This window comes from Rhizobium sp. L43, assembly GCF_002531725.1.
Classification (GTDB): domain Bacteria; phylum Pseudomonadota; class Alphaproteobacteria; order Rhizobiales; family Rhizobiaceae; genus Rhizobium.
Genome location: NZ_NWSQ01000019.1, coordinates 57,672 through 115,342, shown reverse-complemented (window position 1 = coordinate 115,342; position 57,671 = coordinate 57,672). Strand labels below are relative to the sequence as shown.

The following is a 57,671-nucleotide window of genomic DNA, read 5'->3' as shown; positions in this document are numbered from 1 at the left end:
ACCAGTTCATCGCAGCACGCGGTCCCGATCATTTCGATCTCGGCCTCGACCTGCTGAAGGCGCTGACACCGCATTTCACCGCCGAATATGGGATCCGCCCCTTCATCCACCGCGACCAGCAACGCGCGCTTGCCGTCATTTCCGGCTGGGTCGATGATCCCGACCAGCATGTGCGCCGGCTGGCAAGCGAGGGAACCCGGCCGCGCCTTCCCTGGGCGATACGCCTGCCGCAGCTCGTCAAGGATCCCGCGCCGATCCTGCCCATCCTGACGGCGCTGATCGACGATCCGGAAGAGTATGTGCGCCGTTCCGTCGCCAACAGCCTGAACGACATCGCCAAGGATCATCCGGATCTGGTCGCAGCCTTCATCGCCGGTCACATCGAGGGGGCCCCCCGCGAACGCCGCTGGCTGCTGAAACACGCCTCGCGCACGCTTTTGAAGAACGGCCATGCGCAGGCGCTCGCCAATTTCGGCTTCGGCGCGGCTGCTTCGCTCGCATGCGAATTGCGGCTCGCAAACAGCGAAGTGCTTTTCGGAGAAGGGCTGGATTTCGAAATCCGGGTGACGAATGCCGGCAAAGCCCCGCAATCGCTGATGATCGACTACGCCATCCACCATGTGAAGAGCGACGGCTCACTCTCGCCCAAGGTCTTCAAGTGCAAGACGATCACGCTCGCGCCCGGGCAAAGTCACGCGATGACGCGCCGCCACACCATGCGGCCGATCACGACACGGCGCTATTACCCTGGCGAACACCGCATCGCCATCCTCGTCAACGGGGCGGAAAGCGCATCGCAAAGCTTCGCTCTCGTCATGCCCTGACGTGACCCGGCTGAGGCTTTTTTGTGCACTGCACTTGACTTTCACAGCGAACTAGCCCAAATGCGGCTCAGCTTTCACCCTTCCGGCCGCCGCGTGAGCGTGCCCCTGCTAGAAAATACGGACGCAGGAAGAAGGGACAAAAGCGCATTTCGATAGAGCGCCGCACTCCCAATGAGCGGCCAGAAGCGCTGGAAAGCTTTTTCCAACTCACAAGTTCCCACTTCACGCGGGGTTCTTGACGCCAGAATGAAACCGGATCGCATGGTGCGTTCCGGCGATAGTCATTGTGGCGCCCCGAAAGGTTATACCTTGACTAATTTTGAATCGCTTGGTGTCTCCAAGCCGATCGTTGCCACCTTGTTCCAGCTCGGCATCGAAACGCCGACGCCGATCCAGGAACATTCCATTCCCCTCCTCCTCGAAGGCCGCGATCTGATCGGCCTTGCCCAGACAGGCACCGGCAAGACCGCCGCTTTCGGCCTGCCGCTGATCGAAAAGCTGCTTGCCGACGAACGGCGCCCCGACAACCGCACGACGCGCACGCTGATCTTGGCGCCGACCCGCGAACTGGTGAATCAGATCGCCGAGAGCCTGAAGAAGTTCATCCGCAAGTCGCCGCTGCGCATCAACGTCGTCGTCGGCGGTGTCTCGATCAACAAGCAGCAGCTTCAGCTCGAAAAGGGCACCGACATCCTCGTCGCCACGCCGGGCCGCCTGCTCGACCTCGTCAATCGCCGCGCGATCACGCTGACTGCGGTTCGCTATCTCGTACTCGACGAAGCCGACCAGATGCTCGACCTCGGCTTCGTCCACGATCTGCGCAAGATCGCCAAGATGGTGCCGAAAAAGCGCCAGACCATGCTCTTCTCGGCCACCATGCCGAAGGCGATCGCCGATCTCGCCGGCGAATATCTGGTCGATCCCATCACCGTCGAAGTCACGCCGCCTGGCAAGGCTGCCGACAAGGTCGAGCAGTACGTGCATTTCGTCGGCGGCAAGAATGACAAGACGGAACTGCTCCGCAAGTCGCTGACCGAAAACCCGGATGGCCGCGCCATCGTCTTCCTGCGCACCAAGCACGGTGCGGAGAAGCTGATGAAGCATCTCGAGAACGTCGGCTATTCCGTCGCCTCGATCCACGGCAACAAGAGCCAGGGCCAGCGCGAGCGGGCGCTGAAGGCTTTCCGCGACGGCAGCATCAAGACGCTGATCGCCACCGACGTCGCCGCCCGCGGCATCGACATCCCGGCCGTCAGCCACGTCTACAACTACGACCTGCCTGAAGTGCCTGATGCCTATGTCCACCGCATCGGCCGCACGGCGCGCGCCGGCCGCGACGGCATCGCCATCGCCTTCTGCGCTCCCGACGAAGCCAAGCTGCTGCGTGATATCGAGCGCCTGATGGGCATCGACATCACGGTCGCAGGCGGCGAACCGCCGGCCCATATCAGCAGCAGCGGCCCTCGCCGCGGCAACGGCAATGGCAACAACCGCAATCGCGGCGGCGGCCAGGGTCGCGAAAGCAATGGTCGCGGCGAAGGCCGTGGCGACCAGAACCGTTCCGAGCATCGCGGCAACCGCCAGGAACGCCGCCCGCGCCGTGAAGGCGAAGGCAGCGAGTTTCGCGCCAGCGGCAGCGAAGTCCGCGCCGGCGGCGAGCGTCGTCCGCGTCCCGAGCGCACTGCCCGCAACGAGGATTTCCGCGGCCAGCGTCGCGGCGAAGCGACCCCTAACCTCGGTCCCGACAACGATCTGGTCTCGACCTCCGACTTCCGCCCCGCGGCAAAGCCGCAGCGTCCTGCCCATAACGGCCCCAATGCCCACCATGCCAATGGCGAGCCGAGCGGTCATCACCGCGGCAATAACCGCCACGCCCACGGCCGCCCGGCCCGCAAGCACGGCGAAGATCGCGGCCCGCAGCAGGCCCAGGGCGGCGAACCCCGCCGCGACGGCAACGGCGGCAATCGCCGCGGCGGCTCCGGCGCCCGCAATGGCGGCGGCCAGCGCCGCGAGCGCGCCTGATCATCGATCGACTGAAAATCAGAAAGGCCGGGTTCTCCCGGCCTTTTTTATTTCCTATGCCTCAGCCGGTGTCTGCCGCTCGGCTATCCTGCGGTTCGTGAGATAGACACCCGTCACGACGATCACCGTGCCCAGAATCAACGGCATCGTCAGCGGCTCCCCGAAGGCGATGAAGGCCTCGAGCGCGACGGCCGGCGGCATCAGATAGATCAGCGAGGCGGCGCGGGAGACCTGCCCCCGGCGGATCAGATAAAGCAGCAGCCCGACACCGCCCATCGACAGGCCGAAGACCGACCAGACGAGCGCGCCATAGGCCCGGGCGGTGCCGTCGAAATGCTGGTGTTCGAAGATCAGCGACAGCGGCAGGGTGAGAATCAGCGCGCCGACATATTGCAGCGTCGCGATGGTCCGGAGGTCGCCGGATTGCAGGTGTTTCTTCTGATAGAGCGTGCCGTAGGTGACGGAGCCCATGGCAATGAGGTTGACCGCCAGCGGCAGAGCGGCATGTCCGAGATCGGCCGTCGCCGGACCGAAGAGCTTCGGCGAAATGGCGATGCCGATGCCGATGAAACCAAGAGCCAGGCCGAGCTGCTGCGTCTTCTGCAACCGCTCGCCGACCAGGAAAGGGGCCGCCATCGCCGTCATCAGCGGCTGCAGTGCTGCGATGATGCCCGATATGCCGGCCGGCACGCCATTGGCAATCGCCCACCAGAGACCGGCGAGATAAAAACCATGCAGGAAAAAGCCGGAATAGATGGCGCGCAGCACCGTCGCCCGGCTCTTCGGCCATTGTGCCCGCGCCACCAGGCAAAGCGCCAGGAACGCCAGAGCCGACAGCCCGTAGCGTATCGTCAGAAAGGTGAAGGGTTCGGAATGCAGCGCCGCATATTTCGCCACCACCCAGCCCGTGGACCAGAGCAGGACGAAAAGAGCGGGGGCAAGGCGATCAAGGGACATCGGGGCTCGCAAGAAAAGATTCGCCGTGCTGATAGCGGCAGCCGGCGGCCGCAGTCAAAGGCGAAGCGTTGATGCTTATTTGAAATTTCGCTGATGGTTGGGTGGATAGCGTGGCCAGCGCGGCTCCTGTGGCGAATACAGAACGGCGTGCCGTGTGGCACCCCCTCTGCCCTGCCGGGCATCTCCCCCACAAGGGTGGAGATTGGCAAGAGGTTGGGTCATCCGTCCCTCTCTGCTGTATCGAAATAGCCATGCGGTAGTTGTTTGGGGAAGCCGTCGCGCGCCCAGCCGATCTCCCTCCTTGTGGGGGAGATGTCCGGCAGGACAGAGGGGGGGGTGCCTCACGGCATGCCCTCTCCTCGCCACAGGATGAGAGAGGTGCGGTTGCATCTGCATCTCGAATCCACCTTGCCGATCGAAAAACAATCATCTGCCCACATTTTGCGCAACCACTCGAAGCAGCCATCCTCCCCACCACGCCACCCAACTTCAAATGCCCGGATTTTCACCCGTTTCCCGCAACGCAAAATCTTTTCCTCGAACTGCGCATGGTTCTTGCATTGCAATTTGCGTTGTATTCAAATGAACAAAAAAGGGGAGCCGCACCTTTGGCATTTGATGAAATGATTACCGGGGACGAAAGTCCTCGTCCGCCTTATGAAAAATATTTCGAGTGGTACAACAGCCAAGACCGGGCGCATCTGATTGCCAAGTCCCGCGATGCGGAAAATATCTTCCGGAAGACCGGCATCACTTTCGCGGTCTACGGCCATGCAGACAGCTCCGAAAAGCTCATCCCTTTCGATATCATTCCGCGCATCATCTCCGCTCGCGAATGGCGCAAGCTCGCCCAGGGCATCGAGCAGCGGGTAATCGCGCTCAACGCCTTTTTGGATGATATCTACCACAAGCAGGAGATCATCCGCGCCGGCCGCGTTCCGCGCGAGTTGATCGAGAACAACGTCACCTTCATCCCCGAGATGATCGGCTTCCGCCCGCCCGGCGGCGTCTACACCCATATCGTCGGCACCGACATCGTGCGCACCGGCGAGGACCAGTTCTACGTGCTCGAGGATAACGCCCGCACGCCCTCCGGCGTCAGCTACATGCTGGAAAACCGGGAAACCATGATGCAGATGTTCCCGGAGCTCTTCCATGAGAACAAGGTTCAGCGCGTCGAGGACTATCCTTATCTCCTGCGCCAGAGCCTCGCCTCGCTTGCCCCTCCCGGCTGCAGCGGCAAGCCGCGCGTCGCGGTGCTGACGCCCGGCATCTACAATTCGGCCTATTACGAGCATTCCTTCCTCGCCGACATGATGGGCGTCGAGCTGGTCGAGGGTTCGGATCTGCGCGTCATCGACGGCAAGGTGAAGATGCGGACGACCCGCGGTTACGAGGCGATCGACGTGCTCTACCGCCGCGTCGACGACGATTTCCTCGATCCGCTGACCTTCCGGGCCGATTCCGCGCTCGGCATTCCCGGCATCATGGATGTCTATCGCTCCGGCAATATCACCATCGCCAACGCGCCGGGCACCGGCATTTGCGACGACAAGGCGATCTATTCCTATATGCCGGAGATCGTCGAATTCTACACCGGCAGCAAGGCGCTGCTCGAAAACGTGCCGACCTGGCGCTGTTCGGAAGCATCAAGCCTGAAATATGTGCTCGAGCATCTGGAAGAGCTTGTTGTCAAGGAGGTGCACGGCTCCGGCGGCTACGGCATGCTTGTGGGACCGACGGCATCGAAGAAGGAGCGCGCCGATTTCGCCGAGAAGCTGAAGGCCAAGCCCAACAACTATATCGCCCAGCCGACGCTGTCGCTCTCCACCGTGCCGATCCTCGTCAACAAAGGGATTGCGCCGCGCCATGTCGACCTTCGCCCCTATGTGCTGGTGTCGGACAAGGTTCAGATCATTCCGGGCGGGCTCACCCGCGTGGCGTTGAAGCAGGGCTCGCTGGTGGTCAATTCCAGCCAGGGCGGCGGCACTAAAGACACCTGGGTATTGGAGGACTGATGCTCGGAAGAACCGCAAACGGCCTCTACTGGATGTTCCGTTACATCGAGCGCGCCGAAAATATTGCCCGTCTGGTCGATGCCGGGCTGCGCATGTCGCTCACCCGCAGCAGCGCCGGCGACGACAACTGGGATGGCGTGCTGCAAAGTGCGGGCGTGCGCGAAGCCTATGACGAAGGCCATACGAAGCTGACGAACGCCGATGCGATCGACTATCTCTTGCGCGATCGCGCCAACCCGTCGAGCGTCATGTCCTGCATCGAATCAGGCCGCAACAACGCCCGCATGGTGCGCACCGCCCTGACACGCGAGACCTGGGAGGCGACCAACGAATGCTGGATCGACCTGAAGTCGCTGCTCGAAAAGCGCGTGAAGCCGGCCGAAATGCCCGAGGTGATCGACACCATCAAGCGCCGCGCCGGCCTCATTCGCGGCGCCTTCCACGGCTCGACGCTGAGAAACGAACTTTATAATTTCGCCCGCATCGGCACCTTCATCGAGCGGGCGGACAATACCAGCCGCATTCTCGACGTGAAATATTACGTGCTGCTGCCCTCGGTCTCATCAGTCGGCTCCTCTCTCGACAATGTGCAGTGGGAATCGATCCTGCGCTCGGTCTCCGCGCATCGCGCCTATAGCTGGGCCTATGATGGCGAATACCGGGCTATGAACATTGCCGACTTCCTGACGCTGAACGTCCAGATGCCGCGCTCGCTTGCCTATTGTTACGAAAAGATCGTCAGCAATCTCGGCTATCTCTCCCAGGATTATGGCGAGCGGCTGCCTGCCCACGATACGGCCGATGCGATCCGCACCACGCTGCAGACGCGGGCGATCCGGGATATCATGGATCAGGGCCTGCACGAATTTCTCGAGGATTTCGTCTCGCGCAACAACCAGCTCGGCGCGGAGATTTCCGACGGCTATCGGTTCTATGTATAAGCGGATCAGAACATGAGACTGAAAATCAGCCATCTCACCGAATACCGCTACGACGGACCGACGCAGTTCTCGCTGCAAAGACTGAGGTTGACGCCGCCGACGAGCCACCATCAGAAAGTCCTCACCTGGGCGCTGAAGGTCGAGGGTGCGATACCCGAGGTGGAATATGACGACCAGTACGGCAATCACGTCAATCTGGTCTCGCTGGAAGGCGAGCAGGATGTGACGCGCATTCTCGCCGAAGGCGAGGTCGAAACGGAGGACAATAACGGCGTCACCGGCCCGCATACCGGCTTCTGCCCGCTTTGGCTCTTCCTCCGCGACACGCCGCTGACCAAGGGCGGCAAATTAGTGAAGGAACTGATCAAGGGCGTCGGTGGCGATAACGAGCTTGCCCGCATGCATGCGCTGATGGCGGCAATCCACGAGACGGTCGCCTATAAGCCCGGCACCAGCAACACCGAGACGACGGCCGAACAGGCGCTGGAGAAGAAGAGCGGCGTCTGCCAGGACCATGCGCATATCTTCATTGCCGCCGCCCGCGCCCTGCAGGTGCCGGCCCGCTATGTCTCGGGCTATCTGATGATGGAGGAAAAGGTCGAACAGGCGGCGACCCATGCCTGGGCCGAAGCCCATATTCCCGGCCTCGGCTGGGTCGGATTCGATCCGGCCAACGAGATCTGCCCGGATGCGCGTTACATCAGGATCGCTTCCGGTCTTTGCTACCGCGACGCCGCGCCGATTTCAGGCATGCGCATCGGCACGCCGGGCGAAACGCTGTCGGTCACCGTGAAGGTCGAGGACGGCGGGCAGATGCAAAGCCAGAGCCAGAGTTGAGCGGAACAGCCCCGAACCGCTCTAACCGGCCGCAAGAACCTGGAGATGACCGAGGGCGCCGTAGCTGAGGATCGCCTGATCGGCGGTCAGCAACGGTACGCGATGAAAACGGGCTGTTGCGGCGATGATGCGGTCCGCCGGATCGGCATGAAACTCGCCGGGCAGCCGAACACTGTCTATCGCTATGGAAGGTTCGATCGGTGCGAGCTGGAGTCCGGGCAGAGACAGCGCGCTATCGATCCATCGCCCGACGTCATCGCCGAGCGCCAAGCGTCCCTTCTGCACGAGCATCGCGATTTCCCAAGGTGTAATCGCCGAAATCAGGATCCGGCTTTTCTCCGTCATCTCATCGATGATGCGCCGGGCTTGTGAGCCGAGCCGTGCATCGTCCTGCATTGCCCAAACGAGGATGTGCGTATCGATGACGATCAACGGAGGGCGTCCCAATCCTCCGGCTCAACGGCCGGAGACAGCGGATCGTCATAGCGCAATACGCTCCCCTTCATCGCGCCGATGATACTCCTGCGTCCGCTGGTGTCAGGTGCCGGCGAAAGCACGGCAACCGGCCTGCCGCGCTTGGTGATGACGATAGATTCGTCGTCCTTCCCCATCTGGTCGATAAGGTTCAGACATTTCGCCTTGAACTCGGCTGCGCCGACCACCTTCGACATGACCATACATCCTGTACACTTGTACAAAATATAGTGCCATTTCCTTGTTGAGCAAGCGCAAAGAAAAAGGCGGGGTGATGCCCCGCCTTTCATCGATTTCCAATCCTGGATTTACCCGGTTAGTGGCTATCCTTGCCGACAGCGTTTCCGCGACATCCCTTGAGGAAGTCGAGGTCGGCGCCGGTGTCGGCGCCTTCGACATGCTGCTGATGCAGGAAGGCATAGCCTGATTTGGGCAGATCGTGGTTCGGCTGCCACTCGGCGAGACGGCGCGCCAGTTCCTCGTCGGAAATGTCGAGATGCAGACGACGGTTCGGCACGTCAAGCTCGATCATGTCGCCGTTTTTCACGACCGCCAGCGGTCCACCGACGGCTGCTTCCGGAGAGGTGTGCAACACGACGGTGCCGTAGGCCGTTCCGGACATGCGGGCGTCTGATATACGCACCATGTCGAGGATGCCCTTCTTCAGCACCTTGGGCGGCAGCCCCATGTTGCCGACTTCGGCCATGCCCGGATAGCCCTTCGGCCCACAGTTCTTCATGACCATGATGCAGGTTTCGTCGATGTCGAGGTTGTCGTCGTTGATCTTCGCCTTGTAGTCGTCGATATCCTCGAACACCACAGCCCTGCCCCGGTGCACCAGCAGATGCGGCGAGGCGGCCGAAGGCTTCAACACCGCGCCCTTCGGCGCGAGGTTGCCGCGCAGCACGACGATGCCGCCCGAAGAGGTCAGCGCCTTTTCGGCCGGCAGGATGACGTCCTCGTTCCAGTTGACGACATCCTTGACCTCGTCCCAGACGGTTTCGCCGGAGACCGTCAGCGCGTCCTTGTGCAGGAGGCCGGCTTCACCGAGGCGCTTCAGCACGACAGGCAGGCCGCCGGCATAGAAGAACTCTTCCATCAGGTATTTGCCCGACGGCATCAGGTTGACGATGGTGGGAACGTCGCGGCCGCAGCGGTCCCAATCGTCAAGCGACAGATCGATGCCGACACGGCCGGCAATCGCCAGCAGGTGGATGACGGCATTGGTCGATCCGCCAATCGCCGCATTGGTGCGGATGGCGTTCTCGAAAGCCTGCTTCGTCATGATCTCGGAAGGCTTCAGATCGTCCTTGACCATCTGGACGATCCGACGGCCGGTGAGCTGCGCCATCACCTTGCGGCGGGAATCGACGCCGGGGATCGCGGCATTGCCGGACAGTGCCATGCCGAGCGCTTCGGCCATGGAAGCCATGGTGGAGGCGGTGCCCATGGTGTTGCAGGTGCCCGACGAACGGCTCATCGACGCTTCCGCCTCGAGAAATTCGGCCTGCGTCATCTCGCCGGCCTTCACCATTTCGGAGAACTTCCAAAGATGCGTGCCGGAGCCGACACGTTCGCCGCGGAAATAGCCGTTCAGCATCGGCCCGCCGGTGACGACGATCGACGGCAGGTCGCAGGAGGCCGCCCCCATCAGCAGCGACGGCGTGGTCTTGTCGCAGCCGACCAGCAACACGCAGCCGTCCATCGGCTGGCCGCGGATCGCCTCTTCCACCGCGAGCGCGGCAAGATTGCGGTACATCATCGCGGTCGGGCGGAAGGTATTTTCCGATGCCGAGAACACCGGCACTTCGAGCGGGAAGCCGCCGGCCTCCCAGACACCCGCCTTCACCTTCTCGGCGAGTTCTCTCAGATGACCGTTGCACGGGGTCATATCCGACCAGGTGTTGAGGATGCCGATCACCGGCCGGCCGTCGAACAGGTCGTGCGGGTATCCCTGGTTTTTAAGCCAGCCGCGGTGATAGATCACGTCGCGGCTCGTGCCGCCGTACCATTCCTGCGATCTCAGCCTGCGCGGCCATTCCGCTTTCTTTTTCATAGTCTCTGTCCTTCAGGATATTCCCGGACCGCCTCGTACGGGCCGGGTCATCGCGCTTTGTTTAAGCCAGCGTGTAGGCGGTCTTGACGGTTGTGTAGAACTCGGCAGCGTACTTGCCCTGCTCGCGCGGGCCGTAAGACGAACCCTTGCGGCCGCCGAACGGCACATGGAAATCGACGCCTGCCGTCGGCAGGTTGACCATCACCATGCCGGCTTCCGAATTGCGCTTGAAGTGCGTCGCATGTTTCAGGCTTGTTGTCGCGATGCCGGCCGAAAGGCCGAACGGCGTGTCGTTGGCGATGGCCAGCGCCTCGTCGTAATCCTTCGCCCTGATCACCGAGACCACAGGCCCGAAGATCTCCTCGCGCGAAATGCGCATCTGGTTGGTCGCTTCGGTAAACAGCGTCGGCTGCAGGTAGAAGCCGGGCGTGTCGCGCGAAACCAGTTCGCCGCCGAAGGCGAGTTTGGCGCCCTCCGACTTGCCGATCTCGATATAGTCGGTATCGGTCTTCAGCTGCCGCTCGTCGACGACCGGACCGATATGGGTGCCGGCCTTCAGCGCATTGTCGACGACAAGCGTCTTCAGCTTGTCGGTCAGCGCCGCGACGAACTTGTCGTGAATGCCTTCGGTGACGATCAGGCGCGACGACGCCGTGCAGCGCTGGCCGGTAGAGAAGAAGCCGGAATTGGCGGCGGCCTCGACGGCGACGTTGAGGTCGGCATCGTCGAGCACGACCATCGGGTTCTTGCCGCCCATTTCCAGCTGGAACTTGCGGTTATGCTCGATCGAGGCGGCGGCGACGCGCCGGCCGGTGCCGGTGGAGCCGGTGAAGGTGATGCCGTGAACGTCGGGGCTTTCGAGCATGGCCTGGCCGACCACCGAGCCCTTGCCCATGACGAGGTTCAAGACGCCCTTCGGCAGGCCCGCCCGGTTGAGGATATCGACGATCGCCCAGGAACAGGCGGGCACCAGTTCGGCCGGCTTGAAGACGATGGTGTTGCCGTAGCAGAGCGCCGGCGCAATCTTCCAGGCGGGGATGGCGATCGGGAAATTCCACGGCGTGATGATGCCGATAACGCCGAGGCCCTCGCGGGTGATCTCGACGCCGATATTCGGGCGAACCGACGGGATGACCTCGCCGGCCAGTCGCAGGGCTTCGCCTGCGAAGAATTCGAAGATCTGCGAAGCGCGGATGACTTCGCCGGTGGCCTCAGGCAGCGTCTTGCCTTCCTCGCGGGCGAGCAGTGCCCCGAGTTCGTCCTTGCGCGCCATGATCTCGTCGCCGGCCTTCTTCAGGATGACGTGGCGCTCCCAGATGCCCGAGCGTGACCAGGCCGGGAAAGCGGCCTTGGCGGCGGCGATGGCGTTTTTCGTGTCCTCGGCGCTGCCGTCGGCATAGAGGCCGACGACTTCATTCGTATCCGACGGGTTGATGTTCTTCGTCGCGTTGGTGCCGACCCATTCGCCGGCGATCAGGTTTTGATAAATGGTCATGGGCTCAACAAGCCTCCTTTACCGTTTACATCACGATCCGGCCACGCAGGCGGCCGGATCTCAAAAATCAGAGCTGCCTGACGGCGATCTCTTCTTCGGCGGCCACCTCAAGCGGATTGCGCAGCGCCAGGCCGAATTCGGCGACTTCAATCTCGAAGACATCGCCCTCTTCCGCCTTGATGCCGTCGGCAAAGGAAAGTGTTGCCGTGCCGAACATATGGACATGGACATCGCCCGGGACACGGAAGATGCCGTATTTGAAATGGTGATATTCCAGGTTGGCGAAGGTGTGCGACATGTTCGCCTCGCCCGACAGGAAGGGCTTTTCGAAGATCACCTTGTCGCCGCGCTTGATGCGCGAGGTGCCGCGAATATCGTCCGGTGCGGCGCCGATGCGGATTTCCGGACCATAGGCGGCCGGGCGCAGTTTCGAGTGGGCCAGATAGAGATAGTTGATCCGTTCGGTGACGTGGTCCGAAAACTCGTTCGACAGAGCAAAGCCGATGCGGAACGGCGAGCCGTCCTTGGCGATCACGTAAATGCCGGCCATTTCAGGCTCTTCGCCGCCGTCAAGCGCGAAGGAAGGCGAGATCAGCGGCGCGCCGGGGGCAGCCGTGCCATAGCCGTTGCCCTTGTAGAACCATTCCGGCTGCACGCCCTTTTCGCCTGATTTCGGCTTGCCGTTCTCAAGCCCCATCTTGAACATCTTCATCGAGTCGGTCAGCGTTTCCTCGGCCGCCTCGCTGGTCTTCTTGTGCATGGAATCGCGCGTTGCCGCCGAGCCCAAATGTGTCAGGCCGGTGCCGGTCAGGTGCAGGTGGGCGGCATCGGGATGGGTGATCGGCGGCAGGAAGCGGCCTTCCGCATAGGCCTTTTCAAGATCGACGGCATCGCCGTAGCCATGGGCCTCGATGACCGCGGCAAGCGACTTGCCGCCGTCGGCGGCTTCGATCGCCAGCGCATAGACGCTGCCGGCGTTGTTGACCGACCTGGCCGATCCGCCCGGCTCGCGCACGGCGACGACAATCTCTCCGTTGGCACCTTTGATCTGGGAAATAAGCACGTCTTCGATCCTTCTCGTTCCGGCGAAGACAGGAAAAAGCTCCGCCTGTCCGGCTCCATCAGGAGCCGGAATCCATCATTCATATGACTGCGAATGCCGGGCTGCGCTTGGGCGCTCAGCCCTTGTTCTTGTTGTAGACGTCGAAGAACACGGCGGCGAGAAGCACCGCGCCCTTGACCATCTGCTGCGAGTCGGTGCCGAGGCCGTGGATCGACATGCCGTTGTTCATGATGCCCATGATCAAGGCGCCGATGACGGCGCCCGTCACCTTGCCGACGCCGCCCTGGGCCGACGCGCCGCCGATGAAGCAGGCGGCGATCACGTCGAGCTCGAGACCGAAACCGCCCTTGGCCGTCGCCGAGTTGAGGCGCAGCGCGACGATCAGGCCGGCGAGACCGGCAAGCAGGCCCATATTGGCGAAGGTCAGGAAGGTCAGCCGCTCGGTGTTGATACCGGAAAGCTTGGTCGCCTTCTCATTGCCGCCCATGGCGTAGATGCGGCGGCCGATCGTCGTGCGGCGGGTAATGAAGGCATAGGCAGCCACCAGAACGAGCATGACCATCAGCACATTCGGGAAGCCGCGATAGATCGACAGCTGGTAGCCGAGTCCCAGGATGGCGAGCGAGACAATGATGTTCTGGGCGAGGAAGAAGCCCATCGGCTCGACGTCATTGCCATGCTTCTCGTTCGACAGGCGCTTGCGCCACGCCAGGTAGAAGAGCGTAACGGCGCCGACAACGGTCAGAATGATCGAGGTCGAGTTGATGCCACCCATATCGAAAGCGTTCGGCAGGAAGCCGATGCTGATCAGCTGGAACTCCGGCGGGAAAGGACCGATGCTGGTGCCGGTTCCCGATGCCGTCATCACGAACAGCGTCAGGCCGCGGAAGACCAGCATGCCGGCCAGCGTGACGATGAAGGACGGAATCTTGTGATAGGCGACGAAATAACCCTGGATGCCGCCGACAAGCGCGCCCATGGCAAGGCAGACGATACCGGCCAGGACATAGTTGGTGTGCCACTGCACCGTCATCACGCCGGCGATGGCGCCGATGAAGCCGACGACCGAGCCGACCGAAAGATCGATATGGCCGGCGACGATCACCAGCAGCATGCCGAGCGCCATGATGACGATGAACGAGTTCTGCAGAATGATGTTGGTCAGGTTGAGCGGCCTGAAGAGAACGCCACCGGTCGAGAACTGGAAGAACACCATGATCGCGATGAGCGCGATGAACATGCCGTATTCGCGGATGTTGCCGCGAACGTAGTCTCCGATGGAGACGACACGCCCCTGCTCAGCGATGGGTTGATTGATCGGTGTCATTGTTTCTTCTCCCCTGAGCGCATGATAGCGCGCATGATGGTTTCCTGGCTTGCTTCTCCCTTCGGCAGTTCCGCGACGATGCGTCCTTCGTTCATCACGTAGATGCGGTCACACGTGCCAAGCAGTTCGGGCATTTCCGACGAGATCATCAGAACGCCCTTTCCATCGGCGGCAAGCTGGTTGATGATAGTATAGATTTCGTATTTTGCGCCAACGTCGATGCCGCGCGTCGGCTCGTCGAGGATCAAAATATCGGGATTGGAAAACAGCCACTTCGACAGCACCACCTTCTGCTGGTTGCCGCCGGACAGATTGACCGTCTCCTGGAAGATGCTGGAGGAACGGATGCGCAGCTTCGACCGATAATCGGTCGCCACCCGCGATTCCTTGACGCTGTCGATGACCGAGGCATTCGACACCGCCTTCAAATTGACGAGCGTCGTATTGTGCAGGATGGTGTCGTTGAGCACGAGGCCGAGTTGCTTGCGGTCTTCGGTGACGTAGGCGAGACCGGCGTCGATCGCCTTGCGCACGGTGCTGACATCGACCGGCTTGCCGTGCATCAGCGCCTCGCCCGAGATCTTGTGGCCATAGGCCTTGCCGAACAGGCTCATGGCGAATTCGGTGCGCCCTGCCCCCATCAGCCCGGCGATACCGACGACTTCGCCCTTGCGGACGGTGACGTTGATATTGTGCAGGACCTGACGGTCGCGGTGCTGCTGGTGATAGGCGTTCCAGTTCTTCACTTCGAGAATGGTTTCGCCGATCGGCACCGAACGCGGGGGATAACGATCCTCGAGATCGCGGCCAACCATGTTGCGGATGATGATGTCTTCGCTGATCTCGTCGGCATGACAGTCGAGCGTCTTGACGGTCATGCCGTCGCGCAGGACAGTGATCTGGTCGGCGACCTTGCGGATCTCGTTCAGCTTATGGGAAATGATGATCGAGGTGATGCCCTGCTTGCGGAACTCCATCAGCAGCATGAGCAGCGCATCGGAATCGCTTTCGTTGAGCGAGGCCGTCGGCTCGTCGAGGATGAGCAGCTTGACGCTCTTCGACAGCGCCTTGGCGATCTCGACGAGTTGCTGCTTGCCGACGCCGATATCGGTCACCAAAGTGTTCGGAGATTCGGACAGGCCGACTTTCTTGAGCAGCTGCTTCGTACGGTTGAAGGTCTCGTCCCAGCTGATGACGCCGCTCTTGGCATTTTCGTTGCCGAGGAAGATGTTTTCGCCGATCGACAGCAACGGCACGAGCGCCAGTTCCTGGTGGATGATGACGATGCCGATTTCTTCGGAGTCCCGCAGCGCCTTGAAGTTGCGCGTCTCGCCTTCATAGACGATGTCGCCGTCATAACTTCCGGTGGGATAAACGCCCGATAGGACTTTCATCAGGGTCGATTTGCCGGCCCCGTTTTCGCCGACCAATGCGTGAATTTCACCCTTGCGAACCTTGAGGTTCACGTTCTCCAGCGCCTTGACGCCCGGGAACGTCTTGGTGATGCTCCGCATTTCGAGGATGGTGTTGTCCATAGTCAAAGTTCCAGCGCCCCCAGCCGTTAAATGGCCGGGTCATCATAAAATCGAAGGCCGGGACCCGCAAGCGCGGGCCCCGGCCTCCTGCTCAACTTACTTCAGCTTCTCGTCGGTGTAGTAACCGCTGTCGACCAGGATCTGCTTGTAGTTGGTCTTGTCGACGGCAACCGGCTTCAGCAGATAGGACGGAACGACCTTGACGCCGTTGTCGTAGGTCTTGGTGTCGTTGACCTCGGGCTCCTTGCCGGACATGACGGCATCGACCATGGCAACGGTGACCTTGGCGAGTTCGCGGGTGTCCTTGAAGATCGTCGAATGCTGTTCGCCAGCAATGATCGACTTGACCGACGGGATTTCAGCGTCCTGACCGGTGACGATCGGCAGCGGCTGGGCAGCCGTACCGTAACCAACGCCCTTCAGCGAGGAGATGATACCGATCGACAGACCGTCATAGGGAGACAGGACGGCATCGACCTTGGCGTCGGTGTAGTTGGCCGAGAGCAGGTTGTCCATGCGGGCCTGGGCCGTTGCCGGATCCCAACGCAGCGTGCCGACCTTGTCCATACCGGTCTGGCCGGACTTCACGACGAGCTTGCCGCTGTCGATGTAGGGCTGCAGGACGGACATGGCGCCATCATAGAAGAAGAAGGCGTTGTTGTCGTCCGGCGAACCGCCGAACAGTTCGATGTTGAACGGGCCCTTGCCATCCTTGAGGCCGAGGCCGTCAACGATGGAGCCGGCCTGCAGAACGCCGACCTGGAAGTTGTCGAAGGTTGCGTAGTAGTCGACGTTGCCCGAATCGCGGATCAGACGGTCATAAGCGATGACCTTGATGCCGGCGTCGTGTGCCTTCTGGAGAACGTCGGAAAGCGTGGTGCCGTCGATCGAAGCGATGACGAGAACCTTGACGCCCTTCGTGACCATGTTTTCGATCTGCGAAAGCTGGTTCGGAATGTCGTCGTCGCCATACTGCAGGTCAGTGCCGTAACCGGCAGCCTGGAGCTGCTTGACGATGTTGTTGCCGTCGTCGATCCAGCGGGCAGAAGCCTTGGTCGGCATGGCAATGCCGACGGTGCCCTTATCTGCGGCCAGAGCCGGTGCAACGAACGATGCGACGCCAAAGGCAGCCGCGGCCATCAATGAGATAATGGATTTCATTTCTCTCTCCCTTGTTAATAGAGCAGCGGACGAAAAATCGCCCGCCCCGAAACTGTGGCAGGTTCCGTATTGGATAGTTACTTCAGATGGTGAGAAACGAAGTAGGTCTCCTCCACGATCTCACACGTGTTGAGTGCCAACCAGCACACGGCGGCAAACTGGTATGGATTCCTATAACTGTCAAATAGAATAACTGGTAATCTGCATAACAATTTTGGTATATCGTTAAAAAGTATTACTTTTGATGGAGCGCAGTGGGGAGGCTGCAACCATGACGATTGTTTCCGAGCCCATTTCGATGGATCACGTCGATATCGCCAGCGATAATTTCGGTGATGACAGCCTTTTACGTGCAGGACTTAAGCTGAATCACCTGCGGATGATCGTCGCAATCGAAGATAGTGGACAGATTTCCGCAGCTGCGGAAGTCCTGAACATTTCGCAGCCGGCCGCATCACGCATGCTGTCCGAAATGGAATCGATCACCAAGACGCCGCTCTATGAGCGCGTCGCCCGCGGCGTGGTGCTGACGACCTTCGGGGCGGCCCTTGCGAGACGCGCCCGGAAGATCCTGCTGGAACTGCGCGAGGCGAGCCGCGAGATCGGCGAATTGAAAAGCGGCAAGGGCGGCCCGGTCTTCATCGGCGCGGTGACGGCGCCGGCCATGAGCCTCGTCGTGCCGGCGATCAACAGGGTGCGCAAAGCCTATCCCGGCATCGAGATCAACATCCAGGTGGAGACGAGCAATGTGCTCGCCCGCGAGCTGCTCGCCGCCCGCCACGACTTCATCATCAGCCGCATTCCCGACGATCTCAACCCGCGCCTGTTCGAGGTGAAGGAGATCGGCATCGAGCGGGCCTGCCTGATCGTGCGCAACCGCCATCCGCTCTTGAAAAAGAAGAAGACCAGCAGCCTTTCCGACATCAGGGATTACGACTGGGTGTTCCAGCCGCCGGGCACGCTGCTGCGCCGCACGATCGAGGACATCTTTCTGTCGCACGGCGTGGCGCTGCCGGAGAATATCGTCAACACCTCCTCGCTGCTTTTGACCTGCGCCATCGTCTGCGAAACCGATGCGATCGCCCCGGTTGCGACCGACGTCGCCCAATTCCTGTCCAGCCAGAACGCCAAGGCCTCCGACGTGCGCATGCTGCCGATCGATTTCGACATCAACGTCAAGCCCTACAGCCTGATTTCGGTGAAAGAACGGGCACTGCCGCCGAGCGCCCGGCTGCTCTACGACATCATCATCGAGGAAAGCCTGAAGCAAGGGGGCTGACCGCCGCAAGCCCGGCGCCATCTTGCTCTCCTTTAATGCACCCTTCGAAAGGAAGGCGGATGCTGTTCGGACAGTCGGTATTTCAATCAGTCCTCGAGCGGCTGAAGGCGGAGGACGAGACGGAAGAAGACACCGAGGCGCCGGCCGCCCATCGCATCTGCGGCCTCGGCACCGGGCTTGCCTTCGATGTGTTGGAGGGTGTCTCGGCCGCCTCGCAACGCGTCGGCCAGGCCTATTTCGACAATCTGGAACAGGAGGCCGCCGCCGGGCTCGTGGACAAACCGACGCCTCTGCCGCCACCCGAGCCCGTGATGCCCGACCATCTCACCCGCACGGCACCGCAGGAGGTTGCCGCCGAACTGGCGATCTCGGCTGCCGATACGCCGCTGACGCTCGGTGAGAAGCGCCGCGCCTTCGCCCGCGCCAATCACCCCGACGGCATCGCCCTGCCCTTTCGCGACAATGCGACGAAGCGCATGATGCTGGCCAATCTGCTGATCGACGAGGCGCTGCGGCGAATCGCCCGCTGATTATTCCGCCTGCCCGTCCTTCGACGGTTTTTCCGCGGATGTCTCCTCGGTGTCCGCATCTTCCTCGGCGACAGGCTCGGCTGCCGGCTCGACGACCTGCGGCTTGAAGGTCCAGAACAGCATATAGAAGGAATAGGCGCCGGCGCCGCCCGCCAGCACTGCCCAGAACGGATCGCCGGTGATAAGTTCGACCCCGGCCCAGCCGAAGCAGACGGCAACGATGGCAATCCGCACCCAGAGGCGCCGGTATGCCGGATGGTTGGGATCGATCAGTTGCATCTTTGCTCCGCGGTCGGATATGTCGCACTGCTCGTTGCATGTGTCGCACTGCTCTTTAGTTCGAATCTTGCAAATGTGAAAGAGCCGCGGGCTTGACGCCGCGCATGGAAGATGGAATGAAAATTCCAGATTTTTGGCAATTCGGTTTATTTGTTCCGAATTCAAGGGAGGTTGAAATGACTGTAAGATTTGGTCTTCTTGGCGCCGGCCGCATCGGCAAGGTTCACGCCAAGGCCGTCAGCGGCGACGCCAATGCGACGCTGGTTGCGGTCGCGGACGCCTTTCCGCAGGCGGCAGAAGCCATCGCTTCGGCCTATGGCTGCGAGGTCCGCACCATCGAGGCGATCGAGGCCGCTGGGGATATCGACGCCGTCGTCATCTGCACGCCGACCGACACCCATGCCGACCTGATCGAGCGCTTCGCCCGCGCCGGCAAGGCGATCTTCTGCGAAAAGCCGATCGATCTCGACGTCGCCCGCGTCAAGGCCTGCATCAAGGTGGTGGAAGAGACCGGCGCCAAGCTGATGGTCGGCTTCAACCGCCGCTTCGACCCGCATTTCATGGCGGTGCGCAAGGTCATCGACGACGGCAAGATCGGCGATGTCGAAATGGTGACGATCACCTCGCGCGACCCCGGCGCTCCGCCGGTCGACTATATCAAGCGCTCGGGCGGCATCTTCCGCGACATGACCATCCACGATTTCGACATGGCCCGCTTCCTGCTCGGCGAGGAGCCGGTCTCGGTGCTGGCGACCGCCGCCGTCCTGGTCGACAAGGCGATCGGCGAAGCCGGCGACTATGACAGCGTCTCGGTGATCCTGCAGACCAAATCCGGCAAGCAGGCCGTCATTTCCAACTCCCGCCGCGCCACCTATGGCTACGACCAGCGCATCGAGGTGCATGGCGCCAAGGGTATGGCCGCCGCCGAAAACCAGCGCCCGGTCTCGATCGAAGTGGCAAACGGCGACGGCTACACCCGCCCGCCGCTGCATGATTTCTTCATGACCCGCTACACCGAAGCCTATGCCAACGAAATCGCCGCCTTCATCGCTGCGATCGAAAAGGGCACGAAGATCTCCCCCTCCGGCGCCGATGGCCTGGCAGCACTGGCGCTTGCCGACGCCGCGGTGCAGTCGGTCAAAGAAGGCAAGCTGATCAAGATCGGCTGACGGTCCTCTCCCGATCGGAAGTCGTGCATGAGATGGCCGGGCATTGCCCGGCCGTTTTGCGTTTGATGACTAAGCGCCGAGACCAGCCCCTCATCCGCCTGCCGGCACCGACCGCGGTCGAGCCACGACCTCTCCCGCCCTCATTCCTGTGCTCGTCACAGGAATCCAGCCACCGCGCGTCGGCGCGGTGAATAAATCCATGGGGCCTTGAAGAGAGTCTCTCGCGCCCAAGGACTTGGGCGCACTGGATTCCTGTGACGTCCCTCGGGCAAAGCCCGAGGAAGGGAATGAGGAGCAAGAGGAGATGCGTCCTCATTCCGCACCCTGCCCCCCAGAGATCACGATATCCTGGTCGATCACCGACAGCGCCCGGTTCAGATGGCCTTCGAACACCAGGATCGGTTCGTCGGCGACGACGCGGATCTCCGGCATGCCTTCCATGCGGACGATATGCGACTGGCCGAGACCTTCTTCGATGCCCTGGCGCAGCAGGTCGTAATAGCGGGTGCCGGGGCCGGTGATGGCGATGGGCATGCGTTCGGTGAGGCTCAGCATGCGCGACAGGCCGTTGCCGAGGGCAAGGCCGGCCTGGCGGAAGGCGAAGGCGGAGGTGCGGTGGCCCTGGCGGGCGCGGGCAGCGATCTTGTCGAGTTCGGCGACCGGCACGAATTTGGCGGGGATGGTATCGAGCGGCACTTCGAAGGCGCTGCGCAGGATGGCATAGAAGCCGGCATAGGCCTCGATGCAGCCGCGCGTGCCGCAGCGGCAGAGGCCGCCACCCGCCATGTGCAGCATGTGGCCGAAATTCGGGGCCGAGATCTCCTGGCCGGTCTGATTGCCGCGCCGGACGATGCCGAGGCCGATGCTGTGGCCGAGCGAGAGGGCGGCGAGCGAGCGGAAATCGGCGCCCTTGACGATCTCCTCGCGCGCGCCGAGGGCGGCGGCGACCAGCAGCGTCTCGTTATCGAGGATGACCTTGGCCTGCCATTCCGGCCGCAGCGCCGATTCGAAATCGATCTGATCGCTGCCGAAGATCGGCGACCAGAGGAGCACCGGTTCGGTGGAATTGACCAGCCCCTTGCTGCTGATCGAGATCAGCAGCACTTTTTCCTGGCTGATTTTCGACCGATCGAGAATGCGTGAAAGACCGGCGCGCACCCCTTCTACGAATCGGCCGGCGCCCGCCGGATCATGCGAGCGCTCCTCGCTGAAACGGTCGATCAGCTTGCCGGCATAATCCACCAGCGAATATTGCACGGCATCCGAAGAGATGATGACGACGATGAGATAGCCGCAATCGCGCCGCTGGCGCAGAAGCACACGCGGCCGGCCGCGGCCGCTGGCCGCCTGCTGCTCGGATTTTTCGATGATCTGGGCTTTTTCCAGCTCGGTGGTGATCGCCGAAATGGTGGCCGAGGAAAGGCCGGTGAAATCCGATATCTCGGTATGCGCCAGCTGACCGTGGCGGCGCAGCACGGACAGCACGAGCACGCTGTTTCTCTGCCGGACCAGCTCCGTGCTCGACTTGGTCAGCATGAATGCCGCCCTCTCCTCCCGCTACTTCACTCCTGCTTTCCACTGCATCTCCGGCCGCTGCTGCGCAAGGAAATTAAGCCGGCAGTCCAGTGTTGACAGCTGAAAAAATCTCTGACATCAAATTTCTCGACTGTCGAGAAAATAATCCGAACTTTCCTCGACAGCTTTACGCGGTGGCCGGAGGAAGCATGGGCTGGGCCGGTCGCTACTCACTCGGGAGGACATTATGAAGTCTATTTTGAAATTGATGGCCGGCGCTGCCATCCTCGTTTCCGTTCATACCGCCGCCATGGCTGCCGATCTCGTCGTCGGCGTTTCCTGGTCGAACTTCCAGGAAGAACGCTGGAAGACCGACGAAGCCGCCATCAAGAAGGCTCTCGAAGCCAAGGGCGCCAAGTATATTTCCGCTGACGCGCAGTCCTCGGCCGCCAAGCAGCTCACCGACGTCGAATCGCTGATCTCGCAGGGCGCCAACGCACTGATCATTCTCGCCCAGGATTCCGACGCCATCGGCCCGGCGATCGAAAAGGCCGCTGCCGAAGGCATCCCGGTTGTCGGTTACGACCGCCTGATCGAAAATCCAGCCGCCTTCTACATCACCTTCGACAACAAGGAAGTCGGCCGTCTTCAGGCCGAGGGCGTCTTCAAGGCCAAGCCGGAAGGCAACTACGTCTTCATCAAGGGCTCTTCTTCCGACCCGAACGCCGACTTCCTGTTCTCGGGCCAGCAGGAAGTGCTGAAGGCCGCGATCGACGCCGGCAAGATCAAGAATGTCGGCGAAGCCTATACCGACGGCTGGCTGCCGGAGAACGCTCAGCGCAACATGGAGCAGTTCCTGACCGCCAACAACAACAAGGTTGACGCCGTTGTTGCTTCGAACGACGGCACGGCCGGCGGCGCGATCGCCGCGCTCGACGCCCAGGGCCTCGCCGGCTCCGTTCCGGTTTCCGGCCAGGACGGCGACAAGGCGGCGCTGAACCGCATCGCGCTCGGCACGCAGACGGTTTCCGTCTGGAAGGACAGCCGCGAACTCGGCAAGCGCGCCGCAGAAATCGCTCTCGACCTCGCCGGCGGCAAGGACATGAGCAAGGTCGACGGCGCTCAGGCCTTCAAGGGCGGCCCGAAGGGCGTGGAAATGCAGTCTGTCTTCCTGAAGCCGCTTGCCATCACCAAGGACAATCTGAACGTCGTCATCGACGCCGGCTGGATTTCCAAGGCTGAAGCCTGCCAGGGTGTCAAGGCCGGCACGGTTGCCGCCTGCAAGTAAGCAGCGCCTGAACTGAACTGCCGGCGCCGCAGCGGAAAGACCGCTGCGGCGCCGGATGCGGGAACTCCAACGACGAAGTTCCTCCGCCTCGCCGCGCCATCGCGGATTTTCATTCCCTGCCGGAAGGGTGTCGCGACGCCACGCGTGCGGTTTCCGGGAAGCATCGCGATGGTCAGTTGAAGAACAGACGCCGCCGCCGGCAGCCTTGAGCACGCCGGCGCGTCCGTCCAAACACAATGGGGGAACGGCAAACCCATGGCCGAAATGGTAAAATCAACGACTTCAAGCGGACCGCGAACGGCGGAAGCCAGTCCGGTGGCCCGCTTTTTCCGCGCCACCGAGATCGACACACGCCTCCTCGGCATGATCGGCGCGCTTGTCATCATCTGGATCGGTTTCCACATCATCACCGGCGGCCTGTTCCTGACCCCGCGCAATCTCTGGAACCTCTCGGTTCAGACGACCGATATCGCGATCATGACGACGGGCATGGTGCTGATCATCGTCACCCGCAACATCGACCTTTCGGTCGGCTCCGTGCTCGGCCTCTGCGGCATGATCATGGGCGTGACGCAGGCGAAGATCCTGCCTGAATATATCGGCTTCGACAGCCCCTTCACCTGGGTGATCACGCTGCTCATCGGCCTGATCGCCGGCGGCCTGATCGGCGCTTTCCAGGGCATGATCATCGCCTTCCTCAACGTTCCCTCCTTCATCGTCACGCTTGGCGGCCTGCTTGTCTGGCGCGGCGCCACCTGGCTCGTCACCAGCGGCCAGACGGTCGCGCCGATGGACCAGACCTTCCGCATCATGGGCGGCGGCGCAGAAGGCTCGATCGGCGCCACCTGGAGCTGGGTCGTCGGCATCGGCGCCTGCCTCTTCGTCATCGCCAGCATCATCGGCTCGCGCCGGCAGCGCCGCCGCTTCGGCTTTCCGCAGCGGCCGGTCTGGGCGGAATATTTCCTGGCGACGCTGAGCTGCGTGCTGATCCTTGGCGCCGTCTCGATCGCCAACAGCTATTACTGGCCGATCAATATCGCCAAGAAATATGCCGAGACCAACAATATCCCCTGGCCCGAAACCGGCCTGGATATTCCCTACGGCATCGCCGTGCCGGTGCTGATCGCCATCGTCGTCGGCATCATCATGACCTTCATCGCCACCCGCCTGCGCTTCGGCCGCTATGTCTTCGCAATCGGCGGCAACCCCGAGGCGGCCGAACTCGCCGGCATCAAGACCCGCTGGGTCACCGTGCGCATCTTCGCACTGATGGGCGTTTTGGCCGCTATTGCAGCCGCAATTTCCACCGCCCGCCTCAACGCCGCGACGAACTCGCAGGGCACGCTCGACGAGCTCTACACCATCGCCGCCGCCGTGATCGGCGGGACGTCGCTGGCAGGCGGCACCGGCACCATCGCCGGCGCCATGCTCGGCGCGCTCGTCATGCAGTCGCTGCAGTCGGGCATGGTGCTGGCGCATGTCGACACCCCGCTGCAGAGCGTCGTCGTCGGCACCGTCCTTGTCATGGCGGTCTGGCTCGACACCGTCTATCGCGCCCGTGCCAAGTGAGAGGAGCCCCAGATATGGCTGATCAACGCACTCCCCTCGTGGAACTGAAAAACATCTCGATCTCCTTCGGCGGCATCCACGCCGTGGACAATGCCTCGGTGGATCTCTACCCCGGCGAAGTGGTGGCCCTGCTCGGCCATAACGGCGCCGGCAAATCGACACTCATCAAGATCCTCTCCGGCGCCTACAAGCGTGACGGCGGCGAGATCCTGATCAACGGCGAGCCGGCCGACATCCGCAATCCGCGCGATGCCAAGAAATACGGTATCGAGACGATCTACCAGACGCTTGCCGTCGCCGACAATGTCGACGCCGCCGCCAACCTCTATCTCGGCCGCGAGCTGAAGACCCGCTGGGGCACGCTCGACGACGTGGCGATGGAAGCCTCGGCCCGCCAGGTGATGGGGCGGCTCAACCCCAACTTCAAGCGCTTCAAGGAGCCGGTGAAGGCGCTTTCGGGCGGCCAGCGGCAATCGGTGGCGATTGCCCGCGCCATCCTCTTCAACGCCCGTATCCTGATCATGGACGAGCCGACGGCAGCGCTCGGCCCCCAGGAGACGGCGCAGGTGGGCGAGCTGATCAAGCAACTGAAGAAGGAAGGCATCGGCATCTTCCTCATCAGCCACGACATCCACGACGTCTTCGACCTCGCCGACCGCGTCTCGGTGATGAAGAACGGCCAGGTGGTGGGCCACGCCCGCACCGAGGACGTGACCAAGGACGAGGTGCTCGGCATGATCATCCTCGGCAAGGTGCCGCCGAAAGCCATCCCCGGCCCCGGCGCCATGCAGATCTGATCGCAAGGCGACAAGCCCACGACAACCCACTCCGCCGCCCGCAAGGCCGGCGGAGTTTTTTATGCGTTCTCGGAGGCTGACGGATAAAAACACGTGCCAAACCGCAAGCATCGGTATTTCTGAGAATTTCGCGATTGAAGCCGGCCGCAAGCTAGGCTAAGAACCACCCATCGGACAGGCGATTCAAACCGCCCTCGGCATGCACCCGTAGCTCAGCTGGATAGAGTGTTGGATTCCGATTCCAAAGGTCACAGGTTCGAATCCTGTCGGGTGCGCCATTTTTTTCTCTATCTTTGTCATCACATAAGTGCAAACGCGCACCTGCGGTTCGCGAACTGTAGCCACCATAAATGCGAACTGACGGACATCAACCGGCCGCTATATGGTTCATTCGGAGCACGTGCCTGAGTGCTCGCTCCAAGTTCTCCTCGCTCTAAAAGTTGACAACGCCGAATCCTTCTGGGGTTGCCGCCAAAAGCGCAGATTCTGAAAACTTTATTGAGATTTTTCCGCGGCAATTTTTGTGCGCCGCAGCGGTTTATAGCCACCAAAAAAGACGCGAATTAACCCCATAGGCAAGCATAGCGAAAGCATCAATGATATCAACCGCCAAATGCCACCAGTTAAGTTTCAGGCGTTATCGAAAAAATGGAAGCAACTCTGCTTTTTTCTCTAAAACCCACGTATGCCAGCCAAACTTACAAGCTTCGGCAAAGGACTTAATCCTTAGACGAATCCTCACTGCAAAGCCACTTCGTACTCGTCGCCATCCTGCACCTTCTTCAGGAGCGCGACTCCTTCGTGGGACCACTTGCGGGCCATACTCGACGCCTTGTTCCCGGTCTTGATCTTACAGTGGTACCGGTTGTCCGATGAACGAAGATCGATACCCTTTTCGTCCTTGATCCTGTTCAGAAGGTGGTTCGCTGCCTGCCAATTCGGCAACCCGATCCGCTGAGACAACTGGGTCAATGTATAGGGGTGGGACTGATTGGGGTTATCGATGACCGTAATGCCCAGAAGCTTCGGAAGAAAGTCCTTTCGGCGGCTACACGCTCAAGGACATCGTAGTCGACCTGCACAGATCCGGACGGTATGTCATGTCGGATGAGCTTCATCGTGCGAGCGGCGAGAGCGCGGACGAGCTTCGGATTAATCGAAGTAAGCGCTGACTGGCTCTTCAATGCCTTGAAGATCCAGTCAAAGTCGTTCGTATGGATCGCTCGGATCCGGAACTCCCGCCCCTCGACTGCGAAGATCGACTGATCCGGCGGATGCTTTTCCACAGCGTCTGGCCGCCAAATTATCTGGTAGACGTTGGGAATGAGGCCATTCTCGTCCGCGACGAGCTCGCCGATGTCCCGGAGGATCGCCTTAACGTTCGGATCGTTTAGGCCGTAGCCCACGATAAAAACCGGATGCTCGGCGAAATAGGTCAGCAGCTTTGCAGAGACGTATTTTTTCTTCTCCGTCCACTCGTCGTAGTCGCGTTTGGTGAGAACGATGGACTTGGGATCCGACACGTCTCCGTGGATATGGAAGATCTCGCCGAAGCTATTGGTGTTGTATCTCAGGATGGTCTGGCCACTGATCGGCTCATAGCCATCGAACACCTGCTCGAGAAAGAGATCGTAGTTGGTTGTTATGATAGCATGGGGCTTGATGACCGCCAGCGCTTCCAGTTCCTTCTGGATCGAAGCGTCATCGATGTCGGCTATCGCCGGTGTGATCTGCGCCACATGCTGGCACGCCAGATGCTTCAGGAAAGAATCCTTGCTAACTTTCGAATTGAAGAACTCTTCCGGGAACTCTCCGCGCGCTTCCTTCCAAGCCCACTCGAAGACCATGTCCGACAGGACAGAGCCGATGGCAATGGGATCGTCGTCGTGCTTCTGCCGGAGGTACTCGTATGTGTCGGGGCCGTCAGGGATCCGATTGAATATCGCCTTCAGAAGCTCATGCCAGTTAGGGGCGCCGAAATATCTCCTGGACAAGCCGCTGCCGACAAACAGGATCGGCTGGCACTCGAACTCCAGTAGGAGATCGCGCACGGCGGCGTCCGCCTTCTGCCTGTAAGACAATTCCTGCTCCACGACTCACCTCCGTTCCAACACAGGGATTCCATATGAGTCAAGTAGTTGTCCACTGGAGTTGCTGCCCGCGATCGTTGCAAGGCGTCTGAGGCCAGAGTATCCACGGATAAGCGCAGCCCATAGGATTCGCACGATGTCGTGGAGTGGTACACTCGATCAGAAAGCGGCTTACTGGAGACATTCCGCAGCCCGCTACAAGGCCACCATCGACCAGAAGGGTGCTCTGCCTCGGAGTGACTGGTGGCGCTACGAGTATTGCCAGACGCCCTACCTCATGCTTGCGAGCGACGCGTATCTGGCCCAGCGCTGGCTGGACCAATACCACAATAATGTCCGCCTGACGGCGGCGGGGCAGGTCGCGCCGCGCGAAGACTTCGCGGACGAGAAGGGTATGTTCGGCCCCCTGTTCACCCACCTGACGATGGAGTTCGGCACGCGAGGCGGCATCCCAACCAAGGTCATCTCTGATGGCAACGAGATGATGGACAAGTATTTCACAAAAGGCGAACCCACCGGTGTGCGTCTCTTTAAGGGCTATCCCGAGACCCTCGACGGCGTGATCGTGAAGTTCGGCCAACGAGAGCATATCGAGAAGCTGCTCAACAACGGCGAAGTGCGTGTCACGCCGTCCACCTTCTATTCTCAGGCGAGTCTATCGAAGGCGATGCATGACCTGGAGAGCGAGCGCCAGTTCGACCATCCGGCTTTTGAGGCTGTCCGAGCCGGGCGGACGCGAGCGAAGACGACGACGGGCTTCGAAGGAGCCATCGAGGATGGCTTCATCAAGGAGACGGTTCGATGCCCAGATTACGTTCTATGGTGCGCTTGCCGAGACATCGACCGGCGCATGCCGGATGACTTCAGCGCCGACGCAGCGCTCATCATCCGGAAGCCGACGGCCTTCGCATCACGGTTCCAGAGTGGATTGAAGAAGCTGTGGCCCGGCGTGAAGATCAAGGTCGGACCCGTCCAGTACTATGACCCGTGCTCGTTCGTTCATAGGAACGAGAAGCCTGTCCACCTGAAGCATTTCCAGTTCGCCTATCAGCGCGAGTGGCGGTTGTGCGCCTTCCCCACCGCAAGCCAGATGCCTGCGGCTGCATTCAACATCGAACTGGGGACGCTGTCAGACATTGCCGAGATGGTGACACTTCCAGCCTAACACATCCTGGACAGCGCGACGTCCCTTTGGTCGACCATGAGGCCCGTGATCGGCAGAGTCCGCGCTTCGGCGCCCACAGGAGCAAAACGACACCTGGACTATATTTGACCGGCGCACCGGCGAGATAGCTGAACGGTCGGGCCTTATCATGGCCCGCCTAAACAAAAATGTGGTTCTGGGGCTGATCCAGATTCTTGAACAGATCGAGGACGCTCCGAAGCGAATCCATAGATCTTTCCTGCCGCCTATTGCGCGCACTTCTTCAGTAGACGGGCAGTAGTTTCCATCTGAGCGGCGTATTCCTTCATCGCTGCATACGCCACCTTTTCCTTGTCGCTGAGCTGCCGCATACTCTCCGCTTCCTCTCCGTCGAAATGGGGAATGGCGACACCGAAGGCAGCGTCGGTCCGCCTCATTCCTTCTACGAATGCCTGCAGATCAGGCAAGAAACTCGCCATCGGCGGAGCGACCGCATGACAGACGCTGGGATCAGATGCGAGCGCTGAAATCGCCGAGCATCCGGCCATCAAGGTCGCGAGGACGAGTTCGGCGGTACGCATATGGGTTCCCCTCTTATTACAGCGTGTGGCCGGTTGCCTTTACAAGAATCACCGCGGACGTTGTAGTGTAGAAATGATGACCCGCTTCATTTTCATATTTCTGGCCAGTGCGCTCTTCAGCAACTGCGCCTTCCCGCGCCCGCGCGCGTGGTCCAATTGTCCGTTCGACCAGCAAGTCGTGGTGGACCATGAATTCCGCTGTGGAGTACCCAATGACAGTGGCGGAGTGAAGCCGTGACGATGCCCGACACCGCCACTCTCCTCGAAGACGCCGCCGATCGCATCGCAGATATCTCGCGAGCGGACCTGCAGATTATGCTCCGTCGGGCAGCACTGCGACTGCGCAATGCTGGCGCCGTTTCGATGGATGATGATGTTGAGGAAGCCTTGTGTGACTTGGCCGGCGAATTTGGAATGACGCGCAATGAACGATCAAGTTCATCGTGCGTGAATGATGGAGAAGAACACCTATCTGCCGGTGCACGTGCTCGATGAAGACCGCGATACCGATGGGGAAGCTTGATTGAGTGAAGCTCGAATTCAGTTGTGGTTCGCGTTCTGCTTTGTCGGAAGCATTTGTGCTTATAGCTGGTATTGGTACATCAGATCCTTCATCTTCTACTTTAGAAATGACTTCGACTTCACCAAAGATTTCGGCCCTAAATTCCGATCGGAGTTTGCAGAGCATGATCAGGACTGGGTGAAGCCAAGAGAAAAGTTCCTGATTGACTGGCCGCTTTGGGTCCTGGGGACGTCCTTCATTCTGCTCATTATAGTCTTGGCTCTACTGGGGATTCTCACGCCCTGCCACAATTGCGTGCCGGGATAGCGCTGGCGCAATCATTCCAGCGTGTAAATCGCCGCATCGTCCTGCTTTTCCCGCAGCCCCTTATATGACGCATGCCGCAGCTTTCCGTCATGCGTCCAGGCCCGATACTCGATCTCGGCAACGAACTCCGGTCTGACGAAGACCGCCTTTCGCTTTCTCCCCGTGTCGATCGCGGGCTTGCCGATGACCAGCTTATCCATCTGCGTCCTAAGCTCGGCGGCGGAACGCTCATTGAAGCCGGTCCCCACTCCCCCGACATAGACGAGATCGCTACCTTTGCGCGCCGCGAGCAGAAGCCGCCCGATGCCACCAAACGATGCGCTTGACTTCTCATAGCCGACGATGACGAAGCCGTCGCTCTGGACGCATTTGATCTTAATCCAGTCGCCAAGCCGACCGCTGCGATAGGTGCTGTTTCGGTCTTTGGCGATGATGCCCTCGAGTCCATGCTCGCATGCTATCCTCAATAACGTGTCGCCATCCGCCTCGATCTCCTCGGATAAACGAATGGCCTCTTCTCCGCCGGCTGACACCAGCCCTTCGAGGAGATGGCGTCGGGCGGTGAGTTCGGTTCCGGTGAGGTCATGGCCGTCGAAATAGATGAGATCGAACGCCATCAAGACCGCTTCGCGGGACGTCCGCTTTCCGCCGCGGCCGCCCAGCGACTGCTGAAGCCTCCCGAAATCTGACCGGCCATGCTCGTCGAACACGACGGCTTCACCGTCGAGGATCGCTGTTGAAACTGGAAGACGTTTTGCTTCAGCCGCGATTGCAGGAAAGCGATCCGTCCAATCATGCCCGCCGCGCGTCAGGATGCGGACGCCCGATGGCTCGATATGGACGGCCAGGCGATAGCCATCCCATTTGATCTCATAAACCCAATCGTCGCCCTTCGGCGGCTTCGGCTTCAGCAAAGCAAGGCAGGGCTCGATGCGATCAGGCATCGGATCTAAGGGGAGATTGGGCTGGTCAGGATTTCGGCGCCGACGTGGGCGACTGCGGAGCAGCACATCGGCTTCACCGAGTAGCGGCTTGGAAGGCTTGCGGGGCGGCGTTGTCATGCCGCAACTTCATCAGCAACACCTAAAAAAGCAATTGACCCAGATTGATTATTGACTCACATCCAGATGAGAACATAATAAGAACATCCCGGCGAGAAAAGCGCCAATCCGAGAACGAACGTAAACCAGGAGAACGACGATGCGAACGCATTCGACCGATGGCAAAGCTGTGCGCATTGAAGCGCGCGTCACTTCCCTCACTGGCATCTGTTGGGGCCCTCTCGCTCCCTTCGAAGCAGAAGACGCGCACGATGAATTGTTGAAGTCTATCGAAGGGCGCGCCGGTGCCGAGCTGATGACAGCTACGGTTTTTGATCGAGAGTCCGGCGCCAAGTGCGGCCGGTACGATGTCGCGGTAGATGCCAGTTCAGGCGACGGGTGCGGGATGTACCGCTCCATCATGCTGGAACCGTCGACCGGCGAGATACAGGACCTCGCCACGCCGCCCCTTTGGTACCAATACAAAGATCCGGAGGATGTGGTCGTCAAAGTCCACAAATTCCTGACCGACATGAAATTCTTCGAAAACCTTGACGCCTTCACTCATCATGCGATCGACCGCGTTGAGGCAGAGGAAAAGGGACAAATTCACTGAGCAGCAGTGGCTTGAACTGAAGACGGCGCTCAAAAGTCGACGGGCTTGCCATGCCGGAAATGAACCAATCCAAGAAGCTCGCCCGCTGGTCTTTGGCCGATGCGAGCGCCGTCGGGCATATTCTCGTCGTTCAATGCCAATATTGCAGGATTACAAGGCGATATCTGCCCGACGACATTCTGAAATTCCAGAAGAATACGTCCGTTGATCGCGTCCGTTTTCGCTGCCAGGAGTGCGGTAAGCGCGACTATATCCACGTGAGCGTCTACTCCCCATCAACCAGCGATATTGGAAAGTTGCCGGTTCGACGTCTGGTCGGCTTGCGCGACGTCAGCATGCCGATATGGCGCGACGAAACCATGTAGGCTCAAGATGGCATCGAGACGAGATAACCTCTTAGCCCGATGGAGGCTGGACCTGGAATTGCCGCACCATGTCATCATCTGGTGGGGCAGCTATCAGAGCGGCGAATCTGCTGACAGCTACCGTGAAAGGGGTGACATTCTCACCTCTGCGCTTGCACTCGAGCAAGCCTCGAAATCCTATTCTGCTTGGATCGAGTGGGATCAATATCTTGTCTTTTGTTTCAGCAATCGCGAAGCTGCACGTCAATTCAGGGACCGTTGGAGCGGTCAACTCATCGACACCGATGAAGTCAGCCGAAAAGGTGCGTGGACGCCAAGGGAGGGCGATGTGTGCAATCTCTACAGCATGCTCAGTAACCAGGAGGCCATCCGCGGAATTACCCGCGCGATGATCGACAGCACCGGCAACATGGAGCCGACGCCGGAGATCTGGCCCGACCGGATGGCGCCGATCGTGCGCAATACGCCGGCCGGCCGCGAACTGGCCCAGGTCCGCTGGGGTTTGCCGAGTTCTTCCCAAGCTATATTTCAGGCAGCAACGAAGCGTGCCGACGCTCTGCGCAAAAAAGGCAAGGAGTTCGATTTTCAAGAGCTTCTGAAGATGGAGCCGGACGGCGGGACAACCAATGTCCGAAACGTCGCGAGCAAGCATTGGAAACGCTGGCACGGCGCGGAGTTTCGCTGCGTCGTGCCTTTCACAAGTTTTGCTGAGCCCGACCCTGCAAGCAAGCCCGAGGGCGGACGAACGCCGAATGCGTGGTTCGCCGCTGATTCGAGCTGCCCGCTGATGTTCTTTGCGGGAATTTGGGTGCCGCAATGGCAGAGCGTACGGAAGATCAAGGAGGGCTTAATTACCGCTGACCTCTTTAGCTTCCTGACAACGGAGCCAAACGCCGTCGTCGCACCGATACATCAGAAGGCAATGCCTGCGATCCTCACTAATCAGGTCGAGATCGAAACATGGCTCACTGCGCCATGGGAGGAGGCAAGCAAGCTGCAGCGTCCGCTACGCAATGATCAGCTCATCATTCTGTCAACGGCGCCAATGTCGGTTGAGACCAATGCCGAGCCAAGGCTACTGCTGTGACGAGGGATGAATGAGCGACACCGACAAGCCGGCCCTGACGAAAGCGCCGGAAATGTACATCCACTTTTGCGAGGAAGACGGATGCAAGGAATGGGGAAGCTGGGGCAATAGCGCCTCCCCGGCCGGCGCGACGCGCTGGTGGTGCTTCGAGCATTTTCCACATAAGTCATACGAGCAGGAACAGGCTCTCAGGCGGAAGCTCGAGGCGGCCGAACATGGAAATATCGTTCAATGATCGCTGGACTGATCATCTGTGCATCGCTGACCGTCGTCGACGGAGACACGGTAAAATGCGACGGCCAAAACATGAGACTGCTGGGGGAAGGAGTTCCATTCGTCAGCGGCATCGATACGCCGGAGATCGGAAGCCATGCGAAGTGCATCAAGGAACGGAAGCTGGCGCTGATCGCCAAGGGAAGGCTGAAAGAACTTTTGGCTGAAAAGGGATTGCGGATCGTACGGAGCGGCGCTGTCGACAAGACGCCGTCGCACCGGCCCCTCGTCAACATCTATCGAACGAACGGTGAAGAGATTGGGAAGAAGCTGCTTCGGGAGGCTTCGCGCGCACCTGGACCCCGAGGCATCGGAATGACTGGTGCGATTGATTAAAAAAATCTGTAGGCACGGGAACAATATGCTTCGTTGACCGTAAAACCTTCGGGTCGTGCGGAGATTCGTTACACTTCGCTGAGGGACCCACCTCAACCTTAGCCCCGCTCCCTAGTGGGGCTTTTTTTGGCATTGACGTCGGCAATACTATTACCGTGCAGAATTGTACCGGAACTATTGTCACACAAAAGTGTTACTTGGCTCGGAGCGGATCGCGCAGAGGAGTCTCCTGTCTCCAGCGGCACACACCCCTTGCAATCTTCGCGATCCGCTTTCTCCTGCCGGTTAGGAGCCATTAATTGGTCCGGAACCTTAAGGAACTTTTCCAGCCATCCACAGTTAGGCCACAAGGATCGCACAGGCGCCCCATACTGGGGTGTCCGCTTCCCTTCCTTTCCTGTGCGGTCCGGTACTTTCCAGCACTCACTTGCCCCGCTTCGCCGGGGCTCCTTTTTGATCCTCGGCGATCAATGATCGGGAACCCAACTGGTCCCCCTTTATCTACAGGAAGCAGGGTGATCCTCCTGTGCAATCCATGGACTTGCCCTATATCGGCGGGGCTTTTTCGGATCGCAATTCGCGATAGCAAATGCAATAGCTCAGTTTACTTTGAGCCATCCCGCTATTTTCCGACAAACCACCCCGCAGCAGAGGCGCCAAACTTGGTGATGATGAAGGTAAGCGCCGAAGCTCCTATCCCGACGATCCCAAGCGCTCCGAGCCCCTGAGCTTCCACCTGCGCACGTCATCGGTCACCGGCCACATTTCCGAGATATCCTCCTTAACCGCTGAGACCGTGCCCTCGACCTTGTCGACGCGATCGACAAGAAGATCGAGCCGGCCGTGCATCTGCGATCGGCTGTTGTCCGATTTGATTTCCGATTGCCGGAAGGCGTCACGGAGAATGGTCCAGCCATTGATCGTCAGCATGGCTAGAGTGCGACATCCCCGTCGATCTCGGCATCGAGGTCAACATCTAAAGTCCCGGTCAGCGCGGCGATGCGATCGCGCAGCGTGGACGGCAAGGCGAGAATGGATGTGCCGGGGTTCTTGGCCATGTCCTGCGCCAGAAATGCAAGGAAACGGTCGACAACCGGGTCGCTCCCCTCTTCCGCAACCTTCTCGACATAGACGCGGTGCTGATCGTCGACGAGGAAGGTGATGCGCCCGCCATAATCCACGCCCAATGCCTGCCGGACCGCCTTGGGAATGGTGGTCTGGCCCTTCGCGGTGATCGTGCTTTCTTCCTCCCGCAATGCAGCCATGGTCGGCTCCCATTTGGTTCTCATTGTATTTAAGGAATATTCCTTACATTATCAAGAGATTGGAATAGCCCCGGACTATCGACCGGTTGCCCGATGCCGCCACCTGAGAACTATAGACGCTTCCTTGCAAAAGGAGGGCTTTCGAGGGCGATGGCGTAGATAAATTTGTCTTCCTCACCCGGTGCGGTGCGCCAGTTCCATTTGCACATCGTCAAACTGACCGCGCCGCCGGCGACTGGACAGGAAAGCGGTTCCGTGTCATCAAAAAAGACATGAACACCGCGCGCACCAATGCAAAGCTCCTACTCGCCATCATTCCGATGGTGGGTTAGCACGCGCTCGCGTTTTTAAAGATGCAGCAACCCGCCGAAGAGGCGGGTTTTTTGTTGCCATTCCTCTTCGGTCGGAATTTCGAGACAGAAGGGAATTCGCAATGCCATATGACCCCAAGACGATCGAGCCGCGATGGCAACGATACTGGGAGGAAAACCAGACATTCAGGACCGAGGACGACCAAAGCCGTCCGAAATATTATGTCCTGGACATGTTTCCCTATCCGTCCGGCGACGGCCTGCATGTCGGTCATCCGGAAGGCTATACCGCGACCGACGTCGTGGCTCGGTACAAGCGCATGATGGGCTTCAATGTCCTGCATCCGATGGGGTGGGATGCCTACGGGCTGCCCGCCGAGCGATATGCCGTGCGGACGGGCGTCCACCCAGCGATCACCACGCGGAGCAACATCGCGAATTTCAGGAAGCAGGTCCGGCGTCTGGGCTTTTCCTACGATTGGAGCCGGGAGATTTCGACCACCGATCCCGCGTTCGTACGATGGACGCAATGGATCTTCCTGCAAATGTATAAGGCCGGCTTGGCCTACCAGGCGGAAGTTGCCGTCAACTGGTGCCCGGCACAAGGTACGGTCCTCGCCAACGAGGAAGTGAAGGACGGCCGCTACGTGGAAACCGGAGACCCGGTGGAACGTCGCACGATGCGTCAGTGGATGCTGAAAATCACCGCCTATGCCGACCGCCTGCTTACGGATCTGGACGAGCTGGACTGGCCTGATGGTATCAAGGCGATGCAGCGCAACTGGATCGGCAGATCGGAAGGCGCTGAAGTGACTTTCGATGTCGAGGGTAGCGGGAGTTCCCTGACAGTTTACACCACGCGTCCGGAAACGATCTTCGGCGCCACGTTCATCGTCCTCTCCCCTGAGCACCCTGCCATCGATGCCATCGCTTCCGCCGGCCAACGCGGAGAGGTCGACGCCTACCGCACCCGCGCGGCGGCAATGAGCGCAATAGAGAAGTCGCAAGCCCAATGGAAAAGCGGCGTATTCACCGGAGCCTATGCGATCAACCCGGCGAATGGTTCGCGGGTTCCGGTATGGGTCGCTGACTACGTAGTGATGACCTACGGCACCGGCGCAATCATGGCCGTTCCCGCCCATGACGACCGTGACCGCGATTTCGCTGAGGAGTTCGGGCTGCCGATCGTCGAAGTCGTGTCGGCGTCTGGCTCCCCCTCCGGCAATGTGCCGCCCGTTGCGTGGACTGGCGAAGGCGTCATGGTCAACTCCGGATTCATGGATGGAATGGAGACGAAAACGGCGAGAACGGCGGCGATCTCCTGGATGACCGAGCAAGGTGTTGGTGTGGGGCGCACCGAGTACAAGCTGCGCGACTGGCTGTTCTCGCGGCAGAGATACTGGGGAGAACCCTTTCCTATCCTCTATGCCGCCGACGGCAGTATCGTGCCCCTGCCGGAGGATGCCCTGCCACTGCTGCCTCCCGAACTCACCGAGTACAGGCCAACGCCGGACGGGGAGCCGCCGCTGGCACGGGCGGGCGATTGGGTTCGAACAGTCGATCCGAAGTCCGGCATGGAAGCTCTGCGGGAAACCAACACGATGCCGCAATGGGCGGGATCGTGCTGGTATTACCTGCGCTTTGCCGATCCTTGGAACGTGACCGCGCCGATCGATCCCGAGAAGGAGAAATACTGGCTGCCCGTCGATCTCTATGTGGGAGGAGCCGAGCACGCGGTGCTGCATCTGCTCTACGCCCGCTTCTGGCACAAAGTCCTGTTCGACATCGGCGTCGTGACGTCCAAAGAGCCGTTCCGCAAGCTGTTTAACCAGGGAATGATCCTGGCCTTCAGCTACAAGGATGCGACCGGGAGGTACTATCGACCCGAGGATGCGGCCGAGCGCGACGGTCGCTGGTATGTCGGAGAAATCGAGGTCGAGCGCCAGGTCGAGAAGATGTCGAAGTCGAAACTCAATGTCGTCAATCCTGACGAGGTGGTCGAACGATACGGCGCCGACGCCATGCGTCTGTATGAACTCTTCATGGGGCCATTGGACGTTGCCAAGCCGTGGCAAATGTCCGGTGTATCAGGGGTCAGCCGCTTCCTCCATCGCGTATGGCGGATCGCCATTGGAGAGGATGGCATGGTGTCGAGCAAAATTATCGATGCGAAGCCGTCCCCGGAGATCGCGCGCGTTCTTCACAAGACGATCAAGGCTGTCGGCAACGACATCGAGGCACTGCGTTTCAACACGGCGACCTCAAAGCTGATGGAGCTGTCAAACGCATTGACGGGGCTGGACATCACGCCACGGTCAGCAGTCGAATCCTTCGTGCTGCTGCTGGCACCGTTTGCGCCGCACATTGCCGAGGAACTCTGGAGAATACTGGGGCATCCGGAAAGTCTGTCGCATGAACCCTGGCCGACATACGACCCCACTCTCGCCGACGATGATGTGAGAGAATTTATCGTTCAGGTGAACGGCAAGCTGCGTGGCAGGATTCAGGCTCCCTCGACGCTCGCCGCTGATGAACTCGTCAGGCTGGCTGCGCAAGAGCCTGACGTTCGGTCGAGGTTGACGGGCAAGGCGGTGCTGAAGGAAATCGTTGTCCCTGGACGGCTGGTGAACTTCGTGCTTGCGCCATAGCATCGAGCCGCTCCGGAACGTGGTCGAGACTGTCGGCCACGGCTTCGCGTGGAATCTGAAGATCCTGCTCAGCTTCTTCACGCATCATCGGAGGTGCGGCAGCAATCCGTCCCGTATCGACTCTATACTCGCCCCTGTCCTTGAGAGGTCATCGAGAAAAACTCTTTGTTTTCAATGTCACGAATTGCAGCCAGAGTTGGCGTTAGCACAGTGTTAGCGTGAGCCATTTATCGTTGCGACACCATTGGAAACCGCCACGGAACATATCAAGGATCGGCTGCAACAGCGACAGGCAGAATGGTGACGGGCTCTGAAACGCCGGCTTACGGAGATGACATGAAACTGGTTCTAGGCAGCGTGATATTGGCGTCTGGCATACTGCTATCCAGCCCGTCGGGATTTGCCGCTTCCGGCGGATGGCAGTCGGATGGGCAAGGCACGAGATACTGGCACGTCACTCCACCGCCCGGGCAATGCAATATAAGCCGGGCGAGAAACCGGGCGCTTCGGGCCGGCATCTATCGCAGCGAGATTATACAGCAGGATGAGAATATCATCATGCTCAGAGGTCTGGATGAATCAGGCGACCGGCGAACGATCGGTTTCGGCAACATCAGGGGATGCCCTGAGTTGGAAGGCTATGAGGATCCCTCGCACTTCTGAAGGCATGCTTAGAATTTGTTCAGCGAACTTTTCCAGTTCCGACCGGGGTGCGCATTTCTGTGCAAACGTCGCGCCTATACCGATCAGCGAGGCTGGCGGTTAGTAGCTACTCGCGGACGCCGGTTGCGATTGCGCCTCGGATGGGCCGCATCCTCAATTCGCCAAGCTTACACATCCGCTCGTTTGACCATAATCTGGCTCTACGCAGCCTGATGGATGCGGAAGTCCCCGCACGTCGTCGAATGTTTGGTGTGGGCGGGATTGTTCGTGTTGAAGTATCCAGTGCAAGGATTATCGGGCGCAGCCTTGAGCGGAATTGCCAGGCTCCTCTCGCGTGCGGAACGCTTCGCAGCGCAGACCATTCTGCCGGCTCTGTTTGCGCTGCCGGCACTTGTCGGCTCCGCATCATTTGCCTCGGCGGAAGATCGGGCGCTGAAGCTGTTCTTTACCCATACGGGCGAGAGGGCGACGATTACCTACAAGCGGGATGGAAAGTTCGATCCGAAGGGTCTTGCCCAGATCAATCGGTTTCTGCGCGACTGGCCACGGAACGAGCCGACCCGGATGGATCCGCGGCTGCTCGACCTGGTCTGGGAGGTGTATAAGCGCAGCGGCGGCAAGGATATATCCATATCGTCTCCGCCTATCGCTCTCCGGCCACACCGATCGAGGCGCTTCCGGAACGACGGCCGCCGGCATTGCCGGCCCACGCCCGTTTCCATCCCCTCGCAGCTGCACAGGAAAGCTCCGAGCGGGGCGCAGATATGATCGCCTCGCTGCCGATGACTGCATCCTGGGAAGAAGCGGGCTTCTTGGGATCGACCTCCGAGGCGGCGCTGATGAAATGGGCGCTGCATTCTCCGGGCGAGGCGATCGGGTTGAGCGCGCCTCGCGTCTCGCCCCGCACGGTTCATCGTCAGGCGAAGGTTGCGACTTCGGGTGAGGCTGTCATTCCGGTCGCCGCCGCAGGACCATTCGATGCCGGCCGGTTTGTGTCGCCTCCGGAGGGTTGACGTCATCAGCGGTTGATCCGACGGCAATCGCTGCCGAGGTCAGCAGGCCGGGTTCTCGCTTTCTTTTCAGTCATCCGCGTTTGCTGGCGGATAGATTGGCGCGCCGGACGACGTCATCTTCGCCACCGTCCACCCCCGTCGGAGAGCGAGGTGACACCAATGACAAGCGATAAGGTGCCGAATAGCGGATGGGGCCGAAGCGTGCGAAGGTGCGAAACCGGTTCAGCGAAGACTATCGCGAGGCTTCCAGGCGGCTACCCCCGCGCAGAAGGTTCAGCCAGGCCCGCGACAGTTTCTCCGCGCCTGAGCCGCCGATATGGCAATCGTCGTAGCGGTCATCCCCATCGAGCAACGCGTCAGAATTTACTCCCTCTCGGATACCATGGCCGCTTTTTGACAGGGCCAGCTGCGCCCGTACAATTGGATTGTCTGGAATATGCTCCTTAAAGCCGCCGTTGCTCGGCTCCAGGCATTTCGATGCGGTAGAAATGTAAACGGGTGCCTCGACGCCGTGCTGACGCAGCGTGTCAACCATCGACATGAAACGTTGCTGATAGGCCTCCGCAGTGGTGCCCAGAACGAGGTCCGCCTCTCCTTGCACCCAGAGCACGCTCGTTATTCGATAGTTGGAATCCTGAAGCTGTTTCATTGTATCGACCAGCACAGGATTGATGTCGCCACCGGGCGCCCACCGTGCGATCTCAGATCCGGAATAAGCGAGAGGCGCGAGGACGACGCTGTCATACTGTCCCGAGGCAATCAAATTGTTCGCAAGGAGCGTCCAGTATTCTCCCTTGGTATCGGTCGATCCAAGAAGTGGCGACGCTGCGACGAAGCACCGTTTGTCAAAGGCGTTGACGACGCGAGCGCCATAATTCGACCTGTGTCGTTGTCCACCGTCGTTGGCCGCGTTCGATTGGCCAAGAATGAGCAAGACAGCCGTTCGATCGGTTTGAGTGGGGCAGGTCACAGAGGTTTTTGATTCATCCCCGATGAGGCGTTCCTTGTCGTCGAAACTATATCGGCTTGGGGCCGCCGGCTTCTCTCCAACAACCGTTTTCCTCAGCGCGGAAAGTTGTGGCCACGGAAAGATCTCATGTCTCGCGCTCATGCCGCCGACGAAGTATATCGCGATTAAGGCGGCCCCGCCGACTGTTAGCGTCTTACGCATCTCGTTACCCTTTACTCATCACCCGATAGCATGGAGCCTATTGGACTAATCAAGGCCGGTCCAGTTATGCAATAGGGGTAACCCAAGCATCACTCGATATTGACGTCATTCATCGGAGGGTTGACGTCATCAGCGGTTGATCCGACGGCAATCGCGGCCGGGGTCAGCAGGCCGGGTCCTCGCTTTCTTTTCAGTCATCCGCGTCTGCTGGCGGATAGATTGGCGCCGGACGACGTCATCTTCGCCACCGTCCCCCCGTCGGAGAGCGAGGTGACATCAATGACAAGCGATAGGGTGCCGAATAGCGAACGGGGGCCGAAGCGTGCGAAGCTGCGAAAACCGGTTCAGGCAAGACTATCTCGAGGCTTCCGGGCCGTGATCGCCGCGCAGAAGGTTCAGCCAGGCCTGCGACAGTTTCTCCGCGCCTGAGCCGCCGATATGGCAATCGTCGTAGCGGTCGTCTCCATCGAGCAGCGTGTCGGAATTGACGCCCTCTCGGATACCGTGGCCGCTTTTTGACAGGGCCAGTTGCGCCCGCACGACCGCATTGTCTGGAATATGCTCCTTGAAGCCGCCGTTGCTCGGTTCCAGGCATTTCGATGCGATCGAAATGTAAACGGGCGCTTCGACGCCGTTCTGACGCAATGTGTCGACCATCGACATGAAATGGTCCTGGTAGGCCTGCGCAGTGGTGCCCAGAACGAGGTCCGCCTCTCCTTGCACCCAGAGGACGCCCGTTATCCGATAACCGGACTCCTGAAGCTGTTTGACTGTATCGACCAGCACTGGATTGAGGTCACCGCCTTTTGCCCAGCGTGCGACCTCCGATCCGGAATAGGCGAGAGGCGCGAGGACGACGCTGTCATACTGTCCCGATGCAATCAAAGAATTGCCAAGCAGCGTCCAGTACTCTCCCTTGGTATCGGTCGATCCAAGAAGTGGCGACGCGGCGATGAAGCACCGTTTGTCAAAGGCGTTGACGACGCTAAGACCATAATTCGACCGGTGTCGTTGTCCCCCATCATTGGCCGCGTTCGATTGGCCAAGAATGAGCAAGACAGAAGTTCGATCCGTTTGAGCCGGGCAGGTCACAGCCGTTTTCGTTTCATCCCCGATGAGCCGCCCCTTATCGTCGAAAGTATATCGGCTTGGCGCCGCTGCCTTCTCTCCGCCCACCATTTTCTTCAGCGCGGAAAGTTGTGGCCACGGAAAGATCTCATGTCTCGCGCTCGTGCCGCCGAGAAAGTACATGGTGATCAAGGCGGCCGCGCCGACTGCCAGCGTTTTGCGCATGGTCGTGACCTTTAATCATCATCCGATGACTAATCGGGGCTGGTCCAGCCACGAAGGTTCCTTGACACCAGCCACATTTGCTTGCTCGGGCATGATCTTTTGAAAAGAGGTCGTCGTGAAGATCGAGCCCCGTCGCTGCTTCAACTATAGCCCGGACCAGCGATTGCAATCATCCAGTTGGGTGAGAGATCGCGCCTGCCAGTAATCCCGCGTGCGGCAACATGAAGAAAGCCGCGTTGCGCGTGGGAAGGCGATCACAGATTGGCGCTGCGAGGACAATGTGGGAGCGGAGCACCGGCTATTCCTTTCGCTGCCCTGATCATTTGGATCGACGGGCGCAGCATCTCTGTGTTAGGGAGCCCCAAAGCGCCACTCTTGCGCGCGACCAAAGTGACGCTCTCGATAGCGAAGGCAGGCGCTACCATTGAAGGTTTACCGACCAGAGATTGATGGCTTACGGGCCATATCGGTGATCGCCGTTATTCTCTACCACGCCGAGTTCACGGTTGCCGGCCACACGTTGCTTTCTGGTGGATACATTGGCGTCGATGTATTTTTCGTGATCAGCGGCTTCCTGATTTCGCAAATTTTGCTGACGGAAATCGAAGCAACGGGGCGTATCGATTTTCTTAAATTCTATGCCCGGCGCGCGCGGAGAATTCTGCCGGCGTTGTTCGCAGTCATTTTCGCGACAATTCCCCTCGCCTATTATTTTTTGTTACCACTGGAACTCACAGACTACGCGAACTCCATAGGGTCGGCGCTCCTGTTTGGATCGAATATCTATTTTTATTCTACTGCGGCTCAGTACGGGGAGCCCAATACCCTTCTCAAACCTTTTCTTCACACCTGGTCGTTGAGCGTCGAAGAGCAATTTTATATCGGCTTTCCGGTCTTATTGCTCCTCGTGCGCCGATACCTGAAATCAAGGTTTTTGCCCTGTGTGTTGCTCGCGGCAGCCTTAAGCTTTGTATGGTGTATCGTCACGGTGCGGCATGACCCGCAACAGGCCTTCTACTCGCCATTTACCCGGGCCTGGGAACTGCTGGCCGGAACACTTCTCGCCTATCACGAGGTCAAGCGTGGACGAACCCGCCCTCAGCCGTTGCTCGCGGCGGCCGGGCTTATCCTCGTTCTTGGTTCGCTCATCCTGTTTGGAAAGGATACGGTTCATCCTGGCCGGTTGACTTTGATCCCAGTCATCGGGACCTGTCTGGTGCTCGCATTCGCAAGTCAGCAGAACGCAGCCGGACGCCTGTTGGCGTCTCGGCCCGCGGCGCTCACCGGATTGGTGTCCTACTCCTTATATTTGTGGCATTATCCGGTCTTCGCCTTCTGGCGGTTGACAAGCTTGAATTTCGACAACAGCGATAAGTTTCTTGCCGTCGTCGTGACGGTCCTGGTCGCGGTCGTCAGCTTCGTCGTCATCGAAAAGCCCTTTCGCCACACCAGGAGAAGCCGCGCTCTCTGGATCACCCTGAGCTCATCCGTTGTTACCATCGCGGCTGCTGTCCTGTCGGCAATCACTATGGCCGGTTTTCCTCACAGGCTGGATGAAGTCTATTCACCTCTGGCGCAGGCGAACGAAGCACGGCTCGAAAGCACTTTTCTAAGCCTGAACGACAACATTCAAGCCGGGAAACCGATTATCTTCATCATCGGGGACTCGCACGCGAGAAACTGGTCAATCGCGCTGAAAAATTACATCGATGCCGACCGATATCAAATCGTGGCACTCAGCTACTTGAACTGCATGGTCGAGATCAAGAACGATATTGTTAAGGCCCCCTCTCGCGCCAGCATTTACGATAAATACTGCATTCCCTTTGAAAAATATATCAACGACAAATCATTGCTCAGCCGAACGAAAGCGATCTTCCTCACCAGCCTTCGGCCCTTTGAGTACACCGTCAACCCCTTCCGGTTCGAGCTTCTTTCCTGGATGAAAAGCCACTCGGATAACGCGCGCATTTTCGTTTTCGGAAATTATTTCCAGCTCGATGAATCGCACTCGTGCCTGGGGCTGATGTTTCAAAGAAAATCCGATGCCTCCATCTGCCTGCGGGAAGCGAGCTATCCGCCGGCCAACCAGCCTTTGGCGCAACTGCCATTGTTCCCATCCGATCTTGCGTTCACCTACGTCGATATCGTTAAGCTTCACTGCGATTACGACAAGGAGAAATGCCTTACCAGCAGCAGGGGTGTTCCGTTCATCACAGACTGGAACCATATGACAGCGGAATTTCTGACGACCCTGATTGGTGACATTCTGGAAAGGAGAACCGCTGACCTGCGGGGCGACGGTCTCCTCGACTTCCTGGTACCGCCGCATGCCGGGCAATCCGAACGAACTGCAAGTTCTCAGCCGAAGGCTGGTCGCACGTCTTCCGCTTCTCCATCGAATTAAGCGGCCGGACACCGGGAAAGACGAGGATGCCAACATTGATGGGGAAGCTTGATTGAGTGACGATCGAATTCAACTGTGGATCGGTCTGTGCGTCGTGGGCGGCTTTTGCGCTTACAACTGGTATTGGTACATCCGATCCATCATTTTCTACCGGAAGAATGGCTTCGATTTCAGTAAGGATTTCGGGCCCGACATCTATTTTTCCCAATGGCAGCATCAGCGCTTCTTAGCAAAGCCGAAAGCAAAGTTCTTCTTCGCCATGCCCTTTGTGCTGGTGGTGACCTCCTTTATATCGATCTTCATGATTTTGAGTCTGATGGGAATTATCAAGCCTTGCATGGGTTGCGGCCGGTAGCGGTTGGGAAGTTAATCTAACTCATAGACCGCGACATTATCCTGCTCCTCCCGCAATCCCTTATATGAGGCGTGGCGCAACCGACCGCCCTCCGTCCAAGCTCGACAATCGATCTCGGCAATGAGCAATGCTGGAGCCAGATGAGATCCTTGCAGCGACCGGCATAGCTGACTCGCTTTCGCTTATCCGATCTCGGTCGTCGCCTAACCGCCGACCGGCGGGAAGGAAAGCTCGCGCATCCGCTTATTAGGAATTTATTGACCATAAGCTGGCTTTACTGAGCGTGATGGATGCGGAGTTCCCGCCCGTCGTCGAGTGTTTGGTGTGGGCGGGATTGGTCGTGTTGAAGTATTCAGTGCAAGGATTATCGGGCAGAGCCTTGGGTGGAATTGCCGCGCTCCTGTCGCGTGCGGAACGTTTTGCCGCGCAGACCATTCTGCCGGCTCTGTTTGCACTGCCGGCACTTGTCGGTTCTGCATCTTTTGCCTCGGCGGAAGATCGCGCCCTGAAGCTGTTCTTTACCCATACCGGCGAAAGGGCCACGATTACCTACAAGCGCGACGGCAAGTTCGATCCGAAGGGCCTTGCCCAGATCAATCGGTTTCTGCGCGACTGGCGAAGGAACGAGCCGACCCGGATGGATCCGCGGCTGCTCGACCTGGTCTGGGAGGTGTACAAGAAGAGCGGCGGCAAGGACTACATCCACATCGTCTCCGCCTATCGTTCCCCCACCACCAATAACATGCTGCGCAACCGTTCGCGCAGCACCGGTGTCGCCAAGAAGAGCCAGCACATGCTGGGCAAGGCGATGGATTTCTACGTTCCCGGCGTCAAGCTTGCGACGCTGCGGGCGCTTGCCATGCAGATGCAGGTCGGCGGTGTCGGATATTACCCGAGCTCGGGATCGCCCTTCGTGCATCTCGACGTCGGCAATGTCCGGGCCTGGCCGCGCATGTCGCGGCAGGAACTCGCGCGAATTTTCCCGAATGGGCAGACGATGCATCTCCCGGCCGATGGCCGGCCGCTGCCGGGATACAGTCAGGCGATTGCCAACTACAAGAAGCGCGGCGGCCCCAGCTCGATCCAGATCGCCAGCAGCGCGGGAGAAGACGAAGACGCGGGAACCTCGACCAGGCCGAGCGGCGACACCGGAGACAACAAGCTCGTGACGGCGCTGCTGCCCACGCCCCGAAGCCGGGCATTGAATGCGCTGGCGCTGCAGACCGGTGCGGTCGAGCCGGATGAAAAGCGGGATGACAAGCGGTCGGCTGGGGATGTTTCATCTCTGTCGATTCCGATACCGGCGATGCGGCCGGCCGCTCTCGCGCCCGACGCTGATGTGGATGACAAACTGGAAACTGCATCGATCGGCCCGATTGCCGTGCTTCCGGATAAACCAACCTCTGCATTGCCGGCCCACGCGCGCTTCGAGCCCCTCGTTGTTGCGCAAGGAGCCTCCAGGCAGGGCGCCGATATGATCGCCTCCCTGCCGATGACCGCTTCCTGGGAAGAGGCAAATTTCCTTGGATCGACGTCCGACGCGGCGCTGATGAAATGGGCGCTGCATTCTCCCGGCGAGGTGATGGGATTGAGCGCGCCTCGCCTTTCTCCCCGCATGGTTCATCGGGAGGTCAATGTCGCGCCGTCAGGCAAGGATATCATTCCGGTCGCCGCCGCTGATCTGTTCGATGCGAGCCGATTTGCGTCGCCCCCGGAGGGGTGATTGCAGTCGTCAAGGCTTAATGGGTTGTGCCTGCGAAACCGGTCAAGAGCGTTTGGCGTTGATTCTACTGACGAATTTCCGCCCCAGGAGATCGCCGCGTGCCCCTCATCCGGCTACCGCCACCGACCGGGGTCGAGCCACGGGTCTCGACCCGTCCTTCGGACCCCCGCTTGTGGGGCGAAGGGACCAAGCCGCGACGTCCCCTTTCTCACCTCACCCTCGCAGGGCACGTTCCCTCGCCCCGTTTACAGGGGGCCGAAGGACGGGACGAGACCGAGGGGCAGCCATTTTGGCTATTGTCCCGGAGCGGTCTCTATAGGGTAGTGAGCATCCTCCCACGCGGGAAAGCCACCGGCAAAGTGGTAGACATTCTTAAACCCCCAGACCAAGGCTTTGGCCGATGCATAGGCGGAATCGCCGCAATATTTGCCGTGGCAGGAGAAGATCACCTCCTCCTCCCGGCTGACCGCCTTCGACAGCGTGTCTTTTGCCAAAACCTCCACGACCGAAAGGTTGATGGCTCCCGGCGCATGCCCGCGACCAAAGCTCAAAGCGGTGCGCACATCGACGAGCTTGACGCCGCGGTCGTGCAGCCGCTTGGCCGTCGGGGCGTCTATCTCGGTGGCGCCCTTGATATTGTATTCCCCGTTGTTCTTGCCGATCAGGCGAGCGTATTCGTCATAGGAAATATCGGTGCCCGCTCCCTCCGGCACGCCGGCTTTACGCAAGCCCTCCTTCAGGCGCTCGCGATAGGCCGTATCGTAGTTGAAAATGTCGCCGTACCAGTACCAGCCCAATTCCTGCACCGTCAGCGGCGAGTAGCCGGCGGGAACCGCGAGCGCGTTGTATTTTTCGATGTTTTCCTGAACGCCGTCCGTCCGCCCGAGGTGGCCGAAGCTCGACACCAGCGTGGCGTAGTCTTCACTGACGTCCGATTGCCGGATCACCAGCAGTTCGAGGGTCTTCACCGCCTCCGCATATTTCTCCTGGTGGAACTGTGAAATCGCAAGAACCCTGAGATAGCTCGGCGGATATTGCGGGTCGACACGCATCGCCTGCTGCACTTCGCGTTCGGCCTCCGGAGCATGGCCCGTTGCGTTCAAAATCCGGGCTTTGCTGAGGTGATTTTCGGGATCATTGGAATCGAGTTCCATCGCGCGGCTGATTTTGACAAAGGCGTCAGCATACCGGCCCTGCCGTGCCAGCACCTCGGCGGAGATCGCATAGGCAAGCGGATTGGGCTTTCGAACCGCAAGCGCCAGGTGCCGATCCACGCTTTCCATCGCCCTCTCGAAGCCGACATTGGCGGCCTCCCAATTGGAAACGGCAATTCTCCAATTCGCCGAAGCGAGCGCCGCATGCGCGCGGCTGTAATCGGGGTCGAGCGCGATCGCCCTTTCGAAAAACGGAATTGCCTTGAGGGTTTCATCCTCGCTGTCGTGGCGCAGGTGATCCCAGCCTTGCAGCACGGCGTCGTAAGCCTGCGGGCTCTTCGTCTCCGCCTGCTCGGACTGGGATTTCTCCGCCATCGTGAACTCGACGGTGAGCGCAGACACGATCTCGCCGATGACCTTGTCCTGCAGCGTAAAAATGTCGCTCATCGCGCCGTCATAGCGTTCAGCCCAGAGATGATGGCCGCCGAGCGCGTCTATCAGCTGTGCGTTGATCCGGACCTGGTCGCCCTGGCGGCGCACGCTGCCTTCCAGGATATAACGGACGCCGAGTTCCTCGGCCACCTGCTGAACTTTGGTCGGCTTGCCCTTGTAGGCGAAGGTGGAGTTTCGGGCGATCACAAAGATGCTGGAGAGCTTCGAAAGGTCGGTGATCAGGTCTTCCGTCATGCCATCGGCGAAGTAGGCCTGTTCCGGATCGGAACTGAGGTTGTCGAACGGCAGGACGGCAATGGACGGCTTGTCAGGCAGGGGAAGCGCCATGCGCGCGAGCGATGCGGTTTCCGCACTGGTCTTCCATGAGCCGAGCCATATTGCGCCGAAGGCGGCCACCATAAGCAGAGCCATCGCCGCCAGCGGGGCCCAGCTGCGAAGGCGCCGGATTTTGAACTGCCAGCTCGGCGCGTTTCCATCAAGCAGCACGCGATAGGTGCGGACCGGGCGCGCGATATTTTTGACATGCTGCTCGCCGATAAATTCCAGCGGCAGTTCCACCTTGCCCTGCAGGTGATCGAAAGCGGTGCCGGAGACAAACAGCCCGCCGGACTCACAGATCTGCTCGAGGCGCGCAGCGACGTTGACCCCATCGCCCAGCAGATCATCGCCGTCGACGACGACGTCGCCCAGATTGACGCCCATGCGAAAGAGCAGCCGGTGCTGGGGCGGGATATCCGCCTGCCGGGCCGCAACCTGCTTTTGCGCGGCAACGGCACACAGGACGGCATCGACGACGGAGCCAAATTCCACGATCGCGCCATCGCCCATGAGCTTCACGGTGCGCCCGTGATATTCCGCCAGCAGTGGCTCGAAGACTTCGGAGCGCAATGTCCTCATCGCGGCCAGCGTACCGGCCTCGTTATCCTCGATGAGTCTTGAATAACCGACGATATCGACGGCGAGAATTGCAACTAGCCGCCGCTCGGCATGATCCTCTCCCATGGTCACGCTCTCCAGCGAGGTGACAAAAGCCACGCTTAGCGGATCCCTCGGTCGACGCGAACACTCCTCCGGCCGCCGGAATTCTACTCCAGTTTCCCTCTGCCGACGAATAAACTCTTGCGAAAATGGCTGATCCGGCTCGACGAACGGCTTCGACGCTACGTCGCCTTCATTGCCAAAGAGCCTCTCGGCATCGTCATCCCGGTCAATAAAAACTATCCTAACGAGAATCGTGTCGCCGCAGCCGATCAAATCTTGACCGCACTCTCGGCCGACGGAGCGCAATAGGCTTCTGTGGGACCCGGCAGAAGCCGGCTTTCAAGACGCACAAAGGATGCCATTCAGCTTGCAACGACGGTCGTGCTTTTCCTGATATCGGGTCGGACTTTGGCCCGATGCGCCAGCCAGCGACCGCATGATACAAACTCGTTTGAGTTTGACGGACGTGCTGTGGGCGTAATTGGGCACAATTCATAGCAGCGAAAGGGCCGCAGACATCGGAGAGGCAGCCCATGTTCTGCACCCGCAATGTCTCTCGACGCCGAACAGAGGATGCCACCCCAAGTAAAGGAATCAATAATTAACAGTAATGGTAGAGTATTTCCTGGAGTTTTTCTAGGTAATTGCCACATGTAACAGGTGATGCTAATACAGCGGCCACCTCTTCCCCAAGTCACGAGGCGAATGTAATGAGAAGCGTATTGGTATCTGGCGGAGCTGGGTTCATCGGATCGCATTTATGTGACAGGCTTTTGCTTAGAACTGACATCGAAAAGCTGGTCGTTGTTGACAATCTTTGGACCGGACTTTTCGAAAATATCTCCCATATCAGGGACCCCCGCTTTCACTTCGTGAAGTCGGATGTCGAGACGTTGCGGAGTTCCGACAAATTCGACGAAATCTACCATCTTGCGTCCCCGGCCTCGCCGCCCTGGTATATGAAGGAGCCGCAGAGGACGATTTCGGCCAATCTTCTCGGAGCATTCCGGCTGCTGGAGCTGTTGAAGAAGGGCGGGCGTTTCGGCTTCACCTCCTCCTCCGAAGTCTACGGCGACCCCTTGGTGTCGCCGCAGCCGGAATCCTATAAGGGCCAGGTCGACTGTACCGGGCCGCGCTCGTCCTATGACGAGAGCAAGCGGTGCACGGAGTCGCTGCTGTTCGAGATGCAGCGCACCCGCGGGCTCAACGTCAAGGTCATCCGCCCCTTCAATATTTATGGGCCCCGGACCCGGGCCGACGACGGCCGCGCGGTCTCCAACTTCCTCACCCAGGCGCTGTCCGGCCGGCCGATCACCGTGTTCGGCGATGGTCTTCAGTCCCGCAGCTGGGGCTATGTCGACGATATCGTCGATGGCTTCGCCCGCTATTTCTGGATCAACGAAACCGACTATAAGGGACCTCTGAATATCGGCAATGATCGTGAGATTTCGGTTCTCGAGGTCGCGCAATATGTTTCCACGCTCGCCGGCGGCGTGCCGATCGTCTTCGAGCCGTCACCACCGCAGGACCCGACGAACCGGCGGCCGGACCTGACCAATGCGCATTATGTCATGCCCGAATGGTCGTGCAAGATCTCCTACGAACAGGGCGTGGCGATGACGCTCGACTGGTTCAGGCAGAAAATGACGGCGGGCGCGGCGGAATAACCATCGCGGCCTGCTGCTCCACGACAGCCGGACGCCCCCAAGGCCGGCCCATCAGCATGGGCGCGGTCGGACGTCTGAACCTGGCGCTCGGCTGCAGCAGTGCCGGTCGCTACGATTTACCGGTATTGTCATAGAGTGCTGAAGGCAATTTCGCCTGCGTCCACTGGAGGTGCTGTTCGATTGTATGCACGCGGAAACTGGGATTATTGAGGATGTTCAATGTGAAGTCGGACAAAGGCGTGGGGACGTTGGTCGGCTGACCCAGCCATTCGGCAAGCGCCACAGGAAGATATCCGTGTATTGCCCGGCGGTTCAGCCACGGACGGAGATGCCGTGCATCCCACGGTTCGGCGCCGATCTGGTGACCCATGTCGCCGACGAGTACCCTCCCATTCACGATACGAGCAGCGAGCGGTCGGCGTTCCGCCAGCATAGCTTCGGCTCCCTCAAGGCCTTGCTCCAGATTGATCTCGAGCACCTCGATGTCGTCGGCAGACGCTGCCGGATCCGTCGGAAGCCGCCAATCCACACCCAAGACTTCGGCGGCACCGCGAAGATAATGATATCCATTGAGCTGTCGCTCCAGCTTCTCGTAGAGCCTGCGAAGGCCAGCCTTTTCCAACATTTGGAGGACCCGGGGGCCAGCCTTGACGAGGGGGTCAAGGACAGACCCGGCGCGGGTAGCGATGGTCATTTGCAGACGTCTCTTCCGCCGCTTTCTTCCGGCAAACCGATGGATTTCGAGCAGCCGCTGTATGTCCGGGTGCTTGCGAGCCATCAAGGCATCGGAGCGTCCCTCTTGATGCCTGCGCACCATCTTTCCAGTGAGTGTCGACGTCTGATGCTCAAGATGATAGCCTAATGCGTCAGGAGCAAAACGAATTGGAACTCCCTTTTTGATCAGGCGTAGACCAAATTCGAAGTCTTCTCGTGCACGGGCGAATTGCGGATCGAGCCCGCCCATTGCGTGAAACAGTTCCGCATCCAGCGAAAGATTTCCTGTCAGCACATCGGTAAAAGCGAACCGATGTCCAGGGCGGGAGACGCGCTCGAAGTGCCTCGTCCACCATGCGCGCGCGTTGAGGCGGAAGCGGTCCTTTGCAATGTGCGGAAGTGGCGGGTAAGGCCCCAATACCACGCCCCCGGGTTGACGCTGATGTTCAACGACGTGCGCCCAAACGAAGTTTTCCCCGGGCTCGATGTCGTCATCCAGGAAGATCAATAAACGGCCGCTCGCGACCTGCGCCCCCGCATTGCGGGCAAGTGCCGGACCGACGCCCGGCAACGACAGGGTACGAAGCGGAACGCGGGTACGAAGCGACGCGAGCATTGTCGACGTGTCGTCCTCACACCCGTCCGCCACAACCAGGACTTCGAATGCTGGGGTTCCATCTCGCTGAGCGTCGAGCTTGCCCAGCAGCGACCTCAGCATGACGGCACGATTGTGCGTTGGTATGATAACGCTGACGTCAACCGCCATTATGCCCTGCCTTCCCTGCTCGCGCCCGCGCTCTGACATAACGAAGCGGGCCGCTCGCAGCCCCTCTGAACTGGGTTAAGGCGTCGTTGTAAGGCAGGCTGAACTGGTGTGTCTGTCGAGGTTGAAACACGCGCCGAAGAAGCCTGATGTAGGAACGAACCATGCGAGGGAGCGCACGCGGGTTTCCCTCGAACAGGAGGGCCTTCGTCAAGATGGCGAACGATGCAGCCTCGTAACCATACATCTGCTGCTGCAGTTCCTTGCTTGAGCGACGATGGCGGTGCCAGTTCAGAGCCTCGGGATCGTAGATGATCCGATACCCGGCTTCGAGTACACGCCGGAACATGTCTGTGTCGCCACCAGCCAGGCTTAGCGTTCCAGCGTCGAGGGCCTCGTCGAACCACCCTACCGCGTCAACGATGGTTCGGCGCAATGCCATATTGACACCGGCACCCGCATGCCATCCGGTGAATGGGTCCAGGTTGTGGGCGTCATAGATCTGACGCCTGAAACCACGGCAAAAACCGCCAAAATGTTGAAAGGCGATCTGCGAGTCCGTTTCCAGCTCTGCCGCCATAGTGAGGCCGGTTACGGCCAGCACCAGGGGGTCCTCGAAATTGCGAAGCAAAGTTCTAAGCCATAGCGGGTCGGGGACCGCATCGTCGTCGATGAAGGCGACGACGTCTGCCTCTACGTTGCGAAGGGCAGTGTTGCGAGCGACGTCAAGACCAGGACGCGGTTCGCGCAGATATCTCACAGTGTCGAAGCGGCCGACCAAATCTCGCGTGGCTTCGCTCGATGGGGCATTGTCGACGACGAGAATATCGGTCCTATCGGGCATAGCCAAAAGCCCGGTGAGGCAGCGCTCCAGATCTTCGGTACGATCGCGCGTGCAGATCACGACGGAAGCTTTCGGCAGCTGACTTGGAGCGGGCGACGGGTCAGGGAGGGCCAGCCGATGCCTCAACCAAGCCTCGAACACCGATGAACCGGCCGCAGACAGAATCCGGTCCTTAATTGGTGTCTTGCCGCCATCGGTGTCGAAGGCGATCACAGCTTGGCCGCACGGACGACCGGCGACCCGGATCAGCACAAGTGCACCCTGATAGTCATCGGTCGGCTCAAAATCTGGCGGAAGGTCAAGAATGTCGATGTCTCGAACCGCAAGGCGCATCAGGAGCTCGGATCCAAGCTGTGCTGACCCAATGAGCCGTGGTCCGGCGAGGTCGCGGTGGGGCGCGACTGTACCTGCTGCCACTGTGTCGGGGGATTCAGCATACCCTTTCTTGGGCCGGGCCCGGTCACGGCGAGAGGATAGACTTCGGCGTGATAGTCGTAAACCTGCTGCCAGTCTGCCGAAAAAAGGCCCACCGTAACGCGATAGTCGCCTGGCGCCAGGTCGATGCGATTGAGTGTTGTTTCGATGCGCACCGTGTCCGAGTCGACGAAAGGGGCGAATTCGGCCAACTTGCTGTCGGTCTCGAAGCAGCACGTATCGTCCGCCGCATAGACGCCGATGACGATAACGGCGTTGCGATCTCTGGTGGCGCCAACATAGGTCAGTGAAATCGACAGCCGCTCGCCCGCAGCGATGGTACTTGTCGGCGCGCCTTGCTCGTTCAGCAATGCTACGGCTGTGATCTGCAGTTCGCCATTGCCGAACCGGCTGACCTGCGGCACCAGTTCGACGGGCAGGTTTGTAACGGCGAACGGTTCATGCTGGACGCTGGCGACCTTCGCCTCGACAGCCGAGGTATAAAGCGGCAGCATTTCGTCGATCGGTCCGTAGCCCACGACGCGGCCGGCTCTCAGGAACAGCACGTGATCGCAGATTTCTCTTACCTGCGAGACGTCGTGTGACACGAAGAAGATCGTGGCGCCGTCGTTCAGTATCTCCTTCACTCTTGCAATGCACTTCTGCTGGAAGGCTTGGTCGCCTACGGCGAGGGCCTCATCGATCAGCAAGACGTCCGGGCGCACATGGACTGCCACGGCGAATGCCAGGCGCATGCGCATCCCGGTGCTGTAACTGCGAACCGGGTTCTCAACGGCCGCCTCCAGCTCGGCGAAGGCGACAATCTCGTCAAACCGCTCGGCAACCTCGGTTCGCCGCATTCCCGCGATGACACCCAGCAGGAAGATGTTCTCGCGCCCCGTCAAATCGTCGGTCAGGCCCGCCCCGATGTCGAGCAAGGCGCCAATTCGACCCATCACCTTGATCTGCCCTTCGTCGGGACGACCAACGCCGCCGATCAGACGCAGCAAAGTGGACTTCCCGGCGCCGTTTAGCCCTACCACGCCGACAGCTTGCCCTGGCGCAACCGCAAAGCTGATGTGGCGCAGGCCCCAAAAGCTTTTCGACTGCACCGCAGACCGCCCGGACAAAAGATAACCCTTCAAGGTGGTGGAGCGCGCCCCCCCTTGCGCACGGTAGCGCTTGCCGACATCGTGGACGGTGATGGCGCCTCGTCTCATACCTCGTCCACCAGGCGTGCGCTGCCACGCTCGACGAGCCAAATGCCGGCAAATAGCATCGGCAAGGAAACCAGCGCAGTTTTCCAATAGATCGCAGCGGGAGGCCACACGTGTTCGACGAAAATGCCGCGGTAGCCCTCGAGAATCCAGGCCATCGGGTTCCAGGTGTGAATTAACGCCATCGGCTCACTCGCCTTAAGCGGGCTGTAGAACACGGGCGTCAGGTAGAAACCCAGCATCAAAACGACGCCTACCAAATGTTGAGTATCCCGGAAGTGGACATGCGCAATCGCAACAAGATAGGACAGACCTATCATGAACAGCGCCTGCGCAAGGAAAACGAGTGGAAGTGCCAGTATGCTTAAAGTCAGGCCCCCGGTCTCGATAAACGAGATGATGAAGAGGAGTGGCAGAGCGAGCAGAAAGTGCACTGCCTGTGTGATGACTGTGACAACAGGAAGTATCCCGATCGGAAAGCCCGGCCGGCGCACCAGTTCGCTACTGCCGGTTATGGAAGTCGTCGCTGCGGGTACCGCAGTGCTGAGCCAACCCCAGGCCAACACGCCGGAAAAGACGAAAGTGGTATAATGGGGAATATCCAGGGGCAGGACGTGACGAAAGATCAGCGAAAAAACCAGCAGTTGGCTCAACGGCCGCATCAAGGACCAGCCGAGTCCAATTGCAGACCGTTGATATCTCGTCTTCAGATCGCGTGCCAGAAGCTCTAACAGCAAATCGTTCCATTGCAGACAGATGTGGATCAAGGGCTTCCACTGATCACGACGCCAATATTGGTCCCGTCGCTTCGCGCGATCAAGCGCATGATCCTTGCGATGTTCAGGCATTTCGGCTCACTTTTGCCACCGGTTAAATACACCTTGCCCCAAAGTAGTAAAGATCATCATACTCGACACGGTAGCGTGATCTCTGTCGCAGGAAGCAATAATTATGCCGATGGTTTCCATTATTACACCGGCGCATGGAGCGGAAACAACACTTTCCTCGACGTTGGAGAGCCTGATAGCGCAAACTCATGCTGACTGGGAATGCTTCATCATTGATGACGGTTCAACCGATCAGACCGCTGAGATCGCGGACCGTTTCGCGGCTCGGGATACGCGCTTCCATGTGCTGCGGCAGGAGCAGAGCGGCGTGTCAGCTGCTCGCAATGCGGGCCTGGCACAGGCGAAAGGCGATTGGGTCGTCTTTCTCGACTCAGACGACGCGCTGGCACCCTTCCATCTCGAAATCATGCTGAATCACACACGAACTTTGCCACAGGCCGACATTCTGCATTGCGGTTGGCGCCGCCTGAAAGATGGTGCTCCCTGGTGGCAGTCTCACCCCGCAGTGAAAATGGACAATCCGTTTGCTGAAACAGCGCGCTATTGCCCCTTCGCGATCCACGCCGCCTTGCTTCGCCGGTCCCGGCTAGCAGAACTCGGCGGCTTCGATCCAGAGATGACAATGTGCGAGGACTGGGACCTGTGGCAGCGCCTGGCTCGAACTGGCGCCGAATTTGCGCCGGTCGAAGGCCTGATGGCTGACGTTAGCGTAGAGGCCGGTTCGCTGTCGTCAAACAGGGTTAGGCATCTCGATTTTGGTCTTAAGGTGATCCGGCGCGGCCACCATTCCGATCCGCGCATCGCCCATCCGGTGCCGGCGCTCGCCCAGGGAATAACAAAAGCTGCGTTGGGAACGGCGTGCTGGTATCTCGCAATCTGGCTTGTCGGCGCCTCAATAGGTCAGGGCGACAATCCTGGCGAACTGCTTGACCGGGTGGCAGAGCCTATCCCACCTGACGCCGATGCCTACGCGCTCAGCGCAATAATCATGGACGGGATTGTGGTCGGCGCCTTCCCCGACGAGCCGATTTGGCCCGGACTCTGGTCGAAGATCCAGGGCAAGCTTCCGGAGCTGGAGGCTTGGCTTAATCGGCATGGTCCCCAAGAAGCTTTTGGTTCCCTGTTGGTTCGTTCACTGGAGCGAAAGGTCGCTGACCAGCTGCCGACCAACGTGCCCGCCACGATCGGAACAACAAGGATACAGCCAATTGATTTGGATCGACCTATCGTCGACCTTATCCTGCCCGGCATTGAGCGGTTGCGCTGTTGCATCTGGCGAGGTTCGACGCTGCTGGGGCAACTGGAGTTTGTGGTCTTCGGAGCAATCGAAGCGGATGCCATACGAAGTCGACTCAGGACGGTGTTCGGCCCGGAGTTCGACGATCACCCAACAGCGGTTTTGGCAGAAGATGGCCTCGTCAATCTTCCTGATCAGGATGACGGGCGCGCCGCCTCCGCCAGCACGGCAGCGCCAAGCTACAGCGGAGTAGCTCAACAGGTGCTGAAGCTCATGGCGAAAATATCATATTGGGCCGAAGCTAAGACAGGAACGGGTTGGTGGAGCAAGGAGGAGCCGACACCAAGACCTGTCGACCCGATATCAGGTACGGCGCATGCCGGGCGCGCCGAATTCGATCGAATCGTTGAAGAGGAAAGCCTGCGGGCGGTTGCAGCCGCAACGCGGATGTCCAAGGAGACGCCGTCGAAAAAAACCGGCCCAGTGGGCGATGAGGTGCCGAGATACGATACGGAGGCGTACTGGGAGGAGCTGTTTTCCCAGGTCGACCCTTGGGACTACCAAAACAACTATGAGACTGTGAAATATCTTCAAACACTCGCGTTGTTGGACGATCGGCGCTTTTCAAACGGCCTTGAGCTGGCCTGCGCGGAAGGAACCTTTACACGGATGTTGGCCTCCCGCGTCGACAACCTGCTGGCGACCGACATTTCGGCGTCGGCAGTCGCTCGCGCGGCCTCGCTTCAGGACCACGATTCCGCGGTAGCCTATCGGCAGTTGGATCTTTTGAGCGACGAGCTAGAAGGGCCTTACGATCTCATCGTCTGCAGTGAAGTTCTGTACTATTTCGAGAACAGAGAAAAACTCCAGCAGATAGTCGATAAGATTGCCGGCAGTCTTCGCACCGGTGGTTGGTTCGTTACTGCCCACGCCAACCTCCTGATTGATATGCCGCATGAGACAGGATTTGGGTGGCCGCATGAATTCGGTGCGGTCGGCATAGGTGAGATGTTTGACCGGCATCCGGATTTAG

Annotated in this window: 45 protein-coding genes, 1 tRNA gene and 6 pseudogenes (2 of these 52 cut by a window edge); 28 read left to right on the top strand and 24 right to left on the bottom strand. The window is 59.8% G+C overall.

Features of this window, described 5'->3' with window-relative positions:
* Together CO667_RS23975 and CO667_RS23970 are read left to right on the top strand one after the other, a co-directional pair.
* Positions 1–824, top strand: the 3' portion of a protein-coding gene (locus CO667_RS23975) for a DNA alkylation repair protein (protein ID WP_097620786.1). Its footprint begins 277 nt before the window's first position; the window shows 824 of its 1,101 coding nt (coding positions 278–1,101); its start codon lies beyond the left edge, outside the window; the stop codon is at positions 822–824.
* A 261-nt stretch (positions 825–1,085) separates the two neighbouring features.
* Entirely contained in the window at positions 1,086–2,846 is a 1,761-nt protein-coding gene (locus CO667_RS23970; protein WP_097620785.1) for a DEAD/DEAH box helicase, read from the top strand.
* Between the two features lie 54 nt (positions 2,847–2,900).
* Here CO667_RS23970 and CO667_RS23965 read toward each other — a convergent pair whose 3' ends face one another.
* Positions 2,901–3,803, bottom strand: coding sequence for a DMT family transporter (locus tag CO667_RS23965; RefSeq protein ID WP_097620784.1), 903 nt, complete (start codon positions 3,801–3,803; stop codon positions 2,901–2,903).
* A gap of 608 nt (positions 3,804–4,411) precedes the next feature.
* Here CO667_RS23965 and CO667_RS23955 point away from each other — a divergent pair.
* Genes CO667_RS23955 through CO667_RS23945 form a run of 3 tightly spaced genes read left to right on the top strand, consistent with a single transcriptional unit; the run spans position 4,412 to position 7,599 of the window.
* Positions 4,412–5,821: a circularly permuted type 2 ATP-grasp protein gene (locus CO667_RS23955; RefSeq protein WP_097620783.1), complete on the top strand. Its 1,410-nt coding sequence runs from the start codon at positions 4,412–4,414 to the stop codon at positions 5,819–5,821.
* Entirely contained in the window at positions 5,821–6,762 is a 942-nt protein-coding gene (locus tag CO667_RS23950) for an alpha-E domain-containing protein (protein ID WP_097620782.1), read from the top strand. The genes CO667_RS23955 and CO667_RS23950 overlap by 1 nt, the downstream gene beginning before the upstream one ends.
* A gap of 12 nt (positions 6,763–6,774) precedes the next feature.
* A complete protein-coding gene (locus tag CO667_RS23945; protein ID WP_097620781.1) occupies positions 6,775–7,599 on the top strand; it encodes a transglutaminase family protein in 825 nt (274 codons plus the stop codon).
* Between the two features lie 21 nt (positions 7,600–7,620).
* Here CO667_RS23945 and CO667_RS23940 read toward each other — a convergent pair whose 3' ends face one another.
* The 8 genes from CO667_RS23940 to chvE all read right to left on the bottom strand — a co-directional run bounded on the left by CO667_RS23940 (position 7,621) and on the right by chvE (position 16,710).
* A complete protein-coding gene (locus tag CO667_RS23940) occupies positions 7,621–8,031 on the bottom strand; it encodes a type II toxin-antitoxin system VapC family toxin (RefSeq protein ID WP_097620780.1) in 411 nt (136 codons plus the stop codon).
* Complete coding sequence (locus CO667_RS23935; protein ID WP_179874212.1) at positions 8,028–8,270, bottom strand: type II toxin-antitoxin system prevent-host-death family antitoxin; 243 nt, start codon at positions 8,268–8,270, stop codon at positions 8,028–8,030. Before CO667_RS23935 ends, CO667_RS23940 begins: the two co-directional genes overlap by 4 nt.
* Positions 8,271–8,389: 119 nt before the next feature.
* A complete protein-coding gene (araD, locus tag CO667_RS23930) occupies positions 8,390–10,129 on the bottom strand; it encodes an L-arabinonate dehydratase (protein ID WP_097620778.1) in 1,740 nt (579 codons plus the stop codon).
* A gap of 61 nt (positions 10,130–10,190) precedes the next feature.
* Positions 10,191–11,624: an aldehyde dehydrogenase family protein gene (locus CO667_RS23925; protein ID WP_097620777.1), complete on the bottom strand. Its 1,434-nt coding sequence runs from the start codon at positions 11,622–11,624 to the stop codon at positions 10,191–10,193.
* A 67-nt stretch (positions 11,625–11,691) separates the two neighbouring features.
* Positions 11,692–12,687 (bottom strand): AraD1 family protein, encoded by a 996-nt coding sequence (gene araD1 / locus CO667_RS23920; RefSeq protein WP_097620776.1) that lies wholly within the window; start codon positions 12,685–12,687, stop codon positions 11,692–11,694.
* Positions 12,688–12,802: 115 nt separating this feature from the next.
* Positions 12,803–14,014 (bottom strand): multiple monosaccharide ABC transporter permease, encoded by a 1,212-nt coding sequence (gene mmsB, locus CO667_RS23915; protein ID WP_097620775.1) that lies wholly within the window; start codon positions 14,012–14,014, stop codon positions 12,803–12,805.
* Positions 14,011–15,549, bottom strand: a complete 1,539-nt coding sequence (gene mmsA / locus CO667_RS23910; protein ID WP_097620774.1) for a multiple monosaccharide ABC transporter ATP-binding protein — start codon at positions 15,547–15,549, stop codon at positions 14,011–14,013. Before mmsA ends, mmsB begins: the two co-directional genes overlap by 4 nt.
* A 96-nt stretch (positions 15,550–15,645) precedes the next feature.
* Positions 15,646–16,710: a multiple monosaccharide ABC transporter substrate-binding protein gene (gene chvE, locus CO667_RS23905; RefSeq protein WP_097620773.1), complete on the bottom strand. Its 1,065-nt coding sequence runs from the start codon at positions 16,708–16,710 to the stop codon at positions 15,646–15,648.
* Between the two features lie 271 nt (positions 16,711–16,981).
* Here chvE and CO667_RS23900 point away from each other — a divergent pair, with 271 nt between their 5' ends.
* Both CO667_RS23900 and CO667_RS23895 read left to right on the top strand, forming a co-directional pair.
* Positions 16,982–17,989, top strand: a complete 1,008-nt coding sequence (locus CO667_RS23900; RefSeq protein WP_097620772.1) for a LysR family transcriptional regulator — start codon at positions 16,982–16,984, stop codon at positions 17,987–17,989.
* Between the two features lie 59 nt (positions 17,990–18,048).
* On the top strand, positions 18,049–18,519 hold the full coding sequence (locus CO667_RS23895; RefSeq protein ID WP_097620771.1) for a hypothetical protein: 471 nt from the start codon (positions 18,049–18,051) through the stop codon (positions 18,517–18,519).
* Here the strand turns inward: CO667_RS23895 and CO667_RS23890 are convergent, their stop codons facing one another.
* Complete coding sequence (locus tag CO667_RS23890) at positions 18,520–18,798, bottom strand: hypothetical protein (protein ID WP_097620770.1); 279 nt, start codon at positions 18,796–18,798, stop codon at positions 18,520–18,522.
* A gap of 176 nt (positions 18,799–18,974) precedes the next feature.
* Here CO667_RS23890 and iolG point away from each other — a divergent pair, with 176 nt between their 5' ends.
* Complete coding sequence (gene iolG, locus CO667_RS23885) at positions 18,975–19,967, top strand: inositol 2-dehydrogenase (protein ID WP_085738042.1); 993 nt, start codon at positions 18,975–18,977, stop codon at positions 19,965–19,967.
* Positions 19,968–20,279: 312 nt separating this feature from the next.
* Here iolG and CO667_RS23880 read toward each other — a convergent pair whose 3' ends face one another.
* On the bottom strand, positions 20,280–21,503 hold the full coding sequence (locus CO667_RS23880; protein ID WP_097620769.1) for an ROK family transcriptional regulator: 1,224 nt from the start codon (positions 21,501–21,503) through the stop codon (positions 20,280–20,282).
* A 226-nt stretch (positions 21,504–21,729) separates the two neighbouring features.
* On the opposite strand from CO667_RS23880, the gene xylF reads away from it, so the two are divergent.
* The 4 genes from xylF (at position 21,730) to CO667_RS23860 (ending at position 25,414) form a co-directional block, all read left to right on the top strand.
* On the top strand, positions 21,730–22,770 hold the full coding sequence (gene xylF / locus CO667_RS23875; protein WP_097614376.1) for a D-xylose ABC transporter substrate-binding protein: 1,041 nt from the start codon (positions 21,730–21,732) through the stop codon (positions 22,768–22,770).
* A gap of 255 nt (positions 22,771–23,025) precedes the next feature.
* Positions 23,026–24,339, top strand: a complete 1,314-nt coding sequence (locus CO667_RS23870; protein WP_097620768.1) for a sugar ABC transporter permease — start codon at positions 23,026–23,028, stop codon at positions 24,337–24,339.
* A gap of 14 nt (positions 24,340–24,353) precedes the next feature.
* A complete protein-coding gene (locus CO667_RS23865; RefSeq protein WP_003581354.1) occupies positions 24,354–25,136 on the top strand; it encodes an ATP-binding cassette domain-containing protein in 783 nt (260 codons plus the stop codon).
* Between the two features lie 201 nt (positions 25,137–25,337).
* Positions 25,338–25,414: transfer RNA gene (locus tag CO667_RS23860), tRNA-Arg, on the top strand.
* Between the two features lie 690 nt (positions 25,415–26,104).
* Here CO667_RS23860 and CO667_RS23855 read toward each other — a convergent pair.
* On the bottom strand, positions 26,105–27,229 hold the full coding sequence (locus CO667_RS23855; protein ID WP_210421749.1) for an SIR2 family protein: 1,125 nt from the start codon (positions 27,227–27,229) through the stop codon (positions 26,105–26,107).
* A gap of 133 nt (positions 27,230–27,362) precedes the next feature.
* Here CO667_RS23855 and CO667_RS23850 point away from each other — a divergent pair, with 133 nt between their 5' ends.
* A complete protein-coding gene (locus CO667_RS23850; RefSeq protein ID WP_097620767.1) occupies positions 27,363–28,391 on the top strand; it encodes a hypothetical protein in 1,029 nt (342 codons plus the stop codon).
* Between the two features lie 245 nt (positions 28,392–28,636).
* Here the strand turns inward: CO667_RS23850 and CO667_RS23840 are convergent, their stop codons facing one another.
* Entirely contained in the window at positions 28,637–28,951 is a 315-nt protein-coding gene (locus tag CO667_RS23840) for a hypothetical protein (RefSeq protein ID WP_097620765.1), read from the bottom strand.
* Between the two features lie 234 nt (positions 28,952–29,185).
* Between CO667_RS23840 and CO667_RS23835 the strand changes: the two are divergent.
* Positions 29,186–29,474, top strand: a pseudogene (locus CO667_RS23835) (CopG family transcriptional regulator).
* A gap of 317 nt (positions 29,475–29,791) precedes the next feature.
* Here the strand turns inward: CO667_RS23835 and ligD are convergent.
* Positions 29,792–30,841 carry a non-homologous end-joining DNA ligase gene (gene ligD / locus CO667_RS23825; protein ID WP_097620763.1) on the bottom strand — a complete coding sequence of 350 codons (1,050 nt, stop codon included), beginning with the start codon at positions 30,839–30,841 and terminating at the stop codon, positions 29,792–29,794.
* A gap of 139 nt (positions 30,842–30,980) precedes the next feature.
* Here ligD and CO667_RS23820 point away from each other — a divergent pair, with 139 nt between their 5' ends.
* The 5 genes and pseudogenes from CO667_RS23820 (at position 30,981) to CO667_RS23800 (ending at position 33,493) form a co-directional block, all read left to right on the top strand.
* Positions 30,981–31,436: a hypothetical protein gene (locus tag CO667_RS23820; protein ID WP_097620762.1), complete on the top strand. Its 456-nt coding sequence runs from the start codon at positions 30,981–30,983 to the stop codon at positions 31,434–31,436.
* Positions 31,437–31,486: 50 nt separating this feature from the next.
* Positions 31,487–31,801, top strand: coding sequence for a hypothetical protein (locus CO667_RS23815; protein WP_097620761.1), 315 nt, complete (start codon positions 31,487–31,489; stop codon positions 31,799–31,801).
* A gap of 58 nt (positions 31,802–31,859) precedes the next feature.
* Positions 31,860–32,888, top strand: coding sequence for an SOS response-associated peptidase family protein (locus CO667_RS23810; RefSeq protein ID WP_245433243.1), 1,029 nt, complete (start codon positions 31,860–31,862; stop codon positions 32,886–32,888).
* Between the two features lie 52 nt (positions 32,889–32,940).
* Positions 32,941–33,123: a hypothetical protein gene (locus CO667_RS23805; protein ID WP_245433246.1), complete on the top strand. Its 183-nt coding sequence runs from the start codon at positions 32,941–32,943 to the stop codon at positions 33,121–33,123.
* Positions 33,120–33,493: pseudogene (locus CO667_RS23800) on the top strand (thermonuclease family protein). Before CO667_RS23805 ends, CO667_RS23800 begins: the two are co-directional and overlap by 4 nt.
* A gap of 626 nt (positions 33,494–34,119) precedes the next feature.
* Here the strand turns inward: CO667_RS23800 and CO667_RS23795 are convergent.
* Both CO667_RS23795 and CO667_RS23790 read right to left on the bottom strand, forming a co-directional pair.
* A pseudogene (locus CO667_RS23795) lies at positions 34,120–34,427 on the bottom strand (DUF1515 family protein).
* 2 nt (positions 34,428–34,429) lie between these two features.
* Positions 34,430–34,762: a type II toxin-antitoxin system PrlF family antitoxin gene (locus CO667_RS23790; protein WP_097620829.1), complete on the bottom strand. Its 333-nt coding sequence runs from the start codon at positions 34,760–34,762 to the stop codon at positions 34,430–34,432.
* A gap of 433 nt (positions 34,763–35,195) precedes the next feature.
* Between CO667_RS23790 and leuS the strand changes: the two genes are divergently transcribed.
* The 3 genes and pseudogenes from leuS (at position 35,196) to CO667_RS23775 (ending at position 39,397) form a co-directional block, all read left to right on the top strand.
* A complete protein-coding gene (leuS, locus tag CO667_RS23785; protein ID WP_097620758.1) occupies positions 35,196–37,721 on the top strand; it encodes a leucine--tRNA ligase in 2,526 nt (841 codons plus the stop codon).
* Between the two features lie 336 nt (positions 37,722–38,057).
* Positions 38,058–38,384, top strand: coding sequence for a hypothetical protein (locus tag CO667_RS23780; protein ID WP_097620757.1), 327 nt, complete (start codon positions 38,058–38,060; stop codon positions 38,382–38,384).
* A gap of 216 nt (positions 38,385–38,600) precedes the next feature.
* Positions 38,601–39,397: pseudogene (locus tag CO667_RS23775) on the top strand (DUF882 domain-containing protein).
* A 232-nt stretch (positions 39,398–39,629) separates the two neighbouring features.
* Here the strand turns inward: CO667_RS23775 and CO667_RS23770 are convergent.
* Both CO667_RS23770 and CO667_RS23765 read right to left on the bottom strand, forming a co-directional pair.
* The gene (locus CO667_RS23770; protein WP_097620756.1) at positions 39,630–40,568 is read right to left on the bottom strand and encodes a sialate O-acetylesterase; all 939 of its coding nucleotides are present in this window, start codon (positions 40,566–40,568) and stop codon (positions 39,630–39,632) included.
* Between the two features lie 354 nt (positions 40,569–40,922).
* A complete protein-coding gene (locus tag CO667_RS23765; protein WP_097620755.1) occupies positions 40,923–41,861 on the bottom strand; it encodes a sialate O-acetylesterase in 939 nt (312 codons plus the stop codon).
* A gap of 424 nt (positions 41,862–42,285) precedes the next feature.
* Between CO667_RS23765 and CO667_RS23760 the strand changes: the two genes are divergently transcribed.
* Together CO667_RS23760 and CO667_RS23755 are read left to right on the top strand one after the other, a co-directional pair.
* Positions 42,286–44,268, top strand: a complete 1,983-nt coding sequence (locus tag CO667_RS23760) for an acyltransferase family protein (protein WP_097620754.1) — start codon at positions 42,286–42,288, stop codon at positions 44,266–44,268.
* Between the two features lie 52 nt (positions 44,269–44,320).
* Positions 44,321–44,623 (top strand): hypothetical protein, encoded by a 303-nt coding sequence (locus CO667_RS23755; protein WP_097620753.1) that lies wholly within the window; start codon positions 44,321–44,323, stop codon positions 44,621–44,623.
* An 11-nt stretch (positions 44,624–44,634) separates the two neighbouring features.
* On the opposite strand, the pseudogene CO667_RS35965 reads toward CO667_RS23755, so the two are convergent.
* Positions 44,635–44,774 (bottom strand): annotated as a pseudogene (locus CO667_RS35965) (ATP-dependent DNA ligase); the annotation flags it as partial.
* A gap of 135 nt (positions 44,775–44,909) precedes the next feature.
* Here CO667_RS35965 and CO667_RS23745 point away from each other — a divergent pair.
* A complete protein-coding gene (locus CO667_RS23745) occupies positions 44,910–46,346 on the top strand; it encodes a DUF882 domain-containing protein (RefSeq protein ID WP_097620752.1) in 1,437 nt (478 codons plus the stop codon).
* Between the two features lie 293 nt (positions 46,347–46,639).
* Here the strand turns inward: CO667_RS23745 and CO667_RS23740 are convergent, their stop codons facing one another.
* Complete coding sequence (locus CO667_RS23740) at positions 46,640–48,955, bottom strand: rhodanese-like domain-containing protein (protein WP_097620751.1); 2,316 nt, start codon at positions 48,953–48,955, stop codon at positions 46,640–46,642.
* Positions 48,956–49,088: 133 nt separating this feature from the next.
* Here CO667_RS23740 and CO667_RS23735 point away from each other — a divergent pair.
* Together CO667_RS23735 and CO667_RS23730 are read left to right on the top strand one after the other, a co-directional pair.
* Positions 49,089–49,243, top strand: a pseudogene (locus tag CO667_RS23735) (class C beta-lactamase); the annotation flags it as partial.
* A gap of 401 nt (positions 49,244–49,644) precedes the next feature.
* A complete protein-coding gene (locus CO667_RS23730) occupies positions 49,645–50,601 on the top strand; it encodes an NAD-dependent epimerase/dehydratase family protein (RefSeq protein ID WP_097620750.1) in 957 nt (318 codons plus the stop codon).
* 109 nt (positions 50,602–50,710) lie between these two features.
* Here CO667_RS23730 and CO667_RS23725 read toward each other — a convergent pair whose 3' ends face one another.
* The 4 genes from CO667_RS23725 to CO667_RS23710 are packed head-to-tail and all read right to left on the bottom strand — an operon-like array spanning position 50,711 to position 55,401.
* Positions 50,711–52,081, bottom strand: a complete 1,371-nt coding sequence (locus CO667_RS23725; RefSeq protein ID WP_097620749.1) for a glycosyltransferase — start codon at positions 52,079–52,081, stop codon at positions 50,711–50,713.
* A complete protein-coding gene (locus tag CO667_RS23720) occupies positions 52,071–53,255 on the bottom strand; it encodes a glycosyltransferase (protein WP_097620748.1) in 1,185 nt (394 codons plus the stop codon). Before CO667_RS23720 ends, CO667_RS23725 begins: the two co-directional genes overlap by 11 nt.
* The gene (locus CO667_RS23715; protein ID WP_097620747.1) at positions 53,255–54,556 is read right to left on the bottom strand and encodes an ABC transporter ATP-binding protein; all 1,302 of its coding nucleotides are present in this window, start codon (positions 54,554–54,556) and stop codon (positions 53,255–53,257) included. Before CO667_RS23715 ends, CO667_RS23720 begins: the two co-directional genes overlap by 1 nt.
* Complete coding sequence (locus CO667_RS23710) at positions 54,553–55,401, bottom strand: ABC transporter permease (protein WP_097620746.1); 849 nt, start codon at positions 55,399–55,401, stop codon at positions 54,553–54,555. Before CO667_RS23710 ends, CO667_RS23715 begins: the two co-directional genes overlap by 4 nt.
* A 103-nt stretch (positions 55,402–55,504) precedes the next feature.
* Between CO667_RS23710 and CO667_RS23705 the strand changes: the two genes are divergently transcribed.
* Positions 55,505–57,671 carry the 5' portion of a trifunctional glycosyltransferase/class I SAM-dependent methyltransferase/polysaccharide deacetylase gene (locus CO667_RS23705; protein WP_097620745.1) on the top strand. Its footprint extends 875 nt past the window's final position, so the window shows 2,167 of its 3,042 coding nt (coding positions 1–2,167); it begins with the start codon at positions 55,505–55,507; its stop codon lies off the right edge, out of view.

What these genes read in the sequence shown, in the direction of transcription:
- CO667_RS23925 (WP_097620777.1), bottom strand. Translation starts at nt 11,624, where the DNA reads ATGACCATTTATCAAAACCTGATCGCCGGCGAATGGGTCGGCACCAAC.
- CO667_RS23740 (WP_097620751.1), bottom strand. Translation starts at nt 48,955, where the DNA reads ATGGGAGAGGATCATGCCGAGCGGCGGCTAGTTGCAATTCTCGCCGTC.
- CO667_RS23935 (WP_179874212.1), bottom strand. Translation starts at nt 8,270, where the DNA reads ATGTCGAAGGTGGTCGGCGCAGCCGAGTTCAAGGCGAAATGTCTGAAC.
- CO667_RS23770 (WP_097620756.1), bottom strand. Translation starts at nt 40,568, where the DNA reads ATGCGTAAGACGCTAACAGTCGGCGGGGCCGCCTTAATCGCGATATAC.
- CO667_RS23725 (WP_097620749.1), bottom strand. Translation starts at nt 52,081, where the DNA reads ATGGCGGTTGACGTCAGCGTTATCATACCAACGCACAATCGTGCCGTC.
- xylF (WP_097614376.1), top strand. Translation starts at nt 21,730, where the DNA reads ATGAAGTCTATTTTGAAATTGATGGCCGGCGCTGCCATCCTCGTTTCC.
- CO667_RS23900 (WP_097620772.1), top strand. Translation starts at nt 16,982, where the DNA reads ATGACGATTGTTTCCGAGCCCATTTCGATGGATCACGTCGATATCGCC.
- leuS (WP_097620758.1), top strand. Translation starts at nt 35,196, where the DNA reads ATGCCATATGACCCCAAGACGATCGAGCCGCGATGGCAACGATACTGG.
- CO667_RS23780 (WP_097620757.1), top strand. Translation starts at nt 38,058, where the DNA reads ATGAAACTGGTTCTAGGCAGCGTGATATTGGCGTCTGGCATACTGCTA.
- CO667_RS23970 (WP_097620785.1), top strand. Translation starts at nt 1,086, where the DNA reads ATGGTGCGTTCCGGCGATAGTCATTGTGGCGCCCCGAAAGGTTATACC.
- CO667_RS23870 (WP_097620768.1), top strand. Translation starts at nt 23,026, where the DNA reads ATGGCCGAAATGGTAAAATCAACGACTTCAAGCGGACCGCGAACGGCG.
- CO667_RS23880 (WP_097620769.1), bottom strand. Translation starts at nt 21,503, where the DNA reads ATGCTGACCAAGTCGAGCACGGAGCTGGTCCGGCAGAGAAACAGCGTG.
- iolG (WP_085738042.1), top strand. Translation starts at nt 18,975, where the DNA reads ATGACTGTAAGATTTGGTCTTCTTGGCGCCGGCCGCATCGGCAAGGTT.
- CO667_RS23840 (WP_097620765.1), bottom strand. Translation starts at nt 28,951, where the DNA reads ATGCGTACCGCCGAACTCGTCCTCGCGACCTTGATGGCCGGATGCTCG.
- CO667_RS23850 (WP_097620767.1), top strand. Translation starts at nt 27,363, where the DNA reads ATGTCGTGGAGTGGTACACTCGATCAGAAAGCGGCTTACTGGAGACAT.
- CO667_RS23815 (WP_097620761.1), top strand. Translation starts at nt 31,487, where the DNA reads ATGCCGGAAATGAACCAATCCAAGAAGCTCGCCCGCTGGTCTTTGGCC.
- CO667_RS23890 (WP_097620770.1), bottom strand. Translation starts at nt 18,798, where the DNA reads ATGCAACTGATCGATCCCAACCATCCGGCATACCGGCGCCTCTGGGTG.
- ligD (WP_097620763.1), bottom strand. Translation starts at nt 30,841, where the DNA reads ATGACAACGCCGCCCCGCAAGCCTTCCAAGCCGCTACTCGGTGAAGCC.
- CO667_RS23715 (WP_097620747.1), bottom strand. Translation starts at nt 54,556, where the DNA reads ATGAGACGAGGCGCCATCACCGTCCACGATGTCGGCAAGCGCTACCGT.
- CO667_RS23710 (WP_097620746.1), bottom strand. Translation starts at nt 55,401, where the DNA reads ATGCCTGAACATCGCAAGGATCATGCGCTTGATCGCGCGAAGCGACGG.
- CO667_RS23745 (WP_097620752.1), top strand. Translation starts at nt 44,910, where the DNA reads ATGGATGCGGAGTTCCCGCCCGTCGTCGAGTGTTTGGTGTGGGCGGGA.
- CO667_RS23945 (WP_097620781.1), top strand. Translation starts at nt 6,775, where the DNA reads ATGAGACTGAAAATCAGCCATCTCACCGAATACCGCTACGACGGACCG.
- araD (WP_097620778.1), bottom strand. Translation starts at nt 10,129, where the DNA reads ATGAAAAAGAAAGCGGAATGGCCGCGCAGGCTGAGATCGCAGGAATGG.
- CO667_RS23765 (WP_097620755.1), bottom strand. Translation starts at nt 41,861, where the DNA reads ATGCGCAAAACGCTGGCAGTCGGCGCGGCCGCCTTGATCACCATGTAC.
- CO667_RS23720 (WP_097620748.1), bottom strand. Translation starts at nt 53,255, where the DNA reads ATGCGCCTTGCGGTTCGAGACATCGACATTCTTGACCTTCCGCCAGAT.
- CO667_RS23950 (WP_097620782.1), top strand. Translation starts at nt 5,821, where the DNA reads ATGCTCGGAAGAACCGCAAACGGCCTCTACTGGATGTTCCGTTACATC.
- mmsA (WP_097620774.1), bottom strand. Translation starts at nt 15,549, where the DNA reads ATGGACAACACCATCCTCGAAATGCGGAGCATCACCAAGACGTTCCCG.
- CO667_RS23895 (WP_097620771.1), top strand. Translation starts at nt 18,049, where the DNA reads ATGCTGTTCGGACAGTCGGTATTTCAATCAGTCCTCGAGCGGCTGAAG.
- CO667_RS23865 (WP_003581354.1), top strand. Translation starts at nt 24,354, where the DNA reads ATGGCTGATCAACGCACTCCCCTCGTGGAACTGAAAAACATCTCGATC.
- CO667_RS23820 (WP_097620762.1), top strand. Translation starts at nt 30,981, where the DNA reads ATGCGAACGCATTCGACCGATGGCAAAGCTGTGCGCATTGAAGCGCGC.
- chvE (WP_097620773.1), bottom strand. Translation starts at nt 16,710, where the DNA reads ATGAAATCCATTATCTCATTGATGGCCGCGGCTGCCTTTGGCGTCGCA.
- CO667_RS23790 (WP_097620829.1), bottom strand. Translation starts at nt 34,762, where the DNA reads ATGGCTGCATTGCGGGAGGAAGAAAGCACGATCACCGCGAAGGGCCAG.
- CO667_RS23730 (WP_097620750.1), top strand. Translation starts at nt 49,645, where the DNA reads ATGAGAAGCGTATTGGTATCTGGCGGAGCTGGGTTCATCGGATCGCAT.
- CO667_RS23965 (WP_097620784.1), bottom strand. Translation starts at nt 3,803, where the DNA reads ATGTCCCTTGATCGCCTTGCCCCCGCTCTTTTCGTCCTGCTCTGGTCC.
- CO667_RS23805 (WP_245433246.1), top strand. Translation starts at nt 32,941, where the DNA reads ATGTACATCCACTTTTGCGAGGAAGACGGATGCAAGGAATGGGGAAGC.
- mmsB (WP_097620775.1), bottom strand. Translation starts at nt 14,014, where the DNA reads ATGACACCGATCAATCAACCCATCGCTGAGCAGGGGCGTGTCGTCTCC.